The 57,671-nt window shown below is 50.1% G+C and carries 47 protein-coding genes (1 of these 47 only partly in view); 26 read left to right on the top strand and 21 right to left on the bottom strand.

Annotation, left to right across the window (positions count from 1 at the left end; all coding sequences use genetic code 11):
- Positions 1-72 precede the first annotated feature (72 nt).
- Entirely contained in the window at positions 73-1,032 is a 960-nt protein-coding gene (gene rbsK, locus IXB28_RS16265) for a ribokinase (protein ID WP_215619657.1), read from the bottom strand.
- A gap of 9 nt (positions 1,033-1,041) precedes the next feature.
- Entirely contained in the window at positions 1,042-1,371 is a 330-nt protein-coding gene (locus tag IXB28_RS16260; protein ID WP_215619656.1) for a hypothetical protein, read from the bottom strand.
- Positions 1,372-1,720: 349 nt separating this feature from the next.
- Here IXB28_RS16260 and dxr point away from each other — a divergent pair, with 349 nt between their 5' ends.
- The 4 genes from dxr to IXB28_RS16240 all read left to right on the top strand — a co-directional run bounded on the left by dxr (position 1,721) and on the right by IXB28_RS16240 (position 7,205).
- Positions 1,721-2,917: a 1-deoxy-D-xylulose-5-phosphate reductoisomerase gene (gene dxr, locus IXB28_RS16255; RefSeq protein WP_215619655.1), complete on the top strand. Its 1,197-nt coding sequence runs from the start codon at positions 1,721-1,723 to the stop codon at positions 2,915-2,917.
- 37 nt (positions 2,918-2,954) lie between these two features.
- Positions 2,955-3,164, top strand: coding sequence for a hypothetical protein (locus tag IXB28_RS16250; RefSeq protein ID WP_215619654.1), 210 nt, complete (start codon positions 2,955-2,957; stop codon positions 3,162-3,164).
- A gap of 226 nt (positions 3,165-3,390) precedes the next feature.
- On the top strand, positions 3,391-5,298 hold the full coding sequence (locus IXB28_RS16245; RefSeq protein ID WP_246559834.1) for an MASE1 domain-containing protein: 1,908 nt from the start codon (positions 3,391-3,393) through the stop codon (positions 5,296-5,298).
- A gap of 662 nt (positions 5,299-5,960) precedes the next feature.
- A complete protein-coding gene (locus IXB28_RS16240; RefSeq protein ID WP_215619652.1) occupies positions 5,961-7,205 on the top strand; it encodes an S-layer homology domain-containing protein in 1,245 nt (414 codons plus the stop codon).
- 207 nt (positions 7,206-7,412) lie between these two features.
- Here the strand turns inward: IXB28_RS16240 and IXB28_RS16235 are convergent, their stop codons facing one another.
- Entirely contained in the window at positions 7,413-9,590 is a 2,178-nt protein-coding gene (locus IXB28_RS16235; RefSeq protein WP_215619651.1) for an NACHT domain-containing protein, read from the bottom strand.
- 414 nt (positions 9,591-10,004) lie between these two features.
- Between IXB28_RS16235 and IXB28_RS16230 the strand changes: the two genes are divergently transcribed.
- Positions 10,005-10,244, top strand: coding sequence for a hypothetical protein (locus IXB28_RS16230; protein WP_215619650.1), 240 nt, complete (start codon positions 10,005-10,007; stop codon positions 10,242-10,244).
- A gap of 519 nt (positions 10,245-10,763) precedes the next feature.
- On the opposite strand, the gene clpB is transcribed toward IXB28_RS16230, so the two are convergent.
- Complete coding sequence (gene clpB, locus IXB28_RS16225) at positions 10,764-13,370, bottom strand: ATP-dependent chaperone ClpB (RefSeq protein ID WP_215619649.1); 2,607 nt, start codon at positions 13,368-13,370, stop codon at positions 10,764-10,766.
- A 315-nt stretch (positions 13,371-13,685) separates the two neighbouring features.
- Between clpB and IXB28_RS16220 the strand changes: the two genes are divergently transcribed.
- On the top strand, positions 13,686-14,813 hold the full coding sequence (locus IXB28_RS16220; protein WP_326521082.1) for a YihY/virulence factor BrkB family protein: 1,128 nt from the start codon (positions 13,686-13,688) through the stop codon (positions 14,811-14,813).
- Between the two features lie 28 nt (positions 14,814-14,841).
- Here IXB28_RS16220 and IXB28_RS16215 read toward each other — a convergent pair whose 3' ends face one another.
- Positions 14,842-15,630, bottom strand: a complete 789-nt coding sequence (locus IXB28_RS16215) for an MOSC domain-containing protein (protein ID WP_215619648.1) — start codon at positions 15,628-15,630, stop codon at positions 14,842-14,844.
- A gap of 123 nt (positions 15,631-15,753) precedes the next feature.
- On the opposite strand from IXB28_RS16215, the gene IXB28_RS16210 reads away from it, so the two are divergent.
- The 4 genes from IXB28_RS16210 to cysK all read left to right on the top strand — a co-directional run bounded on the left by IXB28_RS16210 (position 15,754) and on the right by cysK (position 18,585).
- Positions 15,754-16,239 carry a 2TM domain-containing protein gene (locus IXB28_RS16210; RefSeq protein ID WP_215619647.1) on the top strand — a complete coding sequence of 162 codons (486 nt, stop codon included), beginning with the start codon at positions 15,754-15,756 and terminating at the stop codon, positions 16,237-16,239.
- Positions 16,240-16,715: 476 nt separating this feature from the next.
- Positions 16,716-17,093: a (2Fe-2S) ferredoxin domain-containing protein gene (locus IXB28_RS16205; protein WP_326521081.1), complete on the top strand. Its 378-nt coding sequence runs from the start codon at positions 16,716-16,718 to the stop codon at positions 17,091-17,093.
- 65 nt (positions 17,094-17,158) lie between these two features.
- Complete coding sequence (locus tag IXB28_RS16200) at positions 17,159-17,593, top strand: RrF2 family transcriptional regulator (RefSeq protein ID WP_215619646.1); 435 nt, start codon at positions 17,159-17,161, stop codon at positions 17,591-17,593.
- 17 nt (positions 17,594-17,610) lie between these two features.
- Complete coding sequence (cysK, locus tag IXB28_RS16195; protein ID WP_215619645.1) at positions 17,611-18,585, top strand: cysteine synthase A; 975 nt, start codon at positions 17,611-17,613, stop codon at positions 18,583-18,585.
- On the opposite strand, the gene cobS is transcribed toward cysK, so the two are convergent.
- Positions 18,568-19,344: an adenosylcobinamide-GDP ribazoletransferase gene (gene cobS / locus IXB28_RS16190; RefSeq protein ID WP_215619644.1), complete on the bottom strand. Its 777-nt coding sequence runs from the start codon at positions 19,342-19,344 to the stop codon at positions 18,568-18,570. The two genes, cysK and cobS, sit on opposite strands and share 18 nt — an antisense overlap.
- 308 nt (positions 19,345-19,652) lie before the next feature.
- Between cobS and IXB28_RS16185 the strand changes: the two genes are divergently transcribed.
- The 3 genes from IXB28_RS16185 to IXB28_RS16175 all read left to right on the top strand — a co-directional run bounded on the left by IXB28_RS16185 (position 19,653) and on the right by IXB28_RS16175 (position 21,532).
- Positions 19,653-20,108, top strand: a complete 456-nt coding sequence (locus IXB28_RS16185; protein ID WP_215619643.1) for a hypothetical protein — start codon at positions 19,653-19,655, stop codon at positions 20,106-20,108.
- 70 nt (positions 20,109-20,178) lie between these two features.
- Positions 20,179-21,303 carry a tRNA guanosine(34) transglycosylase Tgt gene (gene tgt / locus IXB28_RS16180; RefSeq protein WP_215619642.1) on the top strand — a complete coding sequence of 375 codons (1,125 nt, stop codon included), beginning with the start codon at positions 20,179-20,181 and terminating at the stop codon, positions 21,301-21,303.
- Between the two features lie 91 nt (positions 21,304-21,394).
- Complete coding sequence (locus tag IXB28_RS16175; protein WP_215619641.1) at positions 21,395-21,532, top strand: photosystem II reaction center protein K; 138 nt, start codon at positions 21,395-21,397, stop codon at positions 21,530-21,532.
- A 208-nt stretch (positions 21,533-21,740) separates the two neighbouring features.
- Here IXB28_RS16175 and IXB28_RS16170 read toward each other — a convergent pair whose 3' ends face one another.
- Entirely contained in the window at positions 21,741-22,205 is a 465-nt protein-coding gene (locus IXB28_RS16170) for a hypothetical protein (RefSeq protein ID WP_215619640.1), read from the bottom strand.
- A 571-nt stretch (positions 22,206-22,776) separates the two neighbouring features.
- Between IXB28_RS16170 and IXB28_RS16165 the strand changes: the two genes are divergently transcribed.
- On the top strand, positions 22,777-23,412 hold the full coding sequence (locus IXB28_RS16165) for a tetratricopeptide repeat protein (RefSeq protein ID WP_215619639.1): 636 nt from the start codon (positions 22,777-22,779) through the stop codon (positions 23,410-23,412).
- Between the two features lie 43 nt (positions 23,413-23,455).
- On the opposite strand, the gene IXB28_RS16160 is transcribed toward IXB28_RS16165, so the two are convergent.
- Positions 23,456-23,665, bottom strand: a complete 210-nt coding sequence (locus IXB28_RS16160; RefSeq protein ID WP_215619638.1) for a hypothetical protein — start codon at positions 23,663-23,665, stop codon at positions 23,456-23,458.
- 91 nt (positions 23,666-23,756) lie between these two features.
- The gene (locus IXB28_RS16155; RefSeq protein ID WP_215619637.1) at positions 23,757-25,367 is read right to left on the bottom strand and encodes a serine/threonine-protein kinase; all 1,611 of its coding nucleotides are present in this window, start codon (positions 25,365-25,367) and stop codon (positions 23,757-23,759) included.
- Positions 25,368-25,904: 537 nt separating this feature from the next.
- On the opposite strand from IXB28_RS16155, the gene pheT reads away from it, so the two are divergent.
- Positions 25,905-28,328: a phenylalanine--tRNA ligase subunit beta gene (gene pheT / locus IXB28_RS16150; RefSeq protein ID WP_215619636.1), complete on the top strand. Its 2,424-nt coding sequence runs from the start codon at positions 25,905-25,907 to the stop codon at positions 28,326-28,328.
- A 44-nt stretch (positions 28,329-28,372) separates the two neighbouring features.
- On the opposite strand, the gene mrdA is transcribed toward pheT, so the two are convergent.
- On the bottom strand, positions 28,373-30,202 hold the full coding sequence (gene mrdA / locus IXB28_RS16145) for a penicillin-binding protein 2 (protein ID WP_215619635.1): 1,830 nt from the start codon (positions 30,200-30,202) through the stop codon (positions 28,373-28,375).
- Between the two features lie 311 nt (positions 30,203-30,513).
- Here mrdA and IXB28_RS16140 point away from each other — a divergent pair, with 311 nt between their 5' ends.
- The 5 genes from IXB28_RS16140 (at position 30,514) to IXB28_RS16120 (ending at position 35,031) form a co-directional block, all read left to right on the top strand.
- Positions 30,514-31,635, top strand: a complete 1,122-nt coding sequence (locus IXB28_RS16140; RefSeq protein ID WP_215619634.1) for an ABC transporter ATP-binding protein — start codon at positions 30,514-30,516, stop codon at positions 31,633-31,635.
- Positions 31,636-31,762: 127 nt separating this feature from the next.
- Entirely contained in the window at positions 31,763-32,917 is a 1,155-nt protein-coding gene (locus IXB28_RS16135; protein ID WP_215619633.1) for an ABC transporter substrate-binding protein, read from the top strand.
- A 6-nt stretch (positions 32,918-32,923) separates the two neighbouring features.
- Positions 32,924-33,832 (top strand): ABC transporter permease, encoded by a 909-nt coding sequence (locus tag IXB28_RS16130; protein WP_215619632.1) that lies wholly within the window; start codon positions 32,924-32,926, stop codon positions 33,830-33,832.
- The gene (locus IXB28_RS16125) at positions 33,829-34,626 is read left to right on the top strand and encodes an ABC transporter permease (protein WP_215619631.1); all 798 of its coding nucleotides are present in this window, start codon (positions 33,829-33,831) and stop codon (positions 34,624-34,626) included. The genes IXB28_RS16130 and IXB28_RS16125 overlap by 4 nt, the downstream gene beginning before the upstream one ends.
- A gap of 204 nt (positions 34,627-34,830) precedes the next feature.
- Positions 34,831-35,031, top strand: a complete 201-nt coding sequence (locus IXB28_RS16120) for a hypothetical protein (RefSeq protein ID WP_215619630.1) — start codon at positions 34,831-34,833, stop codon at positions 35,029-35,031.
- A gap of 2 nt (positions 35,032-35,033) precedes the next feature.
- On the opposite strand, the gene psb35 is transcribed toward IXB28_RS16120, so the two are convergent.
- From psb35 to petP, 5 genes are all read right to left on the bottom strand, one after another.
- Complete coding sequence (psb35, locus tag IXB28_RS16115) at positions 35,034-35,249, bottom strand: photosystem II assembly protein Psb35 (RefSeq protein WP_215619629.1); 216 nt, start codon at positions 35,247-35,249, stop codon at positions 35,034-35,036.
- Positions 35,250-35,411: 162 nt separating this feature from the next.
- Positions 35,412-37,817 carry a transglycosylase domain-containing protein gene (locus IXB28_RS16110; protein WP_215619628.1) on the bottom strand — a complete coding sequence of 802 codons (2,406 nt, stop codon included), beginning with the start codon at positions 37,815-37,817 and terminating at the stop codon, positions 35,412-35,414.
- A 155-nt stretch (positions 37,818-37,972) separates the two neighbouring features.
- Positions 37,973-38,986 (bottom strand): chlorophyll synthase ChlG, encoded by a 1,014-nt coding sequence (gene chlG, locus IXB28_RS16105; RefSeq protein WP_215619627.1) that lies wholly within the window; start codon positions 38,984-38,986, stop codon positions 37,973-37,975.
- A 123-nt stretch (positions 38,987-39,109) separates the two neighbouring features.
- Positions 39,110-40,198 carry a Get3/ArsA fold putative tail anchor-mediating ATPase NosAFP gene (locus IXB28_RS16100; RefSeq protein WP_215619626.1) on the bottom strand — a complete coding sequence of 363 codons (1,089 nt, stop codon included), beginning with the start codon at positions 40,196-40,198 and terminating at the stop codon, positions 39,110-39,112.
- Positions 40,199-40,311: 113 nt separating this feature from the next.
- Entirely contained in the window at positions 40,312-40,506 is a 195-nt protein-coding gene (petP, locus tag IXB28_RS16095; RefSeq protein WP_407659219.1) for a cytochrome b6f subunit PetP, read from the bottom strand.
- A gap of 162 nt (positions 40,507-40,668) precedes the next feature.
- Here petP and hisF point away from each other — a divergent pair, with 162 nt between their 5' ends.
- Complete coding sequence (gene hisF, locus IXB28_RS16090) at positions 40,669-41,430, top strand: imidazole glycerol phosphate synthase subunit HisF (protein WP_215619624.1); 762 nt, start codon at positions 40,669-40,671, stop codon at positions 41,428-41,430.
- Between the two features lie 223 nt (positions 41,431-41,653).
- Entirely contained in the window at positions 41,654-41,896 is a 243-nt protein-coding gene (locus IXB28_RS16085; RefSeq protein ID WP_215619671.1) for a hypothetical protein, read from the top strand.
- An 87-nt stretch (positions 41,897-41,983) separates the two neighbouring features.
- Here IXB28_RS16085 and IXB28_RS16080 read toward each other — a convergent pair whose 3' ends face one another.
- On the bottom strand, positions 41,984-42,631 hold the full coding sequence (locus IXB28_RS16080; protein ID WP_215619623.1) for a peptidoglycan-binding domain-containing protein: 648 nt from the start codon (positions 42,629-42,631) through the stop codon (positions 41,984-41,986).
- A 166-nt stretch (positions 42,632-42,797) separates the two neighbouring features.
- On the opposite strand from IXB28_RS16080, the gene IXB28_RS16075 reads away from it, so the two are divergent.
- Together IXB28_RS16075 and IXB28_RS16070 are read left to right on the top strand one after the other, a co-directional pair.
- Complete coding sequence (locus IXB28_RS16075; protein WP_215619622.1) at positions 42,798-43,694, top strand: hypothetical protein; 897 nt, start codon at positions 42,798-42,800, stop codon at positions 43,692-43,694.
- A 457-nt stretch (positions 43,695-44,151) separates the two neighbouring features.
- The gene (locus tag IXB28_RS16070; RefSeq protein ID WP_246559833.1) at positions 44,152-46,668 is read left to right on the top strand and encodes an HD family phosphohydrolase; all 2,517 of its coding nucleotides are present in this window, start codon (positions 44,152-44,154) and stop codon (positions 46,666-46,668) included.
- 24 nt (positions 46,669-46,692) lie between these two features.
- Here IXB28_RS16070 and IXB28_RS16065 read toward each other — a convergent pair whose 3' ends face one another.
- From IXB28_RS16065 to amt, 4 genes are all read right to left on the bottom strand, one after another.
- Positions 46,693-47,586 (bottom strand): metal ABC transporter permease, encoded by an 894-nt coding sequence (locus tag IXB28_RS16065; protein WP_274609707.1) that lies wholly within the window; start codon positions 47,584-47,586, stop codon positions 46,693-46,695.
- Between the two features lie 4 nt (positions 47,587-47,590).
- Positions 47,591-48,382, bottom strand: coding sequence for a metal ABC transporter ATP-binding protein (locus tag IXB28_RS16060; RefSeq protein WP_215619620.1), 792 nt, complete (start codon positions 48,380-48,382; stop codon positions 47,591-47,593).
- A 141-nt stretch (positions 48,383-48,523) separates the two neighbouring features.
- Positions 48,524-49,402, bottom strand: a complete 879-nt coding sequence (locus IXB28_RS16055) for a metal ABC transporter substrate-binding protein (RefSeq protein ID WP_215619667.1) — start codon at positions 49,400-49,402, stop codon at positions 48,524-48,526.
- A 231-nt stretch (positions 49,403-49,633) separates the two neighbouring features.
- A complete protein-coding gene (amt, locus tag IXB28_RS16050; RefSeq protein WP_215619619.1) occupies positions 49,634-52,303 on the bottom strand; it encodes an ammonium transporter in 2,670 nt (889 codons plus the stop codon).
- Positions 52,304-52,621: 318 nt separating this feature from the next.
- Here amt and polA point away from each other — a divergent pair, with 318 nt between their 5' ends.
- Positions 52,622-55,492 (top strand): DNA polymerase I, encoded by a 2,871-nt coding sequence (gene polA, locus IXB28_RS16045; RefSeq protein ID WP_215619618.1) that lies wholly within the window; start codon positions 52,622-52,624, stop codon positions 55,490-55,492.
- Between the two features lie 375 nt (positions 55,493-55,867).
- On the top strand, positions 55,868-56,710 hold the full coding sequence (locus IXB28_RS16040) for an exosortase-dependent surface protein XDP2 (protein WP_215619617.1): 843 nt from the start codon (positions 55,868-55,870) through the stop codon (positions 56,708-56,710).
- Between the two features lie 210 nt (positions 56,711-56,920).
- Here the strand turns inward: IXB28_RS16040 and lepA are convergent, their stop codons facing one another.
- Positions 56,921-57,671, bottom strand: the end of a protein-coding gene (lepA, locus tag IXB28_RS16035) for a translation elongation factor 4 (protein ID WP_215619616.1). It continues 1,055 nt past the right edge of the window; 751 of the gene's 1,806 nt are visible here — the last part of the coding sequence; its start codon lies beyond the right edge, outside the window; it ends in the stop codon at positions 56,921-56,923.

Raw genomic sequence — 57,671 nt, 5'->3', positions numbered from 1 at the left:
TCCATTGGCACCCATATCGTCCCCAAAAAATCTCCAGCTGACGCAGTACTAGACCAGTCTAGAGCATCAAGACTATAGCCGTTGTCCATCTGGTCGATAAACTGCCAGATCCCCATGGCTGAGCAAAAAAGATTCCACTGCCCTTCTGGTGGGCATGGAGGGCTGTGCCCCAGCTTGAGTCACCGATAGGGCGGCTACCGCACTGGCCCACACCACCGCATCCCAAAGCGGCTTTTTTTCCCATAGGGCAACCGCTAGCCCCCCATTAAACGCATCCCCGGCGGCCACTGTATCCACCGCATCCACCGCAAAAGCGGGCACATGGAACACCTCCATGTCCGTGGCCACCACAGCTCCCTGGGGTCCCAGTTTCACAATTACCGTGGGGGTGCCCCGCTGCCGCAGGGTTTGGGCCGCCTCCATGGCGGTGGCCACGTTTTTGACCCGCACCCCGGTCAGCTGGGCCGCTTCCGTTTGATTGGGGGTTAAAATATCCACCCACCGATAAAAATCGGGTGGTAAATCTGCCCGGGCCGGGGCCGGATCGACAATGACACAATGCCCTTCCCCCGCTGCTTTGGCCCGTTTGGCCGCTGCCTGCACGGCCATCAGCGGAATCTCAAATTGCATCAGCAAAATCGACGCGCCATCCTCTTCTAGGGGCAGACGTTCCACATCTGTGGAATCCACGTTGCCGTTGGCGCCGGGGGCCACCACAATCTGGTTTTCCCCCAGATCATCGACGTTGATCAACGCGACTCCAGAGGGGCCCGGCGTTGCGAGCACCCATTCCGTGCGAACGCCCGTGGCCCCAAGGCTGGTACATAGCAGCTGGCCAAAACCGTCATCGCCCACGCGACCGACCATGGTGGTGGGTGCCCCCAAACGAGCCGCCGCTACGGCTTGGTTGGCCCCTTTGCCCCCTGGGACCGTATCAAAGTTAGTTCCTAATAGTGTTTCGCCAGTCTGGGGTAAACGGGGCACTTGGACCACCAGGTCCATATTTAGACTGCCAAATACGACGATGGCCATGGGACGCCACTAAGGTTCAAAGCTTTCCCAACTATCCCCCAGCCCCGTCAGCGGATCTAGCCCCGGTGCTGATTCTTCCGGTTGGTTATTAATGGCTTCTTTGTCCTGCCATGGGTTTGGGGGGCGATCGCTACTCCAGGCCCACCAGGCTTTACCACATTCACAGTTGTAGAATTCTTGCCATTTGCGCTTGTGGTTGTGGGTGTAGACCGGGGCGCGGCGGTTAATCCAAACATGGGTGGCCACGCCAGCTGGCTCGTGACAGGAGGGGCAGCAAAACGTCAAGGCATGGGTGGCAGACTCAACCCAGTCGGGTGGAATTGGTGAAAAGGCTTCCATGATCGGTTGGGGCGGCTAGCTATTGTTTTAAGGGCCATTGCTGACTCAGCCGCAGGTCTTGCCCATGGGGCGACACCGTAGCTGGGTAAACTCGCAGTTCAGCAAGGCTGCTTAGTTTCATTATGGTCTCGATCTTCAAAAGCGAATCGTTTCTGCTGGCGAGTGGGGACTAGAGATGGCAGATTAGCTTTATTTCGTTCCTCGGAAGTTAATCCTATGGCCCTGTATGCCGTTAGCTTCCGCCAATGGTCGAATATCTAAAATTTTGTGAAAAGACATTAAGAATTTATAGTTGAATCAGGGCGGGCCAGCACGGCCAGCTGTCAACCTTTAGCAATAGGCAATTCCCGTGAAGGCAATCACTCTGCTTGGTTCAACTGGCTCCATCGGCACCCAAACCCTCGATATTCTTGAACACAATCCCGATAAGTTTCGTTTGGTGGGCATTGCCGCAGGTCGCAACGTTACCCTGCTAGCCGAGCAAGTGCGTCAGTTCAAACCTGAAATTGTTGCCATCAACGATGTCAGTAAGCTAGCGGAACTAAAGGAAGCCATCGCTGATGTGGACCCCCAGCCCCAGATTGTGGCAGGACCTGAAGGCATTGTGGAAGTGGCGCGCTACGGCGACGCTGAAGCGGTGGTCACCGGCATTGTCGGCTGTGCTGGGCTGTTGCCGACCATTGCGGCCATCGAAGCGGGGAAAGATATTGCCCTGGCCAATAAGGAAACCCTAATTGCCGGTGGTCCGGTGGTGCTGCCCCTCATAGAAAAGCATGGGGTAAAGCTACTTCCCGCCGACTCTGAGCACTCTGCCATTTTCCAGTGCATGCAGGGGCTGCCCGCAGGGGGCCTGCGCCGGATTATTTTGACCGCATCCGGCGGTGCCTTCCGCGATTGGCCGGTGGAAAAACTGAAGGATGTCACCGTTGCGGATGCCATTAAGCACCCCAACTGGTCCATGGGGCGCAAGATTACGGTTGATTCTGCCACCATGATGAATAAGGGGTTGGAGGTGATTGAAGCCCATTATTTGTTTGGCATGGATTACGACCACATTGATACTCTGATCCATCCCCAGAGCATTATCCATTCCTTGATCGAAACCCAGGATACGTCCATGCTGGCCCAGCTCGGTTGGCCCGATATGCGTCTGCCACTGCTCTATGCCATTTCCTGGCCCGAGCGCATCTTCACCGATTGGAAGCCTTTGGACCTGGCGCAGCTAGCCACCCTCACCTTTAAGCAGCCAGACCACGCTAAGTATCCTTGCATTAATTTGGCCTACGAAGCGGGCCGGGCCGGTGGTTCGATGACGGCGGTGCTAAATGCGGCCAATGAGCAGGCGGTGGCCCTGTTCTTGGATGAGAAAATCCACTATCTAGATATTCCGAAGGTGATTGAGAAGGTGTGCGATCGCAACCGCGACCACTTAACCGCCACCCCCTCCCTCCAAGACATTCTCGATGCCGACCAGTGGGCCCGCCAGGAAGTCATCAATGTGAGTGGTAGCCTCAACGAGCGTCAGGTCGTTGCCCTGGGCTCATAGGGTAAGATTAGGCGTACTCTAAACGGAAGCTTGGCCCATGGAAATTGTGGTTGTCATTGGTGCGATCGCTATTTCAATCTTGGTCTTTACCTGGTTAATCAAGGTAGTAAAGGCCACCCTTAAGACAGCCTTTCTAGCGGCCTTGATCTTGCTAGGGTTGCAATTATTTTTTGGCATTGGTCCCGCTGCCATTTGGGAGACCATTCGTGATTTCGTGGGCCAACAGGCTAGCAACATAGGCCAATAAAGCCAGCCCAATTTTTGCCATCCTGGTCGCAGGAAGCGGGAACGCTATATAAAGCTCCAGGCTATGTTGGAGTTGCTTGCAAAAACTATGATTTTGACCAAGAAATGTCGATATCTGGCATTTCTGGTACATTGTTGCATGCCTCTTGTGGGGAGTGGCTGCTGCAAGCTTGTGCCCGTTTGTCACCTCTATTTCAATGGTTAAAACTAGATTTTCCTCCGCCTGGATGCGCAGTCTAGGCATTGTGGGTTTAGCTATTGGCTATTACGTCCTCGCGGAACTATCCCGCCATGTTGCTTCCACACCTCAGGATGTCACCCCCGTCTGGCCTCCGGATGGCTTAGCGGTGGGGGGTGTTTTCCTATTTGGAAACTGGATGGGCTATGGCGTTTTTCTCGGTTCCTTTTTGGCGAATTTTTGGGCCTTCCGAGATGACAGCAGTTTGATGGCGGCCTGTCTATCAGCATTGCCAGTGCTGGGCATTGCCGTTGGCACCACATTAGGAACTTGGTTAGGAACCAATTTACTGCGCCGCTTTACATCCCGTCGCTATCCCTTAACCCAAGTATCCGGGGTGTTTAAGTTTTTAATTTTAACCGCCATGGTCGGCCCCACCATCAATGCCACCTTTGGGGTTAGCTCCCTGGCGTTTAACGGCACTATCCCCTGGTCTATCTACGGCTCAGTTTGGTTCATGTGGTGGATCTCCAACGTGGCAGGGATTTTAATTATCGCTCCCACCTTGTTTAGCTGGGCCCAGTGGGTGCGCCAGGGCACCGCCAAGACTCAGTTGCCCCCTAGCTATCGTCCTTCCAAAAATAAATTAAAGCAGCGGGGGCTTCAACTTTGGACTAAGGGTGAGCCCTGTATTCTCCTGTTGTTGCTAGTGTTGATTAGCGAAATCTCTTTTGATCTGGGCTATAACCTGGAATATATGTTGCTGCCGGTCTTATTGTGGTGTGCTTTTCGGCTAGAGAAACGATGGGTCACACTGTTTACCTTAATCAGTGCTGGGTTTGCCATCATCGCTACGGTCAATGGTCAGGGGAGTTTGGCGAGCGAAAATTTAAATGATTCCCTGATCAATCTACAGCTATTTGTGAGTGTGATTACGGTCACGGTGCTGATTCTCATTGCGGCCATTACAGAACGGCGCAAAGCAGAAGCGAATATGCAGCTGGCCCTATCCGAACTGGCGTCCACCAACAGTCATTTAGAACAGCGTGTGGAACAGCGTACGGAGGAGTTGAATAGTAAAAATGTTGCCCTGCAAGACACATTAAAAACGCTGCAGAAAACTCAGCTACAAATGGTGCAAAGTGAAAAAATGTCTGCCCTGGGCAGCATGGTGGCTGGCGTTGCCCATGAAATCAACAACCCGATTACGTTTGTACATGGCAACATTGAGCATGTGAATGGCTATACCCAGGATCTATTGGCTTTAGTGGACGAGTATCAAAGGGCATATCCTCAACCTACTGCAGCCATTAGTCAGAAACTGAGTGAGGTGGAACTCGACTTTCTGCAATCGGACCTGGAGAAAGTGATGACATCGATGAAGCTCGGCAGCGATCGCATCCGCAACATTGTTTTATCATTGCGCAATTTTTCTCGACTCGATGAATCCGACTGTAAGCTAGCCGATATCCATACGGGCCTCGATAACACGCTGTTGATTCTGCGTCATCGTCTGACTCTGCAAGATAATTTAGGCAAAATTGAGGTGCTGACCCAGTATGGTAATTTACCCATGGTGAATTGTTACCCTGGTCAGCTAAATCAGGTCTTTATGAACTTGTTATCCAATGCCATTGATGCGTTGGAAGCCTATGTGCGGCGTCAGCAGCAAGAGAGTCGAATTACCGTATTTCCTCAAATTGTCGTATCTACTAAGGTAGAGCACAACCAGGTGCAAATTACGATCGCAGATAATGGCCCGGGGATGCCGGAACATGTGCGATCGCAAATCTTTCATCCCTTCTTCACCACCAAGAGCGTCGGTCAAGGCACCGGTTTAGGCTTATCCATTAGCTATCAGGTGATTACTGAAAAGCACCGGGGCAAGATCTGGTGCGAATCTGAACTGGGGCAAGGCACTCGATTTATGATTCAAATCCCCATCGCCGCCGCGTGAGGCGATACCAGCCATGGTACGGGGAGATAGGGTTTTGGATGGCCCATCCCTGAGTTTTCAGGCTGGGCGTTGTGGTAGCGGTGAAAGCGGCGGCTGTAATCTCCTGTTTGCCTGTGCCAGTTCCTGCCGTGAAAGTGGATTGTCAATAACACCGACAGCGGTTGTAGTTTTCTACAAATTTCTCATAACCTCTCCCATGGCAAGGCTTGGGCCATGGGGGGCAAGGCTTTTTTGAGCAGGACCGACAAAAAGATACCCTTCTGTTCGGTAAAGGAGTGGCTTAGGCAGTTCCTATGGCTGTGCCACTTGAAAAGGCGTAACGGCATCAACCGAAATTGAAAAAAAAGGTTTGTTAGATTCAATCCATCGCAAGAGTTTTGTGATGGTGCACTTGAGTACTTATCGTTTGTCTGTTGTGCAGAATTAAACCTCTTTGGAAATGTTCTCTCATCCGCTCACCCTTTGCGTTTAGGCTAGTTGACCCGTCATTCCTGGTTGAGAGCTTTCTGTACGTTGCATTCTCTCTGGTTGCCAGAGTCGGCCCATGGGGCGTTAGGCCATAACGTTGCCTCGGGGCATTGCGCCTGTGGTGTCACCCGTTGTTTTGACCTGGGGCAGCAGCGCCCATATTTATTTTTGTTTTGTTCTTGAGGATCTTACCGATGCTAAATATTCGACGGTTTCAGACAACAACGGCTTTGTTGCTCACCCTGGGCATGGGGGCCGGTGCGATCGCACCCCTCGCTACACCCACACCCGTTGTGGCTCAAACCCAAATTCAGTTTACTGATGTGTCTTCTAGCCACTGGGCCAGTCAGTTTATTGCTAGCCTAGCCCAGCGCAACGTCATCGCCGGCTTTCCCGACGGCTCCTTTCGCCCCGACGAGCCCGTAACCCGTGCCCAGTATGCGGCCATGGTGCGCAAAGCTTTTAATCAAAGCAGCATCCGCAGTGGCACTTCCTTTGTCGATGTGCCCGCTAATTTCTGGGCCACCAGCGCCATCGACGAAGCCTACCGCATGGGCTTTTTGTCCGGCTATCCCAACAACGTGTTTCAGCCCAATCAAAATATTCCCCGTGCCCAGGTGCTTGTTTCCCTCGCCAACGGTCTAGACTATCAGGCAAGCACCGTCACCAGTGCTAATTTCTATAGCGATGCTGGTGCTATCCCCAACTATGCTGTGCGCAGCATTGCGGCCGCCACCGAACAGCGACTGGTGGTAAATTATCCCAACCTTGAGGTATTGCGCCCCAACCAAACGGCGACCCGGGCGGATGTGGCTGCGTTTATTTATCAGGCATTGGCCAGCCGCAATCAGGTGGCGGCGGTGCCTTCCCCCTACATTGTGCAGGTGCAAACTGCTACCACGGCCCAGTCTACGCTTTCTTCTGGTACGCGCATTCCAGTGACCTATGCAGATGGCGATCGCATTGTTCTGTTGCCCGACGAAACGTTGCCTCTGACCTTGCAGGTGGCAGACGCGGTTACCGATAGTCGCGGGCAGGTGCTAATTCCCCGCAATAGCGAGGTTGTCGGTGAGCTGCGTCCGGCCACCTCTAGCAGCGGGGCTGGTTCTCAGTTTGTTGCCCAAACGTTGGTTCTGGAAAATGGTCGCCGGGTGAATATTCAAGCCCAGTCGGGGGTGATTACGACCACTGAAACGATCCGTCGTGGTGCCAGCATTGGTGAAATCTTTGCCGGTGCAGTGTTAGGTTCTGGCGCTTCCGCTGCCATTGGCTCGGTAACGGGCGATGAGGAGCTGCAAACCTGGGAAGTACTGACGGGCACCGTGGCTGGTGCGCTGGGTGGTCTGGTGTTGGGCCGCGAACGGGTGGAGGTGATTTCAGTGAATCCTTCTACTGATTTGGCGCTAACCGTGAGTCAGTCGGTGGCTTTGTCGAACTAGAGGTTTGGTAATCGGTTTCGGGGTAATCTTTTGCGGTTGCCCCTGAAGGCTTGGGATAGGAGAATCAATAAAACCCATAGTTCTCAAAGTTGGTATTGGAGGACTGAGCGGAGTCGAAGTCCGGCTAAATTGGATTTTATTTGCTCGCTGTTCCTTGTCTCTAAACATAATTGTTGATCTGTTAGCAACAAGATTGATGTTGATTATCTACATCTCAGCGAAGTGGTCCAGCAGTTCGCGGTGGATAAAGCGGTAGCGTCCGCCGATGCGTTGGAGTAGGCGACGTTCGGTGCAGTAATTCAAAAAGCGGGCGTAGTTCCAAGGGGTGTTGCCCGCATGGGTAAGGAGAGCACGTAGGGTTACATGCTGAATCAGTTCGCTGCCTCCCCCCAGAAAAATTCCAAATATGAAAGTGTATAACAATCCAGAAACCATATTTTCAGGCAGGGATGGATTGTTGCCCTGAATCAGGGCTGGCAGATATAGGATGCCAACGGCACCGGGATAACTAAACAAAGCAATTAATGGAATATTAAAAACAGCGGCCCACATACCCTGATTGGGCTTTTCTCGAATTTGAAAGTCAGCTTGTAGACCACCTATCAGACCACCTATCAGACCAAATATCAGACCAACTATCAGACCACCTATCAGACCAAATATCAGACCAACTATCAGACCACCTATCAGACCAACTATCAGACCACCTATCAGACCAACTATCAGACCATTTTTAAGTTCTCGTCGCGCTTCGCGCGACATCGAAAATTTAAAGCTTTCTACTGGCCAAATCGTATTGTCTGGACCACCTATCAGACCAAATATCAGACCAACTATCAGACCACCTATCAGACCAACTATCAGACCACCTATCAGACCAACTATCAGACCAACTATCAGACCAACTATCAGACCAACTATCAGACCAACTATCAGACGGTACATCCATTTTTGTCGTTTTGTCGATAACCACCAAGGCTGCATCCTCTCAATCAGCAGCTCTACTAAATTTTCACTATTCAGCGTTCTTGCCAGCCAGCTCAGATAGTGCCGTGTAGTGGTCTCGTCAGGCTCCTGCCGAATATTTGGGTAAGCCCACTTGCGTCTAAACTGTTCCCGCTCTGTCTTGCGGGTATTCAGCATCAGCCGCTGATGAATATAGGCATTCAACAGATCGATCTCTGATTCAATTAGGGTGTTATCACCGTAGGCCACGGACAAAATCGTTAAAAATAACGGGATTCGTAAAATGCCCACCTGCCGCTCCGGTGAAGGGGCTAATAATGCGTTGAGCCCCGGCTGCTGCCGTAGGGCTTGCCAAATCTGAGGCTGTTCCAGCTGTTCACAAAAATATTGCTGAATCTGGGTATCACTCAGCGGCTCTAGACACACGGCCCCTTTGAGTGCGCCTAGCTGCACTCGGCCTTCCCCATATTCTTCACTGCGGCAGCACACCACCACATGGGGATAGGCCAGGCCTTTGATAAATTGATTAATTTTTTCCACACACTGCGCCTGGCGTTTCAGCCCCAATTCGTCTAAACCATCCAACAGCGGCAGCAAGTGGGTAGATTTCAGCCACTGTGCCCCCGTTTTAGAATCAATGTTGTAATTGAGCTTGAGCTGCTCAAGCAGCCAGTCATGGATCGACTGATTGTTGTCTTTCCACGTGGACAGCTCAAAAATAATCGGTATCTGCCGCTGTCCGTCCTCCAAGGCTTCTTCCACCAGCGCCTCAGCCAACTTAAGCAAGGTTGTTGTTTTTCCCGCTCCCGGTGCGCCCAAGATCAGTAGCTTTCGGCCCACATCCCGACGGTTAAAGGTCTCTAAAATTGACTCTTGGGGATCTAGCTTACTGGTGTGATGATCTCGTTGTAGCGATCGCTCCGGCAGCAAAATCAAGTTAGACTCCGCCTGCTTTTGCTCAATCTCCTCCAGTGATATACGTTTCTGTTTATCCGGTCGATTCACCTGGCTCAGCTGCTGCTGCATCAACAGATTAATCACCACCTGTTGATTGAGCGAATCTTCCAACCGTTCCGCCACCTCCGTTTGAACGGCTGTGAGCAATCGCGTTCGCAAATCCTGGGGTGCGGCTGTCTCTGCTGTCTGCCCTCGCATCACCGTCACGAGTTTCCACACATCTAGCATCAGCAACAGCACTAGGGGCGCAATACTAAATTTCGTAACTGTTTTTACGTTTTCTGTTACCTTCTGATCGATCAGAAGGGCATAGGTCACCGACAGCAGCGTAATCCACACAAATAGGCGAATAATCAGCCAGTTGCGCCCCTTAAACTGCCGCACCTCCGGTAATTGGTTTAATAAATATCCACTTGCCGCCGTAATCAATGCTGTCAAGACAATTACAGCTGTTGTGTCCATAGGGCAGATACGTCTAAGGGGTTAGTTCACTATAGTCAACACTATTTATCGATGCTAGGGAGTTGTTAAGAAACTACTTCACGGGTTAATTTTGCAAAGCTTGTTAAGCCAAGATTTAAATGGTCGAGGCCATGATTTTAATTTTTAACAAGCCCTAATCCGCATATTGACTCAATTAGCTCAGTCCTGATAGCCTACACAACAGCGACGGCACATTGCCGCTCGCTACTTTCGCACCCAAAAATTTAGCTGCGCGAGATGGTAGTGCTACCAACACCACCACCCCGCTGACCCCTCCAACTGCGGATCCAGTTGGTGAGCTGTGAGCATTTTACAGCCACCCTGAGTATCGTTGCAGGGTGGCTAACTTTTTGGGCGCTTTCCTCACCCAATTCAACCAAAGGAAAACGCCCCATGATCACCCCACTAAACACCCTACCCGCCGACCTATCCATCACCCTGCCCACTGGCGAAACCATCCGCCACATCCTGCTCGGCAGCCCCGGCGGCATTCGCCAAACCATCCACCTGCTCCACAACCTCAAGTATGTCGAACCCAGCCAATGGAGCCCGCTAATCGAAATCCCCGACAACCAGCTTATCCTCACCCCCAACCAAGGCGACGTCATCAGCATCCTGATGAAACGCCTGTAGGTTGGGTTGCACCTGGCCCATAGCTACCGGGGTTTGCCGAAATGCTGGCAAACCCAACACCCCCATCAATCCTCACCCGCCAACATAATCCCAGACAAAATAGACAACACCCGCTCCAAATCATCGCCTGTAGGTTGGGTTGCACCTGGCCCATAGCCACCGGGGTTTGCCGAAATGCTGGCAAACCCAACACCCCCATCAATCCTCACCCGCCAACATAATCCCAGACAAAATAGACAACACCCGCTCCAAATCATCGCCTGTAGGTTGGGTTGCACCAATCCTATAATTGTTGGGTTCGTCTGGATATCGGCAAACCCAGCAAAACCCACCGCGCCAGCCCATCTTGTGTTGCAGACTTGTTGGGTTGATAGCGACCTGGATCAATAACCATACATTCGGCATGGTTTAACCCAACCTACAGTTCCAGGGGCACTCAAAATCCCCCCAATATTGGGGAATTTAGGGGGCCTAGATTATGTAGGGTGCTGTTAGCGATAGCGTAACGCACCACCTTGGCTAAACCGCCACTGTGCCCTTAAACGCCAGTCGTTCATTTTCCACATCAACCACAACGGTGTTGCCACCCTTATAGTCTCCGCGCAAAATCCCCTTGGCAATAGAAGTTTCCAGCTCCTTTTGAATCGCCCGCTTCAGCGGCCTCGCCCCATACACCGGGTCGTAACCCACGTCTGCAAGGAAGTCCAACGCCGCTTCCGACAGGTCTAGGCCAATCTTCTGCTGGGCTAGCCGTTTCTCCAATGCCTGCACCTGCAGCTTCACAATTTTCCGCAGTTGTTCTTTCTGCAAGCTGTGGAAAATAATCATCTCATCCACACGGTTGAGAAACTCTGGTCGGAAGTTAGACTGCAATGCCTCCATCACCCGGCCACGCATCTCTTCATAGCGGCTGTCATCACCGGCTACATCCAAAATAAACTGGGAGCCGATGTTGCTGGTCATAATGATCACGGAGTTCTTAAAGTCCACCGTGCGACCTTGGGAATCGGTGACCCGACCATCATCGAGAATCTGCAACATGATGTTAAACACATCGGGGTGGGCCTTTTCGATTTCGTCAAACAGAATCACAGAATAGGGCCGACGGCGCAGGGCTTCCGTTAGCTGTCCGCCTTCGTCGTAGCCCACATAGCCGGGAGGTGCACCAATCAGGCGAGAGACCGAATGCTTTTCCATATATTCCGACATGTCAATGCGGACAATGGCTTCTTCTGTATCAAACAAATAGCTGGCGAGGGCCTTGGCTAGTTCTGTTTTACCCACCCCCGTGGGACCGAGGAAAATAAAGCTGGCGGTGGGCCGGTTGGGGTCGGCCAAACCCGCCCGAGACCGTTGGATGGCGTCGGCTACGGCGGTTACCGCTTCGTCCTGGCCGATGACGCGCTGGTGTAGTTCATCTTCTAACAACAACAGCTTTTGCATCTCGGACTGCACTAGCTTGCTGATGGGGATGCCGGTCCATTTGGAGATAATCTCGGCAATGTCTTCTTCTGTTACCTCTTCTCTTAAAAGAGTTTTTCCACTTGCTTGGGATGTGGCTAACATGTCTTCTGCTTGCGAGACTTTTCCCTGTAGCTCTGGAAGCTTGCCATACTTTAGTTTTGCTGCCCGTTCATGGTCATAGTCTCGCTCTGCCTGGGCGATCTCGATATTGACTTTTTCGATCTCTTCTTTAATTACCTGAATCTGATCGATGCCGTCTTTTTCGGACTGCCACTGGGCATTGAGGGTGCTTTGTTCTTCCTTGAGGTTGGCCAGTTCTCTCTCTAGCCGATCGAGCCTTTCTATGGAGCCTGCATCGGTTTCGTTTTTTAGCGAGAGACGTTCCATCTCTAGCTGCAGGATTTTGCGATCGCACTCATCCAGTTCCTCTGGCTTGGAGGTAATCTCCATTTTTAGCTTGGCTGCCGCTTCGTCCACCAGGTCGATGGCCTTGTCGGGCAAAAAGCGATCGCTAATGTACCGGGTTGACAACGTTGCTGCTGCAACTAATGCATTGTCCGCAATGGTGACACCATGGTGCAGTTCGTACCGTTCCTTTAAACCCCGCAGGATGGAAATGGTATCGGGCACCGAGGGTTGATCAATATAGACCTGCTGGAATCGGCGCTCCAGGGCGGCATCCTTTTCGATGTACTGGCGATATTCATCCAGGGTAGTGGCCCCAATGCAGCGCAGTTCCCCCCGCGCCAGCATGGGTTTGAGCAGGTTACCCGCATCCATGGCACCTTGGGTAGCCCCGGCACCCACAACGGTGTGAATTTCGTCGATAAATAAGACAATTTGTCCCTTGGAGTCGGTCACTTCTTTGAGGACGGCTTTCAAGCGTTCCTCAAATTCGCCGCGATATTTAGCCCCGGCAATTAGGGCACCCATGTCCAATGCGATCAGTTTGCGATCGCGCAGCGACTGGGGCACATCATTATTAATAATGCGCTGGGCCATACCCTCTGCGATCGCGGTTTTACCCACACCGGGCTCGCCGATGAGCACCGGATTATTTTTGGTGCGGCGGGACAAAATCTGAATGGTGCGACGAATTTCGTCATCCCGACCGATTACCGGATCTAGCCGACCTTCGCTGGCATATTCCGTCAAGTCGCGGCCATACTTTTCTAGCGCTTCGTATTTACCTTCGGGGTTTTGATCCGTCACCTTTTGATGGCCTCGTACTTGTTTAACTGCATCTTTTAGCTGCTTGGCATTGATGCCCGCCTCCCGCAGCAGGGTTTTCCCAAAGCGAGCATCCTCTGGATAGCCCAGTAATAAATGCTCAACCGAGATGTAATCGTCTTCAAACTCTTTGCGATAGGTTTCAGCCCGATCCAGCAGCGTATTCAGCGCCCGTCCTAAATATATGTTGTCGCTCTGGCCTTTGAGCTGGGGCTGCTGCCGTAGAAAGGCTTCGGTGGCGCTACGTAATTTTTCAACCGAAGCCCCAGCTTTTTGAAAAATACTGCTGGCTAACCCCTCTTCGTCTAGTAGGGCTAGCATCAAATGCTCGGTTTCGATTTGTTGATGCTGCCATTGTTTGGCTAGATCGGTCGTGGTTGCGATCGCGCCATAGGCCCGTTCGGTAAATTGATTCGGATTTGATGGTTGCATCGCCAAACCTCCTGTCGCATGTCTGCATTCTAGGCAAAGACTCCACCATCCGATGATCGGTGTTCCCCCAGAAATTAGGTAGGTATTGCCGCACTGGGGCATTTAAAACGGCGTCTTCTATCCGAAACCGCTGAGGTAAAGCGGGTATGTTTACATATGTGCTGAGATAAAAGCGCATATTTGCTGACTTGATATCTCAAGGGAAATCTGTATTTTGAAGAAAGCGTTACTGATCCCTGCTATGACTTATGTCTGTTTGTATTTGAATGATGTTCAAATCAGCAGATAGTCCTATCGTTATCAATATCAGCAACGGTGAAAAAGTGTGTTAACCTGCTAGACGTTTTGCCAAAACTTCCCCCACCAGATTCTGGGCCGCTGCATTCTGCACTGCGTCAGACAATATATTCCACCTATCGTGAGCAGCAACCCTTGCGACGGCTGTCGCGCACCTTTTCACCCCTCGAATTTATTCGCTTCCTCAGCTATATCAATTTGCAGACCGTGCGGGCGGTGGTGCGTGCCACCCTGCAACGGCGACTGCCTAGTTTAGCTTCAGAAATGGCCTATAACGCCATGCTGGGTCTGTTCCCAGGTATCCTGGCCATGATTACGGCAATTGGCCTGGTCAATTCGATTGAAGCGACGTTTCAGCGGTTGGCGCTGAGCCTGAGTGAAATCGCTCCAGAAGCAGTGAATGAGCTGATTCAGGGGTTTGCCAATGAGGTGACCGAAGGGGGAAACAAGGGGCTATTTTCCTTAAGTTTTTTGATTGCCCTCTGGGCCTCTTCAGGGGCCATTAGTGCCGCCATGCGGGCCCTGGACGAAATTCATCAGATCCCTCCCCAAGAGCGTCGCCCGTTTTGGAAGGCGCGCATTATCTCCATCGGCATTACCCTGGGGACGATCATGCTGCTGTTGATCGCCTGCTACCTCGTATTTATTAGCGCCGGTGTGATCGACCTGTTGGCCCAGCAAAGCGATCAGTTTGTGGCCGAGTGGGTGCTGCGCATTTGGGGCCTATTAACCTGGCCCTTAGCCCTGGGCATTGTGTCGTCAGCATTTGCCTTTGTCTATCGGTTTGGCCCCAGTCGCTGGACCCGTGGCAAACCTTTGATTCCAGGGGCGGTGCTAGCGGCGTTGTCCTGGGCGGTCATTTCCGCTTCCTACAAAATCTATCTGTCTCACTTTGGTAACTACAACAAGGTCTACGGCACGCTGGGGGTGGTGATTATTTTGCTGCTATGGCTCTTTTTAACCTCCCTGGTCATGCTGATTGGCGACCAGCTCAATGTGATTGTGGGGGAAAGGATGGCCCACAATCCACGTATGCCATTGGTCAGACGCGAACGATACAATCCTCGTCAAAATCAGCAATATCGCACCTCTCGGAAAAGCCCCAGCCTAGACAAATCCACCATTAACAAAGACATGCACCGCTAGGGTGGGCACGGCTCACCATGGCTAAGGTCTAGGCCAGAATTTCCACCTCGTCACCCACCTGTAAAGTGCCCGCTGCATGGGCCAGTAAATTCTGGCCAAACCAAATGGCATGGTCCCATCGTCGGTAGGTGGCCAATGTTTTGAGGGGTTCTTTCCCCTGTTCTCCAGTGGCCTGATTCACCCCTGGCACAGAACATCGGGAGCAGGCTTTGGCCACATCAAATACCATGTCCCCAATTTTGATTTGCTTCCAGGTGTCTTCGGCAAAGGGGGCACAGCCTGAAATTACTAGGTTGGGCCGAAACCGATCCATGGGCACAGGCTGGTCTAATCGACCATTTAAATCGGCTAGCGATGCTTCGGAAATGAGCAAAAACGGATAGGCATCGGCAAAGCTGTTGGGGGTGTCAAATGCGCCGTGGTCCGCGGGGCGATGGGTGCTATCTGGCATATAGACTAGCTGGGCGTCGGTGCCTAAAAAATCGCTGAGCCACTGGGCGGCGGCATCACCCATGGACCAGGCTGGGCAACGATCACCCCAAACGTCCACTGCCATGGGCTGGGCTGTGGTTGGGGTGGGTAGCTCTAGGGCGGTGTGGGTGCTGCGGAGGGTTAAGGTGTCTGCCGCCACCGATACTTGAAGCAAGGCCATTTTGGGTAGCTTGCGCTGGGTGAGAAATTTGCCACTGCGATCGCACACCATCCACCGTCGATCGTGTTGCAAACCGCGCAGGGTCACCTTGGCGTGTGCTAAGGAAATACCCGCCGCAGATTTAATGGGATAGGTGTGCAAGCCGCTCAGTGTGATTTTAGTCATGCATTTTTCTCCCAGGGCGGTTATCCAACCAAAGACTCACCTGGCTTAACTGTTGCAAAATTATCTATAACATTAGAATAGGCCCCCAAAAAGTGGCCATTGCCAATTTTAGTGAGCAGCACCATGGATAAGCTCTACGCAATGGAAGACGCCCAGCGGATTTTGCAGATTGCGATCGCGCAAGAAACCGAGTCGGGAGAGCTTACCCAACAACAACTGCTAGAGATTGCAGAAGAATTAAACATCAGCCCTGCCACCCTCAAATCCGCTGAACAAGAGTGGCACATCATGAAAGGCCAAGCAGAGGATCATCGCCTGTTTCAATCCCACCGTCGCCAGCGGTTGAAAGGGCAGTTCGGCCGCTATGCCATCGTTATTAGCTTTTTGGTAATTCTTGATTTTGTTGCGCCAGGCGGTTCAATTTTAGGCCACCTCGGGTTTTCCCTCTATGTCGCTTTGTTCTGGGGCTTAGGGCTGTCCCTCAAAGCATGGCGGACCTTACAAACGTCGGGAGAACGCTATGAACGCGATCTAGATAGCTGGCGCCGTAAGCGCAGTGTCCGCCAAACCATCAATGGCGTGGTCAATCGATTCCTCGGCTCAGCATAGCGATCCTGCTATTTAAAGTTGGTGTAAAGGACTTAATAAACGGTGTTGTACGTACCTCGTATCAACATAAACTGTTACAAAGCTGGCAACCAATGCCCATCAAGCAAAAAACTAATTTAGCGACGGGTGGGGTGGACCCTAGCAACGCCGGTAGTCTGACCGATTTTGATGAAATTTGCTTGTAGATCGCAGAATTACTTGCACTTTCTGGTCAATCCTGCAATGATACGAGGCACAAGGTTGGTTGTGTGTTCCTTGTTCCTTGATTTCATTCAATAGCTGCGGGTTTTCTCCAATTACGGAGGCATACTAAACCTGCAGCTATTTGGCTTTAAAGCGAAACTATTGCTGGGCCCGCCATCTGGACGATCTGGCCGAGGGTATGTGCCATAGATCGCTTCAGCTCCAAGCGCTACCGGTCAGCAGGCTAAGCTGCATGGCTATTTAACAGCTATTTAACTAAGGAAATTCGTATAGTGAATCCTGGTCCCGCTTCGTCCGACCCCAACCGCCGGTTTATTCAGGTTTGTCAATATCGCAGCTGTCAGCGTTTTCAATCGGCGGAGGTGTTGGCGGCCCTGAAACAACATGCCACCAGCGACCTGATGGTGTCGGCCAGCTCTTGCCTGGGGCAATGTGGTTCGGGGCCCATGGTGCGAGTGGCACCTGACAATATTTGGTACTGCCGGGTGCGTGCCCAGGATGTGGATGAAATTCTAGAGCAGCATATTCAGCAAGACAAACCGGTCAAGCGTTTGCTCCATCCTCGGATGCATCCAAACTATAGTCGTTTGATGGAGCGTTTGCAGGCCAGCGATGCCTCCGATGCTGTGCCCCCAACCCATAGTCCATAAATGTAAATATCTATTCCCCAGTGGAGAACCGGAGTATACTAAAGGGGTTGCAGCTATGCCGCCCTGTGGAACTTTCCTGCAAAAGTGAATATGCTCTGCTGGCTCTATTGGAGCTCAGTTTGCACTACGACCAAGGGGACCCCCTACAAATCCGTCAAATCGCATCTCAACAGAATATTCCCGATCGCTATTTGGAGCAGCTTTTGGCCACCCTCCGCCGAGCGGGCTTTGTCAAAAGTCAGCGGGGCGCTAAGGGGGGCTATTTATTGTCTCAAGCTCCCTGGAATGTGAGGTTGCTAGACGTTGTGAATTGTATCGAAGGCTTGGAAAATAAGGACGATGCAAGCGATGCTGTACTGACAACTGAGCGCCAAGTTGTTCGCTCCTTTTGGACCGACGTACAAACGGCTGCTCGTGAAGTGCTCTCTGCCCACACACTCCAAGACTTGGTTGAGCAGCGTAACGCCAAACATCAAGTCGATTTAATGTATTACATCTAGCGCATCGGAAACTGGCTATGCGGATCGCCCAAAATATTACAGAACTGGTAGGTCGTACACCGCTGGTACAACTCAATCGTATTCCTCAGGCCGAGGGCTGTGTGGCTCAAATTGTCTTGAAGTTAGAGGGGATGAATCCGTCTGCTTCGGTGAAGGATCGCATCGGTGTCAATATGATTGCGGCCGCAGAGGCTGCGGGGACGATTCAACCTGGGAAAACCACGTTGGTAGAGCCCACCTCTGGCAATACTGGCATTGCCCTAGCGATGGTCTCTGCGGCTAAGGGCTATCGTTTGATTTTGACGATGCCGGAAACCATGAGTGCGGAGCGGCGGGCGATGTTGCGTGCCTATGGCGCTGAATTGGAGCTCACTCCTGGTAATGAGGGGATGGCGGGCTGTATTCAACGGGCGCAACAAATTGTGGCAGCCACACCCAATGCCTATATGCTGCAACAGTTTAGAAACCCGGCGAATCCAGATATGCATCGCCGGACTACGGCTGAGGAGATTTGGCAGGATACGGAAGGAAAAGTAGATTTTTTGGTGGCCGGTGTGGGCACCGGCGGCACCATTACGGGTGTGAGTGAAATATTGAAACGTCGCAAGCCGAGTTTCCAGACGATAGCTGTGGAACCGGCCAATAGCCAAGTGCTGACGGGGGGAAAGCCCGGCCCCCACAAAATCCAGGGGATTGGAGCCGGGTTTGTGCCCGATGTGCTGCAGGTGGATCTGATTGATGAGGTGATTGCTGTCCCCGATGAAGATGCGATCGCATTTGGTCGGCGTCTGGCTAAAGAAGAAGGAATTTTATCGGGCATTTCCAGCGGTGCAGCCCTATGTGCGGCCATTGAAATCGGTCGGCGAGCAGACAATGCAGACAAGCTAATCGTTGTAATTCAGCCCAGCTTTGGTGAGCGTTACCTCAGTACGCCCCTATTTCAAGACGCTGCCCTAACCTCATCTAACGCGCCTTTAGTTAACAGCCGCTAGGCCAACGAGTACAGCCACTTCTCCCCATTCCACCATGGCCCCATAGGTGTCCCCCGTATGGCCCCCAATTCTGCGATTTAGCCAGCCTGCCAGGACATAAGCATGGCCCAGGCCGAGCCCGACGGCCATTAGACCAGAGGGCCACCGGATCCATCCCAATGTCATGGCTATGCCGGTCAAGCCCACTAAGCCCAGGGCCGCAGGTAGAGCCTGCCAACAGGACGGAATCGCTTGTTTGTGAAAAGCTCCCTTTCCCTCAGGTTTAAGGTAGGCATATCTGCCAATGGCCCACTGTTGACCCCAGCGGCCCCAGGCAGTAGCTGAGATTAAGGCAAACCATCGATGGTGGGTAATGCCAGCAAAAGCGATGGTTTTGAGCAATAAAATCGCAACCCCGACCATGACGCCAAATGCCCCTGTGCGGCTATCGGCCATGGCCACCAGCCGCTGTTGATCATCCTGCACCGCTAGACCATCGCCCGTATCCATCGCCCCATCTAGGTGCAGGCCCCCAGTGAGCCACACACCGGTCAAAACGACCAGGGCACTACCTAGCTCAAGGGATAGTCCTAAGGTCCCCATCAGCCTATCCAGGCCGCTTAAGAGGACGCCTAAGCCGACCCCAACCCACGGGACAATCAGGGCGATGCGGGCAAACTTGGCAGGCCAACGGTGCGGTAGTGGTATGCGGGTGTAAAACAAAATGGCCCCATTGACGGTGGCCCATATGCCAGAGACCTTGTGGGCAAGTGTCCTCATTTGCTCAGCAAGTGTTTTCGTTATCCTTTCAGCTAGGGTCACAATGCCAAATCATTAATCTTTCCCCAATCGGCGGATAAAAAGCCAATAAATAGTTTCTGAAAATTTAGTTATTCAGTACTCTGGCTGAAGGCAGTGCGAGAATTTGCCGAATACTATAGGGACCAAAGGTGAACTGCCTGGAACAAGATTATTTTCGCCGTGGGTGTTCCAAATACTCAGATTTAATCTATCTTGAGTATAGATTGTTATTAGCCTCGGTGTTTCACGGGTCTGACTGCTACAAGAACCCATCTACCGACTCCATTATGAGCTACCAACCTTCAACAACTTCTTTGCCAGCTCCCTGTCTTGTTGATACGGGCACTGTGATCAATAAAAAAGACATGGTGCGTATTTTGCAGCATCTAGGTCGTGTGCGATATATCCATACCCAAGAAGAACAGGTTCTTAAACAGGGCGAAGGCTATGTGGTGGAAGTGTTTAGTGACCCCCAGCAGGCAACCCTAGTGGCAAACAGTAGCCTGTATCTCAATGTCACGAGTTTTGACTACATGGAAATGGGTCAACTGGATGATAATCAGACTTATTTTGATTTAATGCAAGATAATCGCTGCTTGCGAATTTTGCCGTCGTCTAATCCTTTAACCGAGCGCACGACCTGTAGTCTCAACGACGCCACCCTAGAGGCGATGTTGGCCGAAGCGTTAACGGCCCGCTTAGACGCGTGTCTCGACGATGATGGTAATAACTTTGGTAGCTAGTCCGCTTGTGTCTGTCCTATTTAATCTAGTACGGTTGCTAGACAACAGCTACATAGGATTGCGCTAACCGTTGGCTACCCCCCAATTTTCCTTTGAATGTCAGGCGTCCTGTTCCCATACGCAAGCAAGGGCCGGGACCTTTCATACGCCCCATGGTCCTGTGCATACGCCACGATTTATGCCCGTGGGCACCCTGGCCAATGTTAAAACCGTGACACCAGCCCAGCTGCATGATGCTGGTGCCCAAATGGTTTTAGCGAATACCTATCATTTACATTTGCAACCTGGCGAAGATCTGGTGGCCGCCGCCGGTGGTTTGCATCGATTTATGGGATGGGATGGCCCCATCTTGACTGATTCTGGTGGGTTTCAGGTATTTAGCCTCAGTAAAATTCGGACCATCGCAGAATCGGGGGTTACCTTCCGTTCTCCCCGGGATGGCCGGGTGATTAACATGGGGCCAGAGGATTCTATTCGTATTCAAAATCATCTGGGGGCAGATGTGATCATGGCCTTTGATGAATGCCCCCCCTATCCAGCTGACCGAGAGGCTGTGGAAGCGGCAACCGATCGTACCTATCGTTGGCTCAAGCGGTGTATTGACGCCCATCAGCGTAGTGATCAGGCGTTATTTGGCATTGTTCAAGGTGGGGTGCATTTAGATCTGCGTCGGCAAGCGGCCGAGCAATTAGTGCAACTTGATTTACCTGGCTATGCCATTGGCGGGGTGAGTGTGGGCGAACCACCGGAACTGATTGAAAAAATTGTGCAAGCGACAACACCGCTATTGCCCCTGGATAAACCCCGTTATCTGATGGGGGTGGGCACCTATCGGGAAATGGCCCAAGCGATCGCAGCTGGCATGGATCTGTTTGATTGTGTTATTCCGACCCGCCTAGCCCGCCATGGTGCGGCTTTGGTGCAGGGCGAACGCTGGAATTTAAAAAATCAAAAGTTTCGACGAGATCTGACGCCCCTGGATGAAACCTGTCCCTGTTATACGTGTCAAACCTTTACCCGTGCTTATTTGTGCCATCTCATCCATGCCCATGAGCTGCTGGCATATACGCTGTTGTCTATTCACAACATCACGGAGTTAATTAGATTTACCCAGGCTATTCGTAAAGCAATTTTACAAAATCAGTTTGTGACTCAGTTTGAAAAATGGCTGGAACCCTCTACAACAGACGCCTAAGCCAATTGTTAATAAAGCTGGCCTGTTACCACGGCATGTTAGGATGTGAGTCAATTATTAAGCAAACTGTCGCCAACGTAGAGAGGTTTTCATGGACGCGGTCCTACTGTTAGCTAAACTCCCCGAAGCTTACCAAGCATTTGCGCCCTTGGTAGATATTTTGCCTATTTTGCCTGTCTTCTTTTTGTTGCTCGCATTTGTTTGGCAGGCCTCTGTTGGCTTCCGTTAGAGTTCATTGTTCAAGGGTTTAGTTGTTAGCTCATTGGTTTTGGTCGGTTGCCTGCGATCGCACCAAAAACATAATGAGCCTGCAAGTTTTTCCAGAGTTATCAATTTCATCAATTAATAAAGAAGCGCGGCAATTATATAATTGCCGCGCTTCTTTATTCTTTTCAACGCAGTAGCTGTGTTTGGCCTCGAAGATACTGCCCCATGGGTCAAAGCGTCATATGGGTATATTTATGCTGCTTGACATTATCTTCTGCCGTTACCTGATGAGTAGAATTCAAGATCCGTTTCTTTTCAGTGGAAAAATTTACTCCTTCATAGCTTTGGCCGTAAGGAACCGACTTTTGTAAATCTTCTCGACTTTGATAAGTTCTCGCAGCGGCTTTTGCCCGCTCCGCAAAACTTTCACAGAATGCTACATCATCGTCAGTGGCGATATTTGAAGATGGCTTGATCGGTTGAGCATCCTGTACGATCTCTCCCAACTTCAGGCCATATAGTGCTTTGTAGGACGTCGGTACTCCCTTAAGCAGTGCTTCAAAGTAGGCTGAAGGAATGGGTTCCAAAATCTTAACTGGTACGACATTTCCGTCTTGCTTTGTAAAGCAGTGGGCTAAACCAACAATGACATAGTCGTTATCTGAAAGTGCAGTTGGCATAGAAGATAAACTCATGGACGTCCCGCAAGAAAATTGCGTACTGTATCGCCCATCATCCTAACCCTCTTCCGCTAGACCCACAGCAACATCAACAAATACGTTATAAAACCCCACGAGTGTTAACTTTCAGCAACCTATGGTGGTTCCACATGGTGGAGAAGTATTGATAGCTATAGCAATGGCCGCTGCTTTTGGAATTGCAGAGTTCAAAATGCTGACGCTTGCTGATTAGAAAAAGCTATCTATTCTCCAAAAAATTAGAGATTGTATCGATTGGGAGCTTATCTGGGTAAATTTACGGTCAAAACTGGCTGTATCAAAGTCTGTCCAGTCTGAACTCCGTTCTTTTGCGGTTGAGATAAAAATAACCGCTATGCAACCATTCTACTAATAGTGTTGTTGTAACTGCGCTTATTGAGGGCTCTACGCCGGAGGTGTGCTGATGAATATGGGGAATTTTCAATTCTCAGCATAATTTGCACCCCCATGGTTTTGCCCAACATCGTCACAATCTACAAAACCCTATCCAAATAGTTGACCCTTCTTAATAAATTTCTTTGACCTGTTGTAGGGAGTAACCCTTCCGATGTCAATCTTATCCACGATTAAAACAGACCAGGTAAATCATTCAGGACAGCAGATGACCCTGGCAACTAAGAAACGTTTACATCAAAACGTTCACATAGCTATTAAAGCCAAAAACTATGGTCAAGGGCTACGCTTGCTCAACTACCTCATTGCGCAAGAACCTAGTAATGCAGACTATTACAGCCATCGAGGATTAATTTATTACCATTGTCATCAATGGTCCCAAGCGCTGGGCGATTACAGCCAAGCTCTACGGCTCAATCCCAGTGGAGATGAAATTTATAGTAGTCGAGCCAAGTGCAACGCAATCATGGGGTATTGGCATGCCGCGATCTCTGACTACGACTGTGCGATTAATTTAAACCCATGCAACCTAATGGCCCGTCTGGAGCAAGGGATTCTGCTGAGAAATCTCAAACTCTATGACGACGCGATTACGTGCTTTGACCTAGCTCTATTTTTTGGGAGTTTAAAGGCCCATGTATATGCAGAACGTGGGCGAACTTATCACCTAGACGGCCATTGGAACTGTGCCATTGGTGATTACGAACGTTCGTTAGCATTACTGACCCAATCCCCTAATTCAGCCCTTGCAGCCAAGCTGGAAGTTTGGATGCATGAACTTCTAGGGTAGTGCGGCGACAACGCTAAAAAATCGGATTAGTCTTTCTAGACCACTAGTCAATCGAAATAGTCTGGGGCCCTTTGCCCGAACTATCATCACTGTCGTCCTGGTTAGGAGCACTAGCCCCTTGGTTTTCCAACCAGCTTTTTACTGGGTCGTCACCAAGGTTGAGCTTTAACAAAGCCGATGTAAATCCACCGAGGAATGCGCCTGGCTGACCTAAAATTTCTTGCACAATGGGTGTTAGTTCATCGAGAAACATAAAATTTACAGACTGTCACAAAAAACACCTTTGCTATACTAACGCGGCTCAGGAAAAATCGGTGCTGTCCAGGGCGAAATCCGAGAGATCTTTAGCGTAGGCCACGGCGACCATTGGGATAGATGGTAGACCAGTTGGTTTTGGTGGTAGATAGCTGGGCTTCGGTTAGGTTTGCTCCCGTTAGATCTGCTCCACACAGATTGGCACCGCGTAAATTAGCCCCTACGAGGTTGCTTCGATTTAAATTGGCACCGCGCAAATCACTATTTTCGAGGTTCGCCTCACCCATGTAAGCGTTAGATAGCTTGGCATTTTTCAAATTGCACTGGCGTAGGTCTGCTTTGGTCAGGTTAACGTTGCTTAAATCAGCGGATTGTAAGTTGCAATCGTTAAGCTGGGCACTGGCAAAGCTGGCACCGCTTAAATTAATTTTCTGTAAATTCAGTTTGGCCAGGGGCTGTAAGGAAAAGTCCCGGTGGCCTCGCTCATAAGCGCGTTGCACAGCTTCTGGGGTAATCTTTTTCCCCTGTCCAGAGAAGGGACCAGATTGGCTGGAGTTGCTCGACAGCAAATTGCTAGAGGATCGTCGAGGGGAGACGGGAGACGGTTTTGTGTTTTGACGCTCGCGACGGGCCCGAATAGCTGCAGCCATGCGAGCGGAAGGCGATCCCCCAGCTTGGGAATCATCGAGGCCGAGGATGGTCGCGGCTTCGTCGCTGTTTAGGTTCGGTTGACTAATGGGGTCATTGTCTTTTGGGGTCGCCGTCGGAATGGCCATATTTTGAGCCAGGCTATCTAGATATGGCTCCAGGTCCAGATCCCTTAGGATCGCATCGGCTGAGCTATAGCGATGGCGTACCGAAATTTCGAGCATTTGGCTGAGTACCCCGGCAAAGTGCTCGCTGACTTGCACATGCTCTTGCCAGAGGATTTCACCTGTTTGAGGATCGTAGGACATTTCCTTCGGGGACTTGGCTGTGAGCAAGTATAGGCACGTCACGCCGATGGCATAGATGTCACTGGCATACACTGGCCGCATAGCCATTTGTTCGGGGGGCGCATAGCCGGGGGTGCCCACCGCATAGGCGGTTAAGGCCGTATGGCCAGATTCTTCACTGGCTTTTACGGGATTAACTTTGTCTTTAACGGCTCCGAAGTCAATCAGCACCAGCTGCTTGTCGGCATCGCGACGAATCAGGTTGGCCGGCTTAATATCTCGGTGGATGACTTGATTGCGATGAATGTACTGCATCACTGGCAGTATTTCACTTAAAAACTGTTTGACTCCAGCTTCACTAAAGGCGCCACGGGTTTTTACTTCTTTTTGTAAGGTAGCGCCGTGAATATACTCTTGGACGAGAAAGAAATCTGTGCGAGCTTCGAAATAATCTAACAGCCTGGGGAGTTGAGGGTGATTGCCAATTTTGCCTAGAATTTTTGCTTCCCGAGCAAATAAATCTCGGGCCATTTGCATGATGTGGGGCGCTTCCGCCGTTGGCCGCAGCTGTTTAATAACGCAGGGGGGACAGCCAGGTAACCCTTCATCATGGGCTAGAAATGTAGTTCCAAAGCCACCTTGGCCCAAGGTACCGCTAACACGATACCGATCGCGCAACAACAGCTCAGAGCCACAGGCAAGACATTCCCTGGCTGCGGCTGGATTTTTTGGATTAGGACACTCTGAATTGATGCAGTAGGTCATCTAGCTTTAGCCACCATGCCCATATCTCTATGGCTGGGGCTACGATTAACTATGGCACGACATCTCAAAAAGCTGGGCAAGGAATTAACCCTTTAATACCAACCCATAAATATGAAATTGCTTGAGACTTGCTCCAGTAATTTCTAATTACACAGCAATTTCTATTCATCAGTCATGAGTAATGGAATGGGTACGTTTCTTCCAGTAGCTTAATTTTATGCACTTCTATCCTTAATAAATCCTTTCATTTAAGCCTATATGGAAACTTATTAAGTGATTGCTATGGTACTTGGCTAGGCCAACTGTCGTGGTAGACACGCCCTTGATTTTATTATTCCTATTATCTTATCCAATCCTTCAAGTGGCTAGGCGCAATTGTGAACTGATTTTCTTTAAAGATCTCGGAAGTGAGTTCAGGATAATTTAGGGGAACGCCATGGGCATCAATGTGCCCTGAAACGGTCCGTGTAAAACGGGACTTCAACGGTAGAATATTTGGGTTTATTACAGCCCACGTCCTCACTTACTTCAAGCTCCATGCGCATTTCTGTCAGCTGGCTAAAAGAATTTGTTGATCCACAGTTAACACCTGAGGCCATTGGCGATGCCCTCACCATGGCGGGGTTTGAAGTTGAAGATATTGAAGACCGCCAGACTTGGGCGGATGGTGTGGTCGTTGGGAAGGTAACGGATCGCCAACCCCATCCGGACGCTGACAAGCTGAGTGTTTGTACGGTAGATATTGGCGAAGCTGACGCTTCCACAATTGTCTGTGGTGCGGCCAATGTGCGTGCGGACATTTACGTCGCGGTGGCGAAGGTGAATACCTATTTGCCCCAGGTGGACTTAAAAATAAAACCCCGTAAGCTTCGTGGGGTGCCATCTGCGGGTATGATCTGCTCCCTTTCGGAGCTAGGCTTAGCCAAAGAGTCGGACGGAATTCATATTTTTGAGCAGCCAAATTTGACCGTGGGTCAAGATGTACGACCGCTGCTGGGTTTGGATGATACGGTGCTAGACCTATCATCTACGGCGAACCGCGCCGATGCTTTAAGTATGGTGGGGATTGCCCGTGAACTGGCGGCGATTACAGGGGCTGAGCTAAAGTTGCCCATCGAAGATCTGAAGGCTCCTACTAGTTCTCAATCGCAAGTTGAGATCGCGCTGTCAGAGCCTAAGGCCTGTCCCATTTACATCGGTACGGTGCTGAAGGATGTCAAAATTGGTCCGTCTCCTGATTGGCTGCAGCAACGACTCGATGCTGCGGGGACGCGGTCTATTAATAATGTGGTGGACATTACTAACTATGTTTTGTTGGAATGGGGCCAGCCGCTGCACGCGTTTGATCTCGACCGCCTGACCCAGGGCAAGGACACCACCGTCGGTGTGCGCTTTGGCCAAGCCAACGAAACCTTAAAAACGCTTGATTCCCAAGAACGTAAGCTCAAGGATCAAACCTTGGTGATTACGGCCAATGATGCTCCGGTCGCCTTGGCGGGTGTGATGGGTGGGGAAGAGTCTGAGGTGCATAGCGCCACCCAAAATGTCTTTTTAGAAGCGGCTTTCTTTGATGCGGCGGCGATTCGTCGTTCGGCGCGCAGTCAGGGATTGCGCACAGAGGCTTCGGCCCGTTACGAACGCGGTGTGAATCCAGCTGAGCTGGAGTTGGCGTCCAATCGTGCCATTCAACTGATGGTGGAGTTGGCGGATGCCAAGGTGATGCATCAGCAAGATGAGCGGACTGATATTGGTAAGATTACGCCCACTCGCAATGTCAGTTTGCGCCTTGCAAAAGTCCAGCAGATTTTAGGGGGCTATATTGCCGAAGATGTTGCGGTGCGGGCGCTGAGTGCCGCTGATGTAGAAGATACGCTGACTCGTTTGGGCTGTCATTTAAAGCCTGAGGGTGAGGATACGTGGACGGTCACGGTGCCGGCCTATCGGTATCGTGACCTAGAGCGGGAAATCGATTTGATCGAAGAAGTTGCGCGGCTGTTTGGCTACAACCGCTTCACCAGTACCCTGCCCCAGCAGACATCGCGCGGTCGTTTATCGCCCGAAGCGGCTTTGGTGCGGCAGCTGCGAGCGGCTTTTCGCGGAGCCGGGTTAACTGAGGCCTTACACTACTCCCTCACAAACCCAGCTCCCCAGCGCGTGGTGTTAGAAAATCCACTCTTTACTGAGTATTCGGCGCTGCGTTCTGATTTGTTGTCAGGGCTGATCGACGCGTTTCAGTTCAACTTGGAGCAAGGTAATGGAGCTCTGAATGCGTTTGAAATGGGCCATGTGTTTGCCAATGAAGATGGTGCCCTGAAGGAGTACGAGCGTGTGGGTGGAATTTTGGGTGGCAATGCGGCCCAAGGCCAATGGAGTGGCACCACGGCGCCCATGACCTGGTACGAGGCCAAGGGCATTTTAGAAACCGTGCTGCGGCAGGTGGGGTTAGAGGTAGATTACCGCCCCGATAGTGAGGATGAGCGTTTGCATCCAGGGCGGACGGCGTCTTTATGGGTACGTGGCCGCACTCGTTTAGGAACCTTTGGGCAGCTCCATCCCCGACTGCGCCAAGAGCGGGATTTACCCGACGAGGTCTATGTTTTTGAGTTGAACTGGGACGCGATCGCAACCTGTTTGGTGAGCGATCGTTTCCGCGCTCCCAAATTCAAGGGCTATTCCACCTATCCAGGCTCCGATCGTGACATTGCGTTCTATGCCCCGGTTGAGGTGTCGGTTGCCGATCTCGAAAAGCTGATCGCCCGCACCGGGGGGCAGTTGCTAGAAACGGTCACCCTGTTTGATGAATATAAAGGGAAGGGGGTGCCCGACGGTCAGCGCAGCCTCGCCTTTCGCATGTTCTACCGAGCTAGCGATCGCACCCTAACCGATCAAGACATTGATCCGCTGCAAGACAAAATTCGCGCAGCCCTCGAGAAAAAGTTCAAAGTTAGCCTACGTAGCTAAATTTTTTAAGGGCCCAGCCTGCTAGGCCCCTAAACGTAACCGGTTTAACCAGCCGACTGCTTAGCGGGCAGTTTGGGACCTTTTTGACGTTTGTTTTCCTTAAAGTAGGCTTCTAGCACCTGTTGCACCATGGGGGCGGCAAAGGAGCCGCCGCCACCGCCAGAATGTTCGCCAAAAGCCACCACTAAAATTTCGGGTTTCTCAAACGGCGCATAGGCTCCAAACCAGGTGTGGTTTTCGTAGGGAGGCGCCTCGGCAGTGCCACTTTTGCCAGCCGGCGTTGGAATGGTGGGCACGTTCAGCCGGGTACCAGTACCGCTGGTTACCACCTTGCGCAGCCCCCGTTGAATGATTTCCAGGGTGCGTGGCTGCATGTCTATGGGCGTCTTCCATTGTTTGGATTCAGCATTATCCAACAACAGATGGGGGGTAACTCGATAGCCATCATTGGCAGCAACAGCAAACATCACGGCTGTTTGTAGTGGGGTCACCTGCATGTATCCCTGGCCAATGGTCATGTTGATGGTGTCCCCCAGATACCATTCTTCTTCAAAGATTTTTTGTTTCCAGGCTTCATCGGGGACTAGCCCAGGAGATTCTTCGGTGACTAATTCAATGCCGGTTTTTTTGCCCAGGCCATATTTGCGCATCCAGTGAATTAAGGGCTCATGGCCCATGCGCATCCCCACCTGGTAGAAAAATGTGTCGCTACTCCATTGCAAAGCGCCATCAAAGCCCAATGGGCCAAAGCCAGCATTATTCCAATCCCAGAATAAAATGCCGCCAGCGTTAATGTTGGGAAACGTCTGTAAGACTGTATTGGCGGCAAAGGTGCCTGATTCGATGCCAGCGGTGGTGGTGATGATCTTGAAGGTGCTGGCGGGAGGATAGGCCTGGAGGGCGCGGTTCAAAAAGGGATTGCCCCGGCTGTTGAGCTGCTCCCACTGGGCCTGGGTAATGCGAGTGGAGAAAAGGTTCGGGTCAAAGGTGGGGCGGCTGACCATGGCGAGAATTGCCCCATCGTTGGGGTCCATGGCGACAATGGCACCAATTTTGTCCCCTAGGGCTTTTTCTGCAACTTTTTGCAGTTCTAGATCCAACGTAAGCCGAATGTTTTGGCCGGATTCGGGTGTTTTTTCCCCCATAATCCTCAGGACATTGCCGGCGCTGTCCACTTCAACTTGCTGGCCGCCCCATGCGCCTCGGAGTAACGATTCAAAGGATTTTTCGGCTCCCATTTTGCCGATAATGTCCCCTAGGCGATAGTCTTGGCCCTCTTCCGAAAAGCGATCAAATTCTTCTTCGTTGATTTCGCCGGTGTAGCCGATGACGTGGGCGGCCAAATCACCGTTGGGATAGTTGCGAATCGCTTCTGCTTCCACCCGTACCCCCGGCAGCACGGAGGCATATTCTGCTAGGGCCGTGGTTTGGGCTGGGCTTAGACCCCGTGCGATCGCAATAGACTGGGTAGATTCATAGCCAGCCGATTCAATCCGCTGTTGAATTTCAGCTTCCGGTATTTCCAGCAGTTGGGATAAACGTTGCACCACGGCACCCCGTTTGTCTTCGGGTAAGGCAATGGGCCAAATCGATACCGAGTGGGAGAGGCGACTACCGGCCAGAATTTTGCCATTGCGATCAAACACTGTGCCGCGTGCGGGTCTGCGGGGCAGCAATAGGATGCGATTTTCCTCAGCTAGCTTGCGGTTGCGATCGCCCTCAACCAACTGCAAGTAAAACAATCGGCTACCGATGCCCCCCAGCATAATTAGCGAGAGAAAAATCATCATGATCACCGATTGATACTGTCGGCCAACAGTTCGTCCGCCTTTTTTTTCAACCTTTGCCGATGAAGAATACTGAAGAAAGGCCATAGGTGACGGTGAGCGAAAATCTAGAACTTGAAGATAACTAAAACTGTAGACTGGGCCATGTGTTGCCCTGAGCTGTGACCAGTTTAGCCCTTCCAGCTCAATTCCAGCAGCGTTCTGTCCCCTGGTCTTCGGCTAACCTTTTCCCTGGAAAAATCTACCCATCCTGACAAAATGGGCACTTTATAGTCATTCCGGACCCGTTAGTCTCTCCTTATGCCCATGGAGGCTACAAGTTCCAATCCAATTGATTGGGATTTGCAACTGCTAACCGTAAAATAGTGCCAATGAACCATGCACAGGGGTTGCATCCTATGGCTCCAACCATTTCTCCGCCTGCAAATGTCACCACGACATTGGATGTGGAACTTAAAGATGTGGTCAAAACCTTTGGGGAAGAAACAGTTGTTCAAGGGCTGAATCTCCAAATCCGCCAAGGGGAATTTTTTAGTATTTTGGGCCCCTCTGGTTGCGGTAAAACCACGACTCTGAGGATGATAGCCGGGTTCGAGACGCCCACGTCTGGGGAATTGCACATTCAACAGCAGTCCATGGGCGGTGTTCCAGCTCACCATCGCTCCGTCAATACCGTTTTTCAAAGCTATGCCCTGTTTAATCACATGAGCGTGTGGGATAACGTAGCCTTTGGCCTGAAAATCAAAAAAGTTTCCAAGCTGGACCTGCGCCAGCGTGTGGGAGAAGCTTTGAAATTGGTACAAATGGAAAGCTTTGCCAAGCGCTATCCGAGCCAGCTATCGGGGGGACAAAAGCAGCGGGTGGCCCTAGCCCGTGCCTTGGTAAATCGTCCGGCGGTGATGTTACTAGACGAACCTTTAGGCGCTTTGGACTTAAAGTTGCGCAAGCAGATGCAAGTGGAGCTATCCAATCTACATCAGCGCTTGGGCATTACCTTCATCATGGTCACCCACGATCAAGAAGAAGCCCTTTCCCTGTCGGATCGTATTGCGGTGATGAAGGATGGTCGGATTGAGCAGGTGGGCACCCCCAGTGAGATCTATGAGCGTCCCACCACGGCGTTTGTTGCAGATTTTATTGGCGATACCAATTTACTCTCCGGCCACTGCAAAAGTACTGATACTGCGTCTCTCCTGACCACTGCCAGTGGGCTAGAGGTGATGCTGCCAGTGCAGGAACCCTCAGCCATTGATGCCCATGGGCTAAATGTCAGTATTCGCCCTGAGAAAATTTATCTGAGCCCTCAAACAGAGCATGGCCTAACGTCTCGCTATGAGAACTGTTATGTCGGAAAAGTCCAGCACACATTGTATACAGGCCCCCACATTCAGTGCATTATTGAATTAACCACAGGTGAGCGGTTGCGTGTTTTACAGCCCAACCACATGCCATATAAAGCTGGATCTGCTGTGTATGTCGCTTGGGCAGCATCCGATTGTCAGGTCCTAGCTCCACATTAGAGAAAATCCATATTTTGTCTGATCACGGCAAATATGGGTCTACATGAACAAATTGCAATTACCCAATGACCTAAGGTCAAAGAGTGGTTTCAAACTATCAATGGTGTCTGCCTAGAGGAGAAAGACTGTGCCCCGCCGACTATCCCATAATTCATCTTTGCTTTCACGTACTTCCCGCCGTCGCTTTTTGCAGGGATCTGCTGCTGTGCTAGCTGGTGTGGGTTTATCCAACTGTCGACGTACCGTTGGCAACGTTGATACAGCAGCATCAGAAACGACAGCTGCAGCACCCTCATCTGGAGCTGCGGGAGATGGTGTGCTACACATTTACACCTGGGCCGACTATACAGACGATGAACTGGCGGCACAGTTTACAGAAGCTACCGGCATAGATGTCAAAATTGACGTTTATGATTCGAACGAAACCATGCTGGCTAAAATGCAGGCCGGTGGTGGTGCCAACTACAGTCTGATTTATCCTTCGGACTACATGGTCACTGAGATGATTGGTCTTGGGATGTTGACCGAGCTGGATAAGTCTCGCCTCGTTGGTTTAGACAAGATTCTTGAGAAGTGGCAAAGTCCCGTCTACGATCCGGATAGTAGCCATAGCGTTGCGTTTAGTTGGGGCACCACGGGGCTTCTCTACAATTCTGAGGTGCTGACTACTCCCCCTGAGGATTGGAACTATCTTTGGGAAAATCGGGATGTATTGTCGCGCAAATTGACCATGCTGGATGATGTTCGAGAGACTATGGGGGCGGTGCTCAGCTCCCTAGGCTATTCGTACAATGCTACTGAACCTGCGCAGTTAGAAGAAGCGTATAAAAAACTGTTAGACCTGAAACCCGCACTGGCATCCTTTAAGTCCTTTGGTTGGCAAGATGAATTGTTGAGTGGAGATCTGCTGATGTCCATGGTCTATTCCGTAGAGGGCATTCCAGTTAGTCTCGAAAATCCTAAGTTTAAGTATGTCATTCCAGCGAGTGGGTCCTCGGTTTGGACTGACACCATGGTGATTCCTACCTCGGCACCCAATGTGGATGCGGCCTATGAGTGGATGAATTTTAACTTGCAGCCTAAGGTTTCTCAGGAAACAGTTGAGCGGTTGTTCTTTGCAACGCCCAATGGTGAAGCGATGTCCATGCTGTCTAAAGAACTGTTAGATAACAAAAATCTCTTCCCCCCTGAAGACTTGCTGGCTAAGTGTGAGGGCATTGCGCCCGTGGGGGATGCCAACGCTCTGTATGACGAGTATTGGACCAAGGTAACCAGTGCCTAAAACATCATGGAGGGAGGACTGAGACCAGAGGGCCGCGCTATCAATCTATCGACCATTTATCAGGGATTTAAGTCCAGTCTGAGGCCATTGGGTCTATTAGGGCCAGCAGGGTTATGGCTATTTTTGTTAATGGTCTTGCCCACGATATTGATTGGGGAATTGAGTTTTGTCCCGGGTCTAAAACCAGGGCAGCCTATCCTGGGCTATGGCTTGCTCAACTATCTCAGAATTTTAGAGCCCACATATTTACAGGTACTTAAGCGCTCCGCCACATTTGCAACAGGCACTACATTGTTGTGTCTGTTGCTTGGGTTTCCAGTGGCCTATTGGCTAGCACTCATGGCTCCTAAGCGTTGGCGTAACTTGCTGTTAGTTCTGTTTATTCTCCCCCTGTGGACATCGTCCTTATTGCGTACCTATGCGTGGATTACGCTGTTGCGTCCGTCTGGGGTGATTAACCTGGTTTTAAGTACCTTGGGGCTACCCACGCAGTCTTTGATGAATACTCCCTGGGCGGTGTATATCGGCATGACCTATAGTTTCTTGCCCTATATGGTGCTGATTCTATACGCTTCCCTAGAGCGATTGGATCTGAGTTTGCTGGAAGCTGCGGCGGATTTGGGGGCAAACCCCCGTGTTGCTTTTTGGCGAGTGACGGTGCCTCAAACGTTTCCGGGGATTGCGGCGGGTGGTCTTCTGGTGTTTGTGACCAGCTTGGGAGATTTTGTGGTGCCCACATTGCTAGGTGGCCCGAGCAGTATGACTATTTCGCGATTAATTTATAACCAATTTTTGGGTGTAGCTCGTAATTGGGGGTTTGGTTCAGCGTTGAGTATGGTGTTGATTTTGATGGTGAGTGCTGCGATCTCACTGTTACTCAAATATGGAGACCGCAACCCTGAGATGTATTCATGAAACCTGTGGCGTCTAAAGGTAACCTGCGTTTTTCGTGGCAAGGCATATTTACCCTGCTGATGTATGGGTTTATGTATATCCCGATTTTGATTTTGGGAATATACAGCTTTAATCAGTCTCGGTACGGTGCGATTTGGAAAGGTTTTAGCCTCACCTGGTATCAGAAGCTGATGGGGGATGAACGTTTATTTTTGGCCTTGGGAGATAGTCTTAAAATCGCCATTTGTGCGGTGGCCATCTCCTCTGTGCTAGGTACTTTGATGGCGGTGGGACTTTCTAAATACCGGTTTCTGGGTAAATCTTTGTATGTGGGCATTTCTTATCTACCGCTGATTATTCCAGATATTGCGATCGCAGTAGCTACCCTTGTTTTCCTGGCTTCCGTTGCTATTCCCTTGAGTTTATGGACTGCAATTGCGGCCCATATGGTGTTTTGTTTGGCTTACATTGCCATCGTTGTGTCTAGTCGCCTCCAAGGATTAGATCCAAATTTAGAAGAAGCGGCCCTAGATTTAGGGGCTACACCCACCCAGGCACTGCTCAAAGTATTAATTCCTCAACTGGCCCCTGCCATTGTTTCAGGGTGCTTGTTGGCGTTTGTTTTGAGTATGGACGATCTATTGATTTCGAGCTTTACGGCGGGTGGTGCGAATCCGTTGCCCATTGAAATTTTTAGTCGCGTTAAAACTGGAATTAAACCTGATATCAATGCGTTAAGTGTGCTGCTGATCTTGGGTTCAGGGCTGATTGCGGCATTTGCTGAATACTTTCGCCATAAAAGCGAGCGGGTGTGAATTGCTTGATTTCAACCCTGACAAATATTCTTTCTGAGAAAACTAGTGAAATCACGGTTGAACGTGCGGCTGATCACATTTTTTTAGCCTGGTAATCACGGTGAACGCTTGATATACAACGCATAGTAAGAGTAGACATAAAAGATCTCTTCAATGAACTTTATGGCTGACCACTAAGTTTCCTGTAGTCCTGGAGTAAATGTCATGCTAAATCCCACCCCAAAGACTCAATCCTTAGAGAGTCTGATGAGTAATATTTTGAGATGTCGTCGTATTACTCGGGCAAACCAACGCATGCTGATGGCATCTTTGCTCAATAAAGCTCAGCTGAATAGTGATGAGCAGGCGCAGGTCAATAAAATTTTTGAGGCGATCACCCATGGTCGCCTCAGAGTCGTGGACTAACGCTATTCCTGATCAGTAGATTGTTGTTCTTCGTCTTCGGTTTTGACATCAGGCACCATATCAGGGCGCGCTACATCTTCCCAGCCCGGCGGTCTTTTTGAGTTGTACCAGGCCAATGACCCAATTACGACTGCTGCAATAAATCCCACCACGTACACTAACTGAAAGTAGTACATGGGAATGCCTGATGCACCCACTTCACCTAAAACAATTGCCATAAAGAGGCTTATCCCTTTCTAATTCCAATACGCTCCTGAGTTTGACCGTTGCCAAGCTAAGGGCTGATGCTGAGTTCGAGCAGTTGCCGGATGGCACAGTCGTTACGCTACATCATCAGTCCAATCGGCAACAGCGCTTTATTTATTTTAGTGGTCTACCTATCACTCTGCCGAGACATCTGCATCTACCGGTGCGGGTGCGGCCGGCGCGGGTGCCGGTGCGATGGGCGCGGGTGGTGCGGGCGCGGGTGCCGGTGGTGCCGGGGCGGGTTCGAATACGGGAGCCGGCTCGATGGGTGCTGGTGCCGCGACGGGGGGAGCCGGAGCCACCGGTTCGCTCGGAGCGGCTGGCGCTGGAGGATCGGCAAATATAGGCTCCGGCGCCGGTTCTGCCGGTATGGGAGCCGGAGCGGGGGAGGTGGGAGTCGGAGCCGGAGCGGGGGTTACGGGTTCTTGCCTAACGGGCGGTGGCGTACTTCTGCGAGGCGCTGGATCTGCACGCGGTTGGGGGGCTGGCTCTTCTGCCCGTCGAGGCTGAGGCGCTGGTTCGGGGGCTGATTGTCGTGGGGCGCTGTCGGAAGAACGTCGGCTGCTGCCAGCTTTTTCGGCAATGACTTTACCTGGTTTGACTGGTTTGGCTTCGATGGAGCCCTCTCTCCCTGATAGGCGAGGGAGTTCAGGGAATTTTTCCACCGGTAAATCTTCAATAAATTGTTCTACAAACTTGCGCCAAGCATAGGCTGCGGTGCTGCTGGCTCCACGGGTAGGGCTACTATCGTCGTTACCAAACCACACACCGACGACTAAATCGGGGGTAAAGCCAATAAACCAAAGGTCCCTATTTTTTTCGGAGGTGCCTGTTTTGCCCGCAATTTGTCGGCCGCTGATATAAGCATTGCTGCCGGTGCCGCCTTCTACAACACTGCGCATCATCCAGGCCATAATAGCGGCTGAATCTTGATCGATTGCTTGTTCTGGTTCATCGCTAAATTCGTAGAGCACTTTGCCGCTGCGATTAGTGATGCGCGTAATCCCATGGGCGTCTACATGTTTGCCTTCCGCTGCGATCGCACCATAGGCATTGGTGATTTCTAGCAGGTTTACTTCGGAAGAACCCAGAGCTAAGGAGTAGGCGGGCAGCAAATCTGATTTGATGCCCATGCGTTTCGCTAGTTCAATAACGGGTTCAAAACCAACTTCCACCAGCACCTTGACGGCCACAATATTGATGGAAGAGGACAGTGCCCGCCTCAGTTCAACATTGCCACTGAACTTGCCACCATAGTTTTTTGGTTCATAGCCATCGACCACATAGCGAGCGTCGACATAGCCTTTGTAGGGAGATAGGCCACTTGCGATCGCTGCACTGTATACAAATGCTTTGAAAGTGGACCCTGGTTGTCGTTGTGCCTGGGTGACCCGATTAAACTGACTTTCTTCAAAGTCAGTGCCCCCTACCATGGCATGAATTTGGCCGGTTTTTGGATTCAGAGCCACAATAGAGCCCTGTTCAAATCGTTGCCAGCGACCATACTCTTCTAAAACTTCCTCTAGAGTTGTTTCAGCAGATCGTTGCCATTTTGGTTCGAGACTCGTTTCTACAATTAGGCCCCCCGCTTCAATCGCATCCTGAGAAATTAGCTCAGGCAGCTTTTTCTGCACATAGATAGTGAAGTAAGGGAACTCACTATAGAGAAACTTAGGTTCGTTGGGGGTGGTGGCAACATCACTTCGATATGCCGTTGTTGCCTGGGCTTGGGAAATGACCCCATTCTCCAACATGCGGCTAACGACCTTATCTCGTTGCTCTCTCGCCGCATCTTCATCCACTAACGGAGAATAAACACTGGGTGCTGGAGCCATGCCCGCAATCAGGGCTATTTCCGCAACCGTTAACTCTTCAACCGCTTTGCCAAAATAAATCCAGGCCGCATCAGCAACGCCATAGGCTCCTGCGCCAAGATACACAAGGTTTAGATAGCGCTCCAGGATTTTTTCCTTGCCAAGCTCTTTTTCTAATTTTTGTGCCAGCAGAGCTTCTCGAAACTTCCGCTGAAAGCTGCGATCTTGATCTAAAAAGATGATGCGAGCAACCTGCTGGGTGATGGTACTGGCACCTTCTACCAAATCGCGATTTCTTACGTTGGAATAAACCGCTCGGGCAATCCCTTTATAGTCAATGCCTCCGTGATCGTAGAAGCGTCGATCTTCTGAGGCGATAAATCCCTGGACTAAGGTATCTGGAATGTCATCGTATTCCAAATATTCTTGGGTCGCTGGGCCAATTTTTTGCAGAACGCTGCCATCGTCTGCCTTGATGGTGATGGTGCCTGTGCGCTCAAACGTTAATGCATTGGAAACATCCGGCAGATTGGCATTGGCTTCTTGCCAAAAGCGATAGCCACGGGTTGCGCTACCTGCAATGCCAGCCCCCACCAGCAGAGTGAGCCAAAATAAAATGCTTCTGTAAAGTGGTTTCGGTGTTTTCTGCTGTTTCAGTTCCGCAATAGCTGCAGTTAACCGCTTATCAGCACCATCGTTTTTGATTTTACCAATCCAATTAGCCACGTTAAAGAAACCCTATCTAACCCATTTTTCTTGAAATGGTTGACTTAATCAGCACGCATTAATTTGCTTTGTTGCTCAGCACCTGCACCTAATGTTGTCCAACGTCAGGCTTTACATATCCTGGTATGCCTTAAAAAAGGCTAGCAGAATCTGCCCTAACCCACCAAATACTCGGTATGTCCCAGGGCCAGACCCAAGATCAACATACCCAGAACCAAAAATGGCTGGGCACTTGCCTGATACTTGACGTCGTTAGCTAATGGGTCACGTAAAAAGTACATGTCTTGAAATGTAATTTGTGGAATGATCATCAGGATCAGCAGAACAGCGTAGATATTTTTGTGTATGGCGATCAAATAACCAGCCATACCAGCCTGAAAAATGTCAATCATTAATACGCAAATCCAGGCTGCGGTACCAATGCCAAACATCACGGGCAACGATTTCAGGCCCAAGGCCTTATCCCCTTCAACACTCTTGAAGTCATTCACAACTGCAATGCCTAACCCCGCCATGCTGTAGAGCAGGGTGAGGAAAATAACCGTTGCATTCAGTTCGCCAAACAGGGCATGACCCGCCCACCAAGGTAGGGCAATGTAGCTGGCACCCAAGGCATAATTTCCGAGCCATCCATTTTGTTTCAGTTTCAACGGAGGTGCGGAATAGATATAGGAAACAAATGAGCCGCCTAGAGCTAGGGCAGTCAGTATGGGGAAAGCGTGGTTGGCCCACTGATCGAGACCGTAGGAGACGGCAATCCCACCGAGGAGTAGCACCCAAATCTGTACCTGCACCTGGCCTAGACTGATAGCGCCAGATGGAATCGGTCGATAGGGCTCATTAATGGCATCGAGTTCTCGATCGTAGTAATCATTAATGGTTTGGGTATAGCCTGTGAGCAGCGGCCCCGCCATTAGCATGCAGGCTAAGGACGCCATGACATGTTCTAGAGTCCATTCAAAGTGTCCAGATGATGCGGCACCACACAGAACTCCCCATATGAGAGGAATCCAGGTGATGGGCTTCATCAGCTGGAGGCGAATTTTCCAGATGGATGTTTCGCCATCGGCAGCCCCTTTCATGCCTAGCAGTTGGCGTGCTTTAGAGCCCTCCGATTGACCCTGGGTATCGGTGGGGTTAGGTTTAACTGGCTCGGGATTGGCAGTCATGAATTTGAACAGTAGGGTAGCTGACGAAAATGTTCTGTTGCCTGCGAGAATGAAACGCTTGGTAAAAGCTGCATTATGGTTTTTCAGATCAGATCATAATTCTGAATCGTAAGGTGACGAATCCTAATTGAAGGACAGGATCAAATACCCTGATTGAAATTTGGCACCCGTGACTGAACGCCCTTTTAGGGGTGCAGGTAGTGTTAAATTGCGACGTTGGTCGCCAGCTTCGATGGTAACCTCTGGGCCATATTGGGTGAGCTGGATTTGTTTTTTGTCAAAACTGGGTAAAAACAAGCGCACGGTGCCAGTGCTGACGTCCACATCAACTGGGGCTGGTGCTGAGGGTGTCGCCATGTAGTCGGCGGGCATGGCCTCCACCAGAGATGTCCAACCCTCTGCCGTTGGCAGGTTATATATGGGTAACGGTTCAAATTCTGCGGGGGGATTGGTGCCTCGATTGAAGAGGACGCCGGCGACCGTCATTTCAATTTGCTGGGCAGCACCCCAAAGGTAACGCGCGGTAGCGATCGCAATAGTATCGTCGTTGGTCACCAAATAAGCCCTAACCCTCATGGGTTCTTTAACAGCGGCAATTCCTTGGGTAATGACATTTGTACTTTGCTTTATTTCAGGATGGTCAAACATATCTCCGGATAGACCACCGCTTAAAATAGCTCCCGCCACCGGTTGGACGAACGGCATGATTGCCTTGGAAAACTGTGACGATTGGAAGACTTGTTTAAACCGGCGAAAATACCAGTCAATGCCGGCTGGCATGCCCCACATCCGTAAGCTAGCCTGATCGCCGGGGCCATCATGCACAATCACATCATAGTCACCGCTGGCATCAAATTCTCTCAAGGCATTTAGGGTAAGAGCTTGGTCCATGCCGGGTAATACACTCAGCTCTTGGCCATACATATCTTTAAAAAATGGGTCCCTAAGATATTGGGCTTCAAATTGCTTCAGCTGGTCCCAGTTTTGCTCTAACAGTTGTGTGAACTGCAGCTGCATCGCCCATAGATTTGCGTCGATGGCTGTTGGCGTATTGGATAGCTCATTGCCCAACAGGAGGCCAAAGCCAGGACCGGCATCCTCTGTCACTAAAAGTACTCGCTGCCCCTGGTTCGCTAGCTTTTTAGCCGTTGCGATCGCGCAGGTAGAGCGTCCACTGCCCCCCTTGCCAAGGAATGTAAGAATCAACGCCATCAGTCACTCTTAAAAACTTATGTGCCGTCTATGACGAACATCTATCTAAACAAAGGGCACCCAGATGAGGTGCCCCAAACCATATCAAATGATTGAACAGATTGAACTCGTAACTATGCAGTTACCTTGAGCTCATCTTCAAAAAACCAGCTAGAGAATTGATCTGGAAATTCTACAACAACACCAACACCGCTGCCGTCTACCATCTTGAACTGCGTAACGGTGCCTTGCTGTCCTAGACGCTTGGCAACACTATCAGACACCCGATCCTTGACTCTTACCACCTTCACCTTTTGTCCGATATCCAAAGCCATGCTCTAAGACCCTCCTCTCCGAATATTAAGCTTGACGAATATTTAAGAATTAAAACTAACCCTCAGTTTATCAGTGTCTTGCCCTTTGTAAGCTATCCTGCAAAACTATTGCTGGCACTATGTCAGTCATCCCTCCTCCTATAAAGAAATCCCCCCATGTTGGCTAAGCGAATTTTGCCCTGTTTGGATGTTAAAGCGGGTCGTGTTGTAAAAGGGGTGAATTTTGTAGAGCTCAAGGATGCTGGGGATCCAGTAGAACTGGCCCAGGCCTATAACGAGGCAGGTGCCGATGAACTTGTATTTTTAGATATCACTGCCACTCACGAAGACCGCAATATCATTTTTGATGTGGTGTATCGCACAGCAGAGCAAGTCTTTATTCCACTGACTGTTGGTGGTGGTGTGAATTCCCTAGACACAATCAAGCAGTTGCTGCGGGCTGGGGCCGATAAGGTGAGCATCAATTCAGGCGCGGTGCGTAACCCTGAATTTATTCAATCTGCAAGCTCTCGGTTTGGCAGTCAATGCATTGTGGTGGCAATTGATGCTAAGCGGCGCGCTGATGAATCTGGATGGGATGTATTTGTCCGCGGCGGTCGTGAAAATACCGGCTTAGATGCGGTGACGTGGGCTAAAGATGTCGTTGCTCGTGGTGCAGGGGAGTTACTGATCACAAGCATGGATGCGGATGGGACTCAAGCGGGATATGACCTACAACTGACTCGAGCCATCGCTGGGGCTGTGGATGTTCCTGTGATTGCATCGGGAGGTGCGGGCACCTGCGATCATATTCGTGAGGCTTTGACGGATGGTCAAGCAGAAGCAGCCTTATTAGCATCATTGCTGCACTATGGGCAACTAACAGTTGCAGAAATTAAAGCCCATCTCACCCAGCATCATATTCCCATTAGGCCTTGATTTTAGGGCAATGATACGTTTCATTGTCGGATTTCAGACGGTGCAGGGCATTCCATAATTCACCCGCTATAAAATATTTCCAAATAACAAGCGCTTTCATGAGAGCGCTGTTACAATATGTAAAAGTATAGTCGCAATATATTAAGGCCTACCTTTTAATCTATCGATGACGCTCCTAATTATAGCCATCGTAACTGGTTTAGTTGTCTGGGCCCTTCGTCTTATGGATAGGGCTCTTGCTAGCCAAGAATTTTCTTTAATGCTTGCAGGGTTTCTGGTGGCCTCGGCCGCCGCTGCTATGGTAGGTGTCTACTTTTTGATGAGTGATTATATGTTCTACGTTCATCAAAGTGAGCTCTTATTCCAGGATCAAAATTTTTCAGAGTTTCTAGTGTTAGACGATATTGCGTCGACTGAGTCTGGGTTGATGTCTGTCGATATGGCTACCTTATTGCTTGATGACTAGTGGTGGCGTCAATGTTTGCTTAGATGCTGCCCTCGATTCCTTTGGGTAGGGTACGAGGTTTGCAATTTCATTGGACATTTCCTTTGCTTATTGCAGTAGTCTTTGCCAGGTTGCTGCGCCCACAATGCCATCCACTTCTAACCCAAATTGTCGCTGAAAATCGGCAACTGCTGCTTCTGTCTGTTCCCCAAAAACGCCATCTATTGGGCCAGAGTAGAAGTTAAGTCCTTTTAGCTTATTTTGTAGGCGCTGAACATCTGTGCCCCTGTCTTCCAGTCGAAGCATTGGTGGGTTGCCGGCTGTTTCGATCGGCGTGGTCTCTATATTGGGTGCTGGTTCAGCCGTATTTTCGGTTTCTGGTTGGGTAGCTGGTTGAATCGGTTGATTTAAGATAGTCGGACTCGGTAAAATCCGTTGCCATGTGACGGGGCCAACGATGCCATCGGCCGTGAGGCCTATTTCGGTTTGCAATTGTTGCACGGCTGCTATCGTCGATTGATCATAGGTGCCATTTATGGGCCCAGTGTAGTAGCCCATTAGGGACAGTATGGCTTGTATGTCTTTGACGCTAGAGCCTACAGCACCCGGTCGCAAGGTTGTCTGTAGTTTGTCTTCTGAATTGACGGCTTGGGTTTGTTTGAGGGATAACGCTACAGCATGTTGCTGTAGCCCTGGGAGTCCCATAGCCGCTATTAATGTTGCGATCGCAATCCTATACAAGCCCCAATGTTTCATGTGATCAAGTCACCATATGTACGTTGTGTGAGCACATTTAAATCTCACCAAAGTCAATCATAAAGATGGCACAGCCTGTCTGATGCGTCCATATAAATTGATATTTGTAGCCATTATCAATGTAAGTTTATGACCGCTGATATTGAAAACCCGTTCAATCATGCTGATGCTTTCCACAGCAGACAAGTTTTTGGGTAGCCTCTTAGGCGCTCATCTGGCCAATCGTAATCCTGATTTTACTGATCCTCAGAATGTTGCGATCGCTCTAAATCAGGTATCCAATCAGCTTGAACGATCCAATCATCCCCCACATCCGCAACCCAATCCTTGTCAGCAAGCTGCCGAAGCACAGGGGGGCATTGCTCCATCAGCTCACTATCCTGTGCGTTGTGGCGTAGCCCAGCTAACCACTGCGATGGTTTCACAAGGGTGGAATAAAGAATTTGGGTCAGTCCTACGCTGGCTTCTATCTAGCCACGATAATCATCAACAGCGCCATCAGGCGATAGCGGCGGTTTATCAACAGGTCACGGACGATGCCCTAACGTCAGATGCCTTACATAGCATCCAAGCACTATATATATTGGGCGATTGTTTGGAGTGGTTTATGCAATCTTCGCCTGACGTTTCTAGGGCCAATAGTCGGCTCTATGAATATCTTCAGCAGCAATGTGCTACCTATCCTGCCGAACTCATCAATCAGCAGATGTCTCAATTGCTTGCCTATTTATGCGATCCATTGCCCAGTATGGATAATGGCGACAATTCGTTGCAGAGTGGCCCTTTGTCGTCTGTGATGTTAGCCGCTCAGCACTGTTTGCGCTATCGAGAAAATTTAGCTTTGGCATTATCCACGCAACCCTTAACGCCGCTGACACCTTCACTAGTGGGTGCTTTGCTTGGGGCTTGGGGCGGCCCACAGGTGCTGCCGCATCCATGGCTGTTGGCCTTGCCCTCTCATACGATGCAGAACTTGGTTGCTGAAGCTGATAACTTATATCGAGCCTGGGCGGGGGTTGCCAATAACGCTGACTGTTTTGGGGCATTTGCCCTAGATTTCTAGGCTGCAGACAGATTACTTAAAAGTAGCTGGCTATAATAAGGGTTAATTACACTCTGCATCTGAAAATACTGTTTTACCTATTGAGGTTACCTATGGGATAAGTTTGCACGGTGGTTGTATCTTTTCTCCGTATTGAATTTACAGTCGTATGGTGTAGCGATTTTGTACTCTAACTACCGAAGGTTCATTTTTGACATCAGATTCATTTTTGAGTACTCATCTGCCAGTAGTCTAACGATACGGCCAACCTTCCAGTCAATTAGCCCTAGTAACCTCGGACGTTGATTTTCAATTGTCTACGACATCCAGGGTATTCACGGAGGCAATACAATGTCTCCCTCTAGCCTCAGCCAGGTTTCTAATGCTAATCATCTGCTGGACTTACGCGTTATGTTTCGGTTGATCTCAACAACGGCAACCTTGGTGATTAAGGCCTTTCATGCAGTTGGTGACATTCATGGTCAAAGCAATTTGGCAGCGTTTGCGTAGTTGGGTTAGTTGGTTTAAATCGCAGTTACCAATCTTTTCTAAGTCGCTGCGCCAAAGGTCTAATACTTCCATTCGTCAATCGACTCGGTCAAGTAACCAGTCCAGTGGGCGATATGGCGTTGCGAAAAAGACGCCGTTTAATCAAACCCGGATTGCAATTTGTCTAACGGTTTTGCTCCTGACAGCAATTTTAGGGCAGCGCTTTTACAATCAGCCAGCTTTAACCGTAGGGAGTATAGCTGCGGATAGTTTTACGGCGCCCTACAATGCAACGTTGCCTGACATGATCACCACGGAGGAAAATCGTCAGGCTGCCCGCAGTGGTTCAATTGTGATATTGCAAATTGATCCTGCCATTAGCAAAGCGATTTTGGAAGATGCCAATAGTATTTTGGCTCAAGGCAGTATTCTCCGCCAAAAAGCGGGCAATATTCCTTATATTTCTACAGGTCAGCTATCGAGTCGAACCCAGCGATATCTGCGTCAGATGCCAACCGATGACTGGGAAGAGGTTTGGTCGTTGGCCCAGATGCCTCAATTAACGAACGCTTTGCTGGCGAAAGGGTCTAGCGGCAAGCTACAAATGCGTCTAAATAATTTGGATGCTAATCAGTTGATTGCGATTGGGGAACTGTTGCGTTTTCGGGAGCGGCCATCGTCGCAGTCTATGGCGTCACTGCGCAGCCAAATTGAAGCCAAACGTCAGCAGTATAACAAGGTCAAACCAGAGCTGGCCAACTTAACCACCCGTGATGGGCTACAGCCTTTGGATGTAAAGCTGCTGGAATTAAGTGATGCGGACTGGCAATCTGTGCAATCCACAAGCCGCTTGGTGCTGGACCGCATGCTGAGTCAGGGAATTCATGAAGGCATGCCCCCCAATTTGTGGCAGCAAGCCATTGACTCCCAATTGCAAGGCACGTTGATTTTAGATGTCCCCTTGGGGTTGAATCGTGATGATTTGCTGGAGCAAGAAACCGCGGCGAAAGAAATTGCTTCTAAGATTATCAGCTCTGTCTTGCGTCCAAATTTAGTTGAAGATTTTGAGCAAACCCGCCTGCGAGCAGAGCAGGTCGAAAATGAAGTGAAAACGGTAACGGTTTCCATTGAGCAAGGGGCACCCATTGTGAATAAGGGAGAGGCCATTACTCAGGGGGATTTCGTTCTCTTAGATCATTTTAATTTGACGCAGCGCCGATTTAATTGGCTCGGTTTTATTGGCTTTGGCACATTGGTGAGTGCGGGTATCGGTGTATTACTGTGGCTTGATCACTGGCAGAAGGGGGGATTGCGTCAGCGAGATCATTTATTAGTACTGTGTTTGATTTTTAGTGTGGCGGCTCTGATGGCCCTGAAGATTCCGGGGTTAGGCTTACCTGCGGTGGGGCTTTTGCTAGGGAGTTTTTATGGCTATATTTTAGCGGCGGTGATCATTGCCTTGCTGGTGATTTTGTTGCCCATTGGTGGCTCGGTGGCTGTGTTGCCGCTGTTTGCTGCAGCCTGTGCTGCATCAGTGGGAGCTTGGATTGCACCGCGTTTGCGATCGCGCGAAGAATTTGCCCTGTTGGGCGGCGTGGTCGGTTTAACCCAAGGCTTGCTGCATTTGGTGCTTACGCTGATGTTTAACAGCGTAGCTTCCTCTGTTTGGTATACCGTTCTACGAGATTCAGCTCTGTTTGGGGTATATGGGATTGCCTGGAGTATCGTCGCTCTGGGGGTGAGTCCTTACCTAGAATCATTTTTTGACGTGATTACGCCGATTCGGTTAGCGGAACTGTCGAATCCGAACCGACCCTTGCTTAAGCGGTTGGCCGCAGATGCCCCAGGCACCTTTCAGCACACCATGTTTGTGGCGAACCTGGCAGAAGCCGCCGCTCGCACTCTAGGACATAATGTTGAGCTCGTGCGTGCTGGTACCCTGTACCACGACATTGGTAAGATGCACGACCCCCTAGGATTTATTGAAAATCAAATGGGAGGTCCCAATAAACATGACTTGATTAATGATCCCTGGGTGAGTGCCGACATTATTAAAAAGCACGTGACTGAAGGCTTGGTGATGGCTAAAAAACATCGTCTACCTAAGGCGATTCAAGCCTTTATTCCTGAACATCAAGGGGATATGTTAATTAGCTACTTTTATCATCAGGCCCAAACAATCATCAGTGCCGATCCCGAGCGAGATATTCTAGAAGAAGACTTTCGCTATGCCGGTCCCATACCTCAATCGCCGGAGACTGGGATTGTCATGCTAGCTGATTCCTGTGAAGCGGCACTGCGCTCGTTGCATAAGGAAGCCTGTGCTGAAGAAGCCTATGCCATGGTAAATAAGATTTTGCGGGCGCGCTGGAAGGATAAACAGCTAATAGATTCGTGTTTGACACGGAAAGATATGGATGTGATTGCCAATGTATTTGTCCAAGTTTGGCAACAGTTTAATCACAAACGCATTGCCTATCCGAAGGAATCGTTTTCGCCAGGTTAGGGTGATGCGGTGGCGCAGACCCAGCTATGTGGAGCGGGTCTCGGCACCGGGCAGATGCCGGTTCAATTTTTGTGAAAGAATCCCATATTTGGGTGCGAAAATCATGGCTACGGCAAAAAGAATAGTCATGAGAACAACGATGGTGCCCCCGGTGGGCATGTCCAGGTGATAGCTAAGGTAGGTGCCGAGAATACAGGAAACAACGCTAGTGGCAACCGAAATGGCTAGCATATGGTCAAAGCGATCGGTGAGCAAATAGGCCGTAGCTCCTGGCGTTACTAACATGGCGACCACAAGCACAATGCCTGCCGTTTGCAAGGCGGTGACGATGGTTAAGGCCAGCACTGAGAGCAAGGTGTAGTACATCAGCTGGGTATTGAGCCCAATGGCTTTGGCATGGTTGGGGTCAAAGCAAAATAAGAGCAGGTCTTTGCGTCTCAATAGGATAACCACTAGCGTCGTAGTACCCGCGATCAGGGTTTGGATAATATCTGATGGGGAAATCCCTAAGACGTTGCCAAAAAGGATGTGAAACAAATCCACGTTGCTCGGTATTTTTGTGGCTAAGACGAGGCCGAATGCGAAGAAGCCCGTAAAGATGACTCCAATCACTGCATCTTCTTTTAAGCGGGTTTGGGATTTGACATAGCCAATGATGACCGTTGCCCCAAAGCCGAAGACAAAGGCGCCCAAGGCAAATGGTAGGCCTAGGGCATAGGCGACCACGACGCCCGGTACGACCGCGTGGGAAACAGCATCGCCCATTAAGGACCAACCTTTGAGGGTGATGTAACAGGAGAGGACGGCGCAAACGGTGCCCACAAAAGCGCTAACCCATAGGGCTTTGACCATAAAGCCTGCCTGTAAGGGTTCTAACAGCCACTGCACCATGGGGTCCAGGAGGGGTAGTTGGGCCATGGGGCTATTCATAACTAGGTTTTACGGGAGAGCTAAGGGTGGAGGCATGACTGGATAAACCCTTGAGGGGCATGCCGCCAAAGGTCATGGATAGATTCTCGTCGGTGAAAGTATCTGCTGTTTGGCCTTCGGCGAGCACGGTGCGATTGAGTAGAACGGTGCGATCGCAAAATGTAGAAATTGATGCCAGATCATGGGTGGACACCAAAATGGTGTGTCCTTCATCCCGCAGCTGTAGCAGCAGATTCACAATCCGCTTTTCTGTTTTAACGTCTACCCCGGTAAAGGGCTCATCGAGCAAAATGACTCGACTATTTTGGGCCATAGCCCGAGCTAAAAACGCCCGCTTTTTCTGACCCCCTGATAGTTCTCCAATTTGGCGATGGCGAAAGTCAGCCATGCCTACACGATCTAAACTTTCCGCCACCTGTTTTCTGTCCTCACGTCCGGGAATCCGCAGCATGTTCATATAGCCATAGCGGCCCATCATCACCACATCCCCGACGCTTACCGGAAAGTTCCAGTCCACATCGTCTGCTTGGGGGACATAGGCCATCAGCTGCCGTTTTTGGGCCATTTTGATCGAGAGTCCATCGATGTGAACTCGGCCCTGGTTGGGGCTAATAAACCCCATAATGGTTTTGAACAGGGTGGATTTTCCACCGCCGTTGGGGCCAACTAAGCCTGTGATGGTGCCCGGTTGCACATAGCAGCTAGCGTTATAGAGCGCCAAATGGGCATTGCTATAGGTGACGCTAATGTTCTCAACGGTGATGCCAAAGGTGTCTGATCGCATTAGGAATAGGGTGGGGTGAGAAATAACAGGAAAATCAGAACGGTAAGAAACTGAGAGCGGCGGGGGTGCTTAAAATCGATGGCATGGTCTACAGCCCGCAGCACCTTATGGGCGACGATAAAAGCTTTGAGTTGCGAATAATCATGGCGATAATAGTCCTTCGCTAATGACTTGGGTGTCGTATTGCAAAAGGTCTAGAAATGTGGGGACAGGGCCATCCTCTGTGGATAGGGAATCGACATATAAGCTGCCCCCAAAGTTTGCGCCGGTGGCTCGGGCAACTTCCTGTTGGCCTTCGTCGCTGACGGTACTTTCGCAAAAAACCGTCGGAATGTTGTTAGCGTTAACGGCGTCAATGACACCTTGAATCTGTTTTGGTGTGGATTGTTGCTCAGCGTTGATAGGCCATAGATAGACTTCCTGTAGATCGTAATCCTGGGCAAGGTATGAAAATGCGCCTTCACAGCTCACGAGAAAACGCTCATTCTCGGGTACCTGGGCAAGATTGGCCTTGAGCTTTTCGTCAATGGCTTTTAGTTGTTCGCTATAGGTAGCGGCATTGGTGTTGTAAATGTTGGCATTGGCGGGGTCGAGTTCCACAAATGCCTGGCGAATATTCTCAACATACGTGAGCGCATTTTGCGGCGACATCCAGGCGTGGGGATTTGGTTTGTCGGTGTAGGGGCCTGCTGCGATCGCAATCGGCTCGATCCCTGTTGTCAAAATCACGGATGGGACATCCTGCACATTCCCTAGAAACTGCTCAAACCAGCGCTCCAGGTTCATGCCATTGTAGAGAATCAAGTCTGCATCCTGGGCCTTTACTAAATCGCTGGGTGTGGGTTCATAGCCATGAATTTCTGCGCCGATGCGGGTAATGGATTCAACCCGAAGCTCATCTCCAGCAACGTTCTGGGCCATGTCTGCCAAAATTGTAAAGCTGGTTAATACCACCTTACGCTCATTGCCAGTGGAGTCCTCTAATGTCGGTGTGGCTTGCCCACAGTTGGTTAGGCCCATCAGTAAAATCATGCCTGCTAGCCAGATTTTTGGTTTGCCCTGATGTGGGGATGCCTGTCGTGTCATTTCATAATCGTTTCATTTTTCATTATTGTCTCATAATTTCCCAGTAGTGTGTGGGCAAACAGTCCCTTTCGCGATTCTGGTTGCACTATGGGGCACCCCCAAACCAAGCCAGGGCTTCATCTGGATTGCCTTCGAGGATGGAAAGTTGAAGGACTATGTCTACGGTTAAGGCGATGGCGGTAGCATCGAGTCAGTTGCCCGCTCTGGTGCTGGCGTATTTTTCGAGTGCGTAACCTGAGGTCGATGCTTGGCTGGCAAAACTAGTTGAAACTCTGTGCCATGGTTCAAGAATGACTGGCACAGCAGCTTACCACCATGTTGATTGGTAATAATTTGATAGCTAATAGCTAACCCCATGCCAGTGCCAGTGCCCACCGGTTTAGTGGTAAAAAATGGTTCAAAAATTTGTTGTTGGAGGGCTTTGGGAATACCTTTGCCATTGTCCGCAATTGTGATGGTAATCCAGTCCCCTTCATTTGCTGTCGTAACCGTTATTGTGCCTGATGGATGATGCTCGAGGGCATCAATGGCGTTGCTAAAAATATGGAAAAACACCTGATTCAGGGCCCCTGCAAAACATTCAATTTTAGGCAGTGATTCCTCATATTTTTTACAGATGTTAATCGCTGGCCGTTTGGCCTGTGCATTCAGGCGATGGGTCAAGAGCATCAGAGTGTTATTCAGACCCTCATGAACGTCCACCTTCTTGAGAGCAGCTTCATCGTGGCGGGAGAAGTTCCGCAACGATTGCACAATATTGCGAATGCGTTCAGTCCCTGAGTGCATTGCACTGAGTAGTTTAGGAAAATCCGTTTTAATAAACGCTAATTCGTCGTCGTCAATGGCTGTTTGAGCGTTGGTCGATGGGGATCTTTCTGCTTGGTAGTGCTCAATCGCCCCCATCATTACGTCAACATAGCTGACAGCATGCTTTAAATTGCTATAAATAAACCCCACAGGGTTATTGATTTCATGGGCAATTCCTGCAACCAGATGCCCTAACCCGGCCATTTTTTCTCGTTGCAGCAACTGAATTTGGGTGCGCTTTAATTCATCTAAGGCTTGCTGCAATTGTTGGGCAGCCTGGCGTGCGTCTAACTCTGATTTAAGCAGAGCAGCTTCCGCCTTTTTGCGATCGGTAATGTCTCGCACCATAATCGTCAAGAACGTATCAGTTCTGAGTTCTGAGTGCGTTGCTGCCATTTCTATGGGGAAATGGCGCCCACCTTTATGTAATCCAATGGCGTCGTAGACGTTGCCGGTTTCAACAGCTTGTAATAAGAAAGGATGGAGTGCTTGTAGCGCATACTCATGGCCTTGAGGAAAATCGGTGGCAATGATTGTGTTCAGAGTCTTACCTGTGATGTTGAGCCAATCGCGACCAAAAATCTTGCCAATCGCTGGGTTGGCACTTTGAATTTCTAGGGTGGTTGCATCCACCGTCAAAATGCCATCGGCGGCAGTCATAACGATGGCATTCGTTTTAATTGTTGATCGTTCCAAGGCGTCAACAACCTGGTTGTACCATCGGCTAATTTGTCCGACTTCCGTGAGTGTGCTACTGCTAACTCGCTGCTGTAGGTTACCTGTCTTCGCATGGGATTGCATCGTTCTGAATAACTCTTGCAATTCGTTTTGAGCCCCATGTTCCGACACATTTAAGCCCAAATACTCATGCTTGCGGGAGACTCGTAGGGCGACATATCGATTCAGCAAGGCGAATGCGAAAAGAGCTAGCGTAAAGGACCATAGTCCACAGGTTAGGACGCCCGATAGTTGCGTCGCAAACTGTTGTTGCCGGGAAAGGCCAGTACCTATTGCTTCTAAATCACCCAGTAATGCGACGGCCAAAGTTCCCCATATGCCAGGGGCGAGGTGCACTGAGACGGCTCCAATGGCATCATCAATCCTCCACTTGTCTAGCAGGACCTCACTTAGCATCATGACGATGCTGCCCACGGCACCAATGACAATGGCACTTCTAAAAGATACTGCGTGGCAGTTGGCCGTAATGGCGACTAGGCCAGCCAGAGTCCCATTCATTACGGTTCGAAAATGGACTTGGCGTTTGTTAATGCCTATCGACCAGACTAAAGGGGTAACCAGTCCTGCTGCACCAGCCAACAAGGTATTGCCTAAAATCCTGGGTACTTGTTCATTAAAGGCTAGGGTGCTGCCACCGTTAAAGCCAAACCAGCCAAACCAGAGCAGTAGGGTGCCCAGAAAGGCCAAGGGTAAATCTGCGCTAGGTGTTTGTTGGGAAAAGTTATGTCGGGAAAATCTACCGAGTCGCGGTCCAATGATGATTAATGCGGCCAGGGCCACCCATCCGCCTAGACTGTGCACGACGGTAGAACCGGCGAAGTCTACGAATCCTTTTTGGCCTAACCAGCCTGTGGTTAAGGACTCGTTGAGACCATTCCATACCCAATGACCGTATAGGGGATAAATGAGGCCAGATATCAATAAAGCGCCGCACAAATAGCCTCGAAACGTCATTCTTTCTGCGACAGCACCAGACATAATTGTGACGGCGGTGCTGCAGAACATGGTTTGGAAGACAAAGAAAATTATCGACCAACCGTCTTGGTGGAACTCTGGAAAAAACTGCTGACTGCCCCACAGTCCGTGGACGGAAGGGCCAAACATTATGCCATAACCACAAGCCCAGAAGATGATGATGGATATGCCTGCATCAGCCAGGTTTTTGATGGCAACGTTAATGTTATTTTTTCGTCGGGTAGAGCCGGCCTCTATGCATAAAAAACCTGCCTGCATGATGAACACTAAGCAGGCACTGATAACCACCCAAAGTGCATCTAATGACAGCGGCATGGTGTGTGAGAAGCTGGCTTACGGTCTTTAAAGGTTCTGGTGAAGTGGGTTGCAGTCCGGAGGGTGTGTTGATGTCTCATATATATGTGTCGACGTAGTCGTATCAATTGGGGTTGATTTGATGGGTATGTCATCTCCGAACTGACTGTCCTCGTCAACTCCACATACTGCTTAGATAGTTCCCCGCAGCTTCTTTGACTATCTGTGCCCATTCAGGATCTAGTCATTCACCGTTTAAACCTGAAGGTCTTCACCAAAAAGCTACAGTTCTGGCCATGGACACGCTTTAATTAAAAAGCTGCTTTGACGACATGTGTTTTGAGTTCTGACAGACCCACGCTTCTAATCATTGACGGTCATTCCTTGGCATTTCGCTCCTACTATGCCCATGCCAAAAGTCGTGACGGAGGGTTGCGCACTTCCAAAGGGATCCCGACTAGTGTCTGTTTTGGTTTTCTGAAATCCATGAGCGACATGATGGTAGTGGAAAAGCCTGACTATGCAGCGGTGGCTTTTGATTTGGCCCAGCCAACATTCCGCCATGAAGCGGCTGAAAGTTATAAAGAAGGACGCCCTGAAGCGCCAGAAGACTTTCTTGAGGATGTAGAGAACCTGAAGCACTTGTTGGCAGGGTTTCAGTTGCCGATTTTAACGGCTCCTGGGTTTGAAGCGGATGACGTGATCGGGACTCTGGCGACCAAAGCGGAGAAGGAAGGCTATGCGGTCCGTATCCTTAGTGGTGATCAAGATTTGTTTCAGCTGATTGATAGCAATGAGCATATTAAGGTGCTGCATTTGGGCAGTACCTTTGGACGCACTAATGGTTTGGCTAAGGAATATGGCATTAAAGAAGTTGAGGAAAAACTTGGTATTAAGCCAAATCAGGTGATCGACTATAAGGCTCTGTGCGGCGATACTTCGGACAATATTCCTGGCGTGCGGGGTATAGGTAAGAAAACAGCGGTCAAGCTATTGATGGAGCATCAGAGTTTGGACGGTGTCTATGCTGCGGTTTCGGAAATGAAGGGGGCCGTTAAGAAAAAACTGGAAACAGGCAAGGAAGATGCGGAAAAGTCTAAGTATTTAGCGACTATTGTTCGGGATATTGATCTGGATGTAGAGCTTGCTGATTGTAAGTTAGAGGGGTTTGATGAAGGTACAGTTGTGCCTTTATTGAAAAATCTAGAGTTTCAACATTTCATTAATCGCCTCAAGAAATTACAGGAAGCCTTTGGGGGAGACGCTACGGCCTCATCGAGTCGGGCAGCCACAGCCATCGATGATGAGGAAACGTCGTTTTTCTCTGCAGATGAGACGGATGCTGCCAGTGATGTAGAGGACGCTAATATTCAACCGTTAGTGGTGACAACTGTCTCCCAGCTGCAGGAACTCATTGCTACGTTGGAGTCCCAGGGGGAAACACCTGTGGCGTGGGATACGGAAACGACGGCTATTGATCCCTTGGATGCGGATTTGGTGGGCATTGGCTGTTGCTGGGGGGAGGGACCAAGCGAGCTAGCCTATATTCCTGTCGGTCATGATCAGGGTGAGCAGCTGCCGTTAGCAGACGTATTGGTTGCATTGAAGCCGATTTTGGAAAGTGCTGACTATCCTAAGGCGCTGCAAAATGCGAAGTATGACCGGGCGGTATTGAGGCGTCAAGGCATTCAGCTGGTGGGGGTGGTGTTTGACACCATGCTGGCGAGCTATTTGATTAACCCTGAGAACAGTCATAATTTAACGGACTTATCGCTACGCCATTTGAATTTGGCCGCTCAAAGCTTTTCAGATCTGGTGCCTAAGGGTAAAACGATTGCGAATATTGCAATTGATCAGGTGGCGCTTTATTGCGGGGGAGATGTGCATGCAACCTATCGTCTGGTGCCGATATTGCAGGCTGAACTGCGGCAGGTAGATGCGATCGCAACCCTGTTCCGAGATGTCGAAATTCCCCTAGAACCGGTGCTAGAAGACATGGAGGCTACCGGCATCCGTATCAACGAAGCCTATCTAAAAGAATTCTCCGAGCAGCTAGAGGCTGATTTGTATGAGTTGCAAATCAAAGCCTACGACTATGCGGGAGAAGAATTTAACCTCAGCTCACCCAAGCAGCTTAGTGTATTGCTATTTGAAACCCTGGGGTTAGACAAAAAGAAAACCCGTAAAACCAAAACGGGGTACTCCACGAACGCAGCCACCCTAGAAAAATTGCAGGGTGATCATCCAGTGGTGGACTGCATTGTCAGTCATCGCACCCTGTCGAAACTGAAATCTACCTACGTAGATGCCTTGCCTAGGCTGGTGCGAGCCGATACACGCCGTGTCCATACCGACTTTAACCAGGCCGTTACGGCAACCGGTCGTTTATCCTCCTCTAATCCCAACCTACAAAATATTCCAGTACGCACAGCCTTTAGCCGTCAGATTCGTCAGGCATTTTTGCCCCAGGAGGGTTGGCTATTAGCCGCTGCAGACTACTCTCAAATCGAGCTGCGAATTCTCACACACCTCAGTGGAGAATCGGTCTTAATAGATGCCTATCGCAATGGCGATGATGTCCACAGTTTGACTGCCCAATTGCTGCTAGATAAGGAGGATATTTCGACAGAAGAACGGCGCATGGGCAAAATCATTAACTTTGGCGTGATTTATGGCATGGGAGCTGTGCGTTTTGCCCGTGAAATGGGCGTCAGTCGCACCGAAGCAAAATCCTTTATCGATAAATTTAACGAGCGCTATGCTCGCGTATTTGACTACTTGCAACAAATGCAGCGCGAAGCCATTGCCCAGGGCTATGTGGAAACCATTTTGGGTCGACGACGTTATTTCAATTTTTCCAGTAATAGCCTGACGCCCCTCAAAGGCAAATCACCGGATGAAATTGATCTCAGTCATCTCCGCCCTGGTGGTTATGATGCTGGTTTATTAAGGGCTGCAGCGAATGCACCGATTCAAGGCTCTAGTGCTGACATCATCAAAATTGCCATGATCCAGCTCCATGAGACCCTCAAAGAATACGAAGCCAGGCTATTGCTACAGGTGCATGATGAATTGATTTTTGAAATTCCCCCAGGCGAGTGGCCAGCATTGGAAGCCAAAATTGCCACAACCATGGAATCTGTTGTGAAGTTATCTGTGCCTTTAAAGGTTGAAATTAACGCTGGTAATAATTGGATGGAGGCGAAATAACATTGCCTTTGCCTCAATTTAGTGACTTGCCCTATGGGCTGAATCAGTAAAATCGCTGTGCCTCATCGCTGGCGCTGTAAGTTTGGGCTACGGCAGAAGTCGTAGGTTTGTCGTAGCCGTGCGCGGTGTCGTGCCAAGAATATACGGGTTAGTGCCATGGTGCAGTCCAAACTGCTGACTGCTGAATTAACCAATCAAGATGGCTTGAATCAGTGAAAATACTGATTTTTCAGTTGTTTTCAAATGTGCCATAAAGCTTTTTCTAGAGACTTCTCAAACACCCTAAGCCTCGAACAAGATGTTTGTGAGCCGCAGTGATATTTGATACTCGGCCGTCAAGCACCGCACATAAACACATTGGTATAGGGAAAGCCCATGAAATTTCGTCACTTGGCAGTTGGTATTGGAATGGCAGCAAGTACGCTAGTCGTCGCAATGCAAGCACCTGCAAATGCATTTAATTTTAAGACGAACTATAGTACTGATTTTTCCGGCAATGATCGCTGGGTCAACAATATTTGGCTAGATTCTGTTGAGTTCAATGATGAGGTGACTGGTGAATTCAAATCCATTAGCGACTTTACATTGGTCAACTATGTGGACAATGTGACTAATGACCTTTGGACTGGTGGTAATTCGGGTGCTGCCAGTGTTGACCTAGGTGACAAGGCAACCCTCGACATGGGCAATGGCACTATTTTGACCCGGGGTGTGGAGGCACCTGATAGTGCTCAACTCAGTGCTGTCCTGAGCAATAACAACCTCAACAATATTATTGATACAGAAGACTCCGGTAACTTCGCCATGGATCTGTATTTCGATCAGGCTGTTGATAACCTCTTCGTTTGGGAACGGGGAATGAACAGCAAGATGGATCTTCAAGCCATTGATAATGCAGGAAATGCCGTTGGTAGTCTGTTTGCTTTAAGCAGCTCTAGTAGTTGGGACTACGCTGGTTTCAACTTAAACACTCAGGAAATTGGCGGTACTCAGAAGGTTAGTTCTCTGGGTGTGAGCATGGCGGATCTGGGGGTTGAGGCTCCCATCGCTGGTGTACGAGTCTTCAGCCGTGGTAGAGCTTACCGTGGTCCTGACTGGAAGATTTTGGGTTCGGTTGCAGAAAACCAGCCTAATCCTGAAAGTGTACCTGAGCCTTCTGCAATGCTGGGTCTCTTGGCTGTCGGTGCGATCGCAGCTAAGCGCCTTAAGCAAGCATAAGCGCCTTAAGCAAGCGTAAGCGTCTCACACAGGCTTAAGTCTTAAGCAAACTGAAGTGTTTGTATTGCGCTGACCAGAAGCAGTCACTGCCTCTGGTCAGCAGAGCAGTTCCAGTGGTGTAGGGCCAGGCAAGAACTAAAAAATAGGAGCCATAGCTGATAAATGCTATAGCTCCTATTTTCTTGAAAAGCTGCAATTAAGCACTGGCTGTTAATTTAATTTCAATACAGCCATGAATGCTTCCTGGGGAACATCCACCGTGCCAATGGCTTTCAAACGCTTTTTACCTTTAGCTTGTTTTTTCAGCAATTTTTTCTTACGAGAAATATCACCGCCATAGCACTTGGACAGTACATCCTTTCGCAGCGCTGGAATACTAGCGCTGGCAATGATACGACTACCAATGGCCGCCTGGATGGGAATTTTGAACTGGTGTCTGGGAATCAGCTCCTTGAGCTTTTCGGCCAGGGCTTTGCCCACATAATAGGCTTGGTCCCTATGGACGATGGCGGCTAGGGGATCAACTTTATCGCCGTTTATCATCACATCTAGCTTCACCAGGTGATTGACGCGGTAATCGATCAGCTGATATTCCATACTGGCGTAGCCACGAGATCTGGACTTCATCTGGTCAAAAAAGTCGGTGACTACCTCGGCTAGGGGGAGTTCGTAGACGAGTGTGGTGCGGCCTTCGGTTAAGTACTTCATGTCCTTGAAGTCTCCCCGTCGGGTCTGGCACAAATCCATCAATGTCCCGACAAACTCCTCGGGGGTTAACATTTCCACCTTGACGTAGGGCTCTTCGATTTTTTCCCGTGCTTGGGGATCGGGTAGCTCGCAGGGGTTGTCGATGTTCAGAACTTCGCCGTCAATGGTGGTGACGCGATATACCACGGAGGGTGCCGTGGTAATTAAATCCAAGTTGTACTCTCGTTCTAGGCGTTCCTGCACGATTTCCATA

This window comes from Leptothoe kymatousa TAU-MAC 1615, from assembly GCF_018739865.1.
GTDB lineage: Bacteria > Cyanobacteriota > Cyanobacteriia > Phormidesmidales > Phormidesmidaceae > Leptothoe > Leptothoe kymatousa.
Note: the sequence above shows the minus strand (reverse complement) of the source record. Positions and strands in the feature narration are given on the sequence as shown.

Coding starts and splice junctions, on each gene's coding strand:
- rbsK (WP_215619657.1), bottom strand. CDS start 1,032: ATGGCCATCGTCGTATTTGGCAGTCTAAATATGGACCTGGTGGTCCAA.
- IXB28_RS16260 (WP_215619656.1), bottom strand. CDS start 1,371: ATGGAAGCCTTTTCACCAATTCCACCCGACTGGGTTGAGTCTGCCACC.
- IXB28_RS16250 (WP_215619654.1), top strand. CDS start 2,955: ATGGAAATTGTGGTTGTCATTGGTGCGATCGCTATTTCAATCTTGGTC.
- IXB28_RS16245 (WP_246559834.1), top strand. CDS start 3,391: ATGCGCAGTCTAGGCATTGTGGGTTTAGCTATTGGCTATTACGTCCTC.
- IXB28_RS16240 (WP_215619652.1), top strand. CDS start 5,961: ATGCTAAATATTCGACGGTTTCAGACAACAACGGCTTTGTTGCTCACC.
- IXB28_RS16235 (WP_215619651.1), bottom strand. CDS start 9,590: ATGGACACAACAGCTGTAATTGTCTTGACAGCATTGATTACGGCGGCA.
- IXB28_RS16230 (WP_215619650.1), top strand. CDS start 10,005: ATGATCACCCCACTAAACACCCTACCCGCCGACCTATCCATCACCCTG.
- clpB (WP_215619649.1), bottom strand. CDS start 13,370: ATGCAACCATCAAATCCGAATCAATTTACCGAACGGGCCTATGGCGCG.
- IXB28_RS16215 (WP_215619648.1), bottom strand. CDS start 15,630: ATGACTAAAATCACACTGAGCGGCTTGCACACCTATCCCATTAAATCT.
- IXB28_RS16210 (WP_215619647.1), top strand. CDS start 15,754: ATGGATAAGCTCTACGCAATGGAAGACGCCCAGCGGATTTTGCAGATT.
- cysK (WP_215619645.1), top strand. CDS start 17,611: ATGCGGATCGCCCAAAATATTACAGAACTGGTAGGTCGTACACCGCTG.
- cobS (WP_215619644.1), bottom strand. CDS start 19,344: ATGAGGACACTTGCCCACAAGGTCTCTGGCATATGGGCCACCGTCAAT.
- IXB28_RS16185 (WP_215619643.1), top strand. CDS start 19,653: ATGAGCTACCAACCTTCAACAACTTCTTTGCCAGCTCCCTGTCTTGTT.
- IXB28_RS16175 (WP_215619641.1), top strand. CDS start 21,395: ATGGACGCGGTCCTACTGTTAGCTAAACTCCCCGAAGCTTACCAAGCA.
- IXB28_RS16170 (WP_215619640.1), bottom strand. CDS start 22,205: ATGAGTTTATCTTCTATGCCAACTGCACTTTCAGATAACGACTATGTC.
- IXB28_RS16165 (WP_215619639.1), top strand. CDS start 22,777: ATGTCAATCTTATCCACGATTAAAACAGACCAGGTAAATCATTCAGGA.
- IXB28_RS16160 (WP_215619638.1), bottom strand. CDS start 23,665: ATGTTTCTCGATGAACTAACACCCATTGTGCAAGAAATTTTAGGTCAG.
- IXB28_RS16155 (WP_215619637.1), bottom strand. CDS start 25,367: ATGACCTACTGCATCAATTCAGAGTGTCCTAATCCAAAAAATCCAGCC.
- pheT (WP_215619636.1), top strand. CDS start 25,905: ATGCGCATTTCTGTCAGCTGGCTAAAAGAATTTGTTGATCCACAGTTA.
- mrdA (WP_215619635.1), bottom strand. CDS start 30,202: ATGGCCTTTCTTCAGTATTCTTCATCGGCAAAGGTTGAAAAAAAAGGC.
- IXB28_RS16140 (WP_215619634.1), top strand. CDS start 30,514: ATGGCTCCAACCATTTCTCCGCCTGCAAATGTCACCACGACATTGGAT.
- IXB28_RS16130 (WP_215619632.1), top strand. CDS start 32,924: ATGGAGGGAGGACTGAGACCAGAGGGCCGCGCTATCAATCTATCGACC.
- IXB28_RS16125 (WP_215619631.1), top strand. CDS start 33,829: ATGAAACCTGTGGCGTCTAAAGGTAACCTGCGTTTTTCGTGGCAAGGC.
- IXB28_RS16120 (WP_215619630.1), top strand. CDS start 34,831: ATGCTAAATCCCACCCCAAAGACTCAATCCTTAGAGAGTCTGATGAGT.
- psb35 (WP_215619629.1), bottom strand. CDS start 35,249: ATGGCAATTGTTTTAGGTGAAGTGGGTGCATCAGGCATTCCCATGTAC.
- chlG (WP_215619627.1), bottom strand. CDS start 38,986: ATGACTGCCAATCCCGAGCCAGTTAAACCTAACCCCACCGATACCCAG.
- IXB28_RS16100 (WP_215619626.1), bottom strand. CDS start 40,198: ATGGCGTTGATTCTTACATTCCTTGGCAAGGGGGGCAGTGGACGCTCT.
- hisF (WP_215619624.1), top strand. CDS start 40,669: ATGTTGGCTAAGCGAATTTTGCCCTGTTTGGATGTTAAAGCGGGTCGT.
- IXB28_RS16085 (WP_215619671.1), top strand. CDS start 41,654: ATGGATAGGGCTCTTGCTAGCCAAGAATTTTCTTTAATGCTTGCAGGG.
- IXB28_RS16080 (WP_215619623.1), bottom strand. CDS start 42,631: ATGAAACATTGGGGCTTGTATAGGATTGCGATCGCAACATTAATAGCG.
- IXB28_RS16075 (WP_215619622.1), top strand. CDS start 42,798: ATGCTTTCCACAGCAGACAAGTTTTTGGGTAGCCTCTTAGGCGCTCAT.
- IXB28_RS16070 (WP_246559833.1), top strand. CDS start 44,152: ATGGTCAAAGCAATTTGGCAGCGTTTGCGTAGTTGGGTTAGTTGGTTT.
- IXB28_RS16065 (WP_274609707.1), bottom strand. CDS start 47,586: ATGGCCCAACTACCCCTCCTGGACCCCATGGTGCAGTGGCTGTTAGAA.
- IXB28_RS16060 (WP_215619620.1), bottom strand. CDS start 48,382: ATGCGATCAGACACCTTTGGCATCACCGTTGAGAACATTAGCGTCACC.
- IXB28_RS16055 (WP_215619667.1), bottom strand. CDS start 49,402: ATGGGCCTAACCAACTGTGGGCAAGCCACACCGACATTAGAGGACTCC.
- amt (WP_215619619.1), bottom strand. CDS start 52,303: ATGCCGCTGTCATTAGATGCACTTTGGGTGGTTATCAGTGCCTGCTTA.
- IXB28_RS16040 (WP_215619617.1), top strand. CDS start 55,868: ATGAAATTTCGTCACTTGGCAGTTGGTATTGGAATGGCAGCAAGTACG.